We start from the raw sequence: 56,955 nt of genomic DNA on the forward strand, positions 1-56,955 counted from the left end.
GCCGAATCCAGGCCACAACCACACCGTAGGGCACCAATTAGTGCCTCAGAACCACCCACCAGGCACCCATCACCCCAGGTCAACGCACTACACCATGATCGAAAACGAGCAGGTGACCGAACTCAGGACCCGGACGAGGGCGAGGCGTTCGTCGTCGCCCGCCGCTGCGCGATCACGGCAATCGAGCGGCTCGGCCCGGTGCTGCTGGAGGACGTGGGTGTCCCGCTGCCCCGGCTGCCGGAGCTGGTGACGGGCGTCGAGGCGATCGCGGCAGCCCGCGACGTCACGATCGCGGTCGTCGCGCACGCCGGCGACGGCAACACCCACCCGCTGATCGTCGTCGACCCCGCCGACGCCGCCGCGGCCGAGCGGGCCTGGCTCGCGTTCGGCGAGGTGATGGACCTGGCGATCAGCCTCGACGGCACCATCACCGGCGAGCACGGCGTCGGCCGGCTCAAGCGGTCGTGGCTGCTCCCCCAGGTCGGCCAGGACGTCCTCGACCTGTCGCTGCGCATCAAGCAGGCCCTCGACCCGCTCGGCATCCTCAACCCCGGCGCCGTCTTCGCGCCCAGCGGGCTTCCATAGCGGGCAGACTCCGCCGAAGGCAAAGCCTCCGGGTCAAACGGTTTCCTGGCGAGCACGGAGCTGGGAGAATCGCCGAAGTGATCTCCGAGCTGCCGTTCGTCGACGAGCACGCGACGGTCGTCGACGCCGCCGCCGAGGACGTCTGGCTGGCGCTCGCCGAACGGCTGGACCGGTCGTTCGGCGGCGCGGGCGCGCAACGTTATGCCCGCGCGGTCGGCTGCGCCGAGTGCGCGCCGTCCGGGCCGCGGCCGCTCGCCACCGGGTCGACGATCGTCGGCTTCCGGGTTGTCGCGGCCGAGCCGGGCTCCCGGCTGATGCTCGCCGGGCGCCACCGCTTCTCCGACTACACCCTCACCTTCCGGCTCGACGACGCCGGCGGGGGCCGCACCCGGTTGCGCGCCGAGACCAGGGCCGCCTTCCCTGGCATACTCGGCCGCACCTACCGGCTGCTCGTCATCGGTAGTGGCGGCCACGTCGCCGGCCTGCGCCGCCTGCTCGCGGCCACCCGTCGCCAGGCCGAACACACCGGCCTGTCCGACGGGCCCACCGCGCAGATCGACTAGCGCCGGTGGTCCGCAGAACCCCGTTGGTCCGCACACCAACGCGCTCCAGGTCAGCCGGGACTGGCCTGGAGCGGGTCGGGCGGAGCCGGATGCCGCGAGCGCTCAGGCGTCGAGGCTGATACCCAGGGCCGTCTCCATGCTGGCGTGGCGGTGGTGCAGGCCGGGCTCGTTGCGGCCGAAGACGAGCTGAGGACGCCCGCCGGACGCCATGTTGGCCTGGGCCTTCGCGGCCAGCGGGTAGTCCTCGTCGCGGACGCTGGCGTGGGCGTACTCGAAGATGTCGTCCGCGCCCGCGCGGCCCGCCTCGTCGGAGACGTCGAGGGTGGTGGCGTTCTGGTGAACGGTCACCGAGTTGCCGGCCCCGCTGCCCGGGTAGACGCGGAAGATCTCACCGTTGATGAACGTCACCGACATGACGATGTTCGGGAAGATCGCATAGATAACCACGAAGTAGTGCAGTGGCTCCCATTCGCTCTCCGGTTTGTCTGCGAGCTCGGTGATGTTCTGCATCGGGAAGATCAACCGGTGGTGCGGACCATAGGTGTCGAACAGCGCGCAGTTGCCGCGGACCAGCAGCGCGAACGTGTTCTTGTGCACCGTCGGGAAGTGGTAGTTCTCGCCGAACGTGTCCAGCGCGAGCTTCCAGTTCACCGGCGCGTCGAGGACCTTCTCGCCGACCGAGTTCCAGTCTCCGATTCCCCAGGACGCAAGCTCCGGGCCGAGCTCGCCGAGGTGGCCCTCGATGTCCAGCGGGCCGCCGTCCGGGTCGAGGCCGACCCACAGGAAGCCGGCGTGGTCGGCGGCCGGCAGCTCGGTGAGGCCGGGCTTGTTCGCCATCACCGCCGGGAAGCCGTCCCGGCCGGGGCAGGTGACCAGCGCGCCCTTGTTGTTGTAGCTCCACGCGTGGTACGGGCAGGTGAACCGCTCGGCCTCGCCGCAGTCCTCGGCGACCTTGGCCTGCCGGTGCGCGCAGATGTTCTGGAACGCGCGGACGGTGCCTTCGTCGTCGCGGGTGAGCAGCACCGGGACGTCCATCACCGTCTTGGTGGTGTACGTACCCGGACCGGGCAGTTCGGAGCGGTAGCCGACCAGCTGCGGGGAGCTGCGCACGAATTCGCGCTCGCGCTCGAAAAGCTCCTGGCTGGTGTAGATCGCGGCCGGAAGGATGCGCTCGCCGGGCATCATGTCCGTCGTTTTGTCCATTGCGATCTTCAGGGCTCGCCGCGTGATGTCGATGAGCTCGTTGCGGTCGATCGGAAGCCTCCCTGGCGCGGCGATGATGAATTCGTGATCAGCGAGCGATCATGACCGCCGACGCCGTCGGCGAGCCTGCCGGCGTTTCGCGGCGGCACCTTTGCCCCCCTACGCCCTACCTTAACGCCAGGTCACACGCCCAGCTTGACCGGCATCGGACACATCGTCCCCGGCCCATCGGCCGTCCCCGCCGGGCCGACCGGCCCACCAGCGCTCCCCGCCGGCGGCCCGGTCACCTCACCAGGGCACCTGCGCCCGAAGCGGACCCGCCCGCGGCCCGGCTCCGGGCCCGATCCGGGCGCCCTGTCGCTCACCCGACATGGCCCCCGAGCTACCCCCGGTTCCCCTCCCGACCGCGAGAAAAGTCACCACGCCGACCGGCCGGGGCCTGGACCCGACGATCTCCACCGCCGACCTGACGCACCCGACCCAGATGATCACGGGCAGTCGATAGGCGAACTGCGCGGGCACCCAGCAGGCGCCCATCCGACCGGGCGGGGAACTCGCTCGCCGCCGCCGGCGTCGCCAGGGCGGTGCCGGTCGACGGCCGGCACCGGTCCCGCCGCCGTCACGCTCACGGCCGGAGACCTCACGAAGGCCGATTACCCCCACCGGGCGAGGTCATCCCCCGGCCACGCGCACCAAGCCCGCGGACTGGCGTGCGGGGAACGACAAAACCGACCATGCCGGCGCGGTACGGGGGGGTCCGCGCCGGCACAGCCGGCAATGCACTTCATCATGCCCGAAGTTCCGCCGAATGTCGACACCTTCAACATTCCCTCTGGCAGGCAGGCGCGAGGGCGGCCCAGCCGGCGCCCCAGCACGCCTCGCCGTCAGCGTGGGACGGCGCCGCGCTAGAGGGCCAAAGGGCGTGCGAAAATGATCTTCCTTCGCACGCCCGGCGGCCGTTGTCCCCAGGATCACTAGAGGGCCAAAGGGCGTGCGAAAATGATCTTCCTTCGCACGCCCGGCGGCCGTTGTCCCCAGGATCACTAGAGGGCCAAAGGGCGTGCGAAAATGATCTTCCTTCGCACGCCCGGCGGCCGTTGTCCCCAGGATCACTAGAGGGCCAAAGGGCGTGCGAAAATGATCTTCCCTCGCACGCCCGGCGGCCGTTGTCCCCAGGATCACTAGAGGGCCAAAGGGCGTGCGAAAATGATCTTCCCTCGCACGCCCGGCGGCCGTTGTCCCCAGGATCACTGACGGGACGGCGGCCAGGTACCAGACACCAGGCGGCCGGGCGCCGGGCCGCGTCCCGCGGCGCCGGGCACGGTCAGCCGACCGCCTCGGTGACGGACTCGGGGAGCATCTCGAGGGCCGGCGGGGAGGACGGGAACGGGCGCCGGGGTTCGCGGACACCCGCGGAGCCGTCGCCGCGGCCACCGATCCACAGCCGCACCGGGGTGCCGGACGCGACCTTGGCGCCGGCCTCCGGCGCCTGGCCGGTGACGAGCGAGCCGGTGTCCGGCTCGACCTCGACCAGCCCGGCACCAGGCTCTGTCGACAGACCGACGGCGACGGCGGGAAAGCCCCAGCCCGCCAGCACCGACCGGGCGTCCTCCCACGTCCGGCCGACCACGTTCGGCACCACGACCGTCTTGCCCGACCGGCGCCGCGCCCGCCGGCCGGAGCCGCCCGCCTCGTCCCCTCGACCGCCGGCCGCGACCGCCGCACCGGCGCCGGCAGCCGAGGCCGGCTCGGCTCCCACCTCGGGTGGGGCGTCGGTCGCGTTGGAGTCCTTCATGACTTCCTCGGCGAGAGCACGCGCCCGCCTGACCTGCTCGGCGGCGGCGTCGTCGATGGGCACCTGGAGCCTGACGGGGCCCGCGGCCGGCCCGGAGGTGAGCGGCGGGAGGTTCTCGTCGAGGTCACGCCAGCGCTCCCAGGCCGACTGGCGGGAGACACCGAGCCGGGTGGCGATCTCCGCCCACGACTTGCGGTGGAAGCGGGCCGCGCGAACCGCCTCGAGCTCGGTCTGGTCGAGCAGCCGACGCAGGGTGCCGATGTCGGTCAGCGCGCCGAGCGCCGCCTCGCCATGGTCGATGCTCTCTGGGCGGCCGAACACGCGGTCCCGCCAGTTGTCCAGCCGCTCCCACGCTCGGCGGCCCTCCTGCCACGGACCGCTCCTACCCTTAGCCATGCATGTCAGGATAACCTGACAAACGTGGGCTGGGTAGGGGCCTCTCGGCCCGGGCGTCACGGCGGCGTCAGGGCACTGCGGCGCGCCGAGCGCGCGCCCCAGCTTGCGATCACTGTAGATCAGGGACTAGGACCGCCTCCGGCAACGTTCCCCTCATTTCGGAACGATCTTTCCAGAATCAGTCAGGCGTTACGCGCCGCCGATGACACACAACGTCTGACTGATCTTGATTCCGATGGTGCCAGCGACGGGGTGAACATTTGCTGGGGCGGGACTAGCTCTCCTGGATCTTCTTCGGCATCTCGAGGTTCTCTGCCACCGCTCGCTTGATGCGGTCGCAAATGTGACCCCGACCGCTACGCACGAGCGACGGCGCGCACACCCGGCCGGCGCAGCGAAGATCGCTTTCGGCCGCCACAACCAGCGGGCCCAAGGCGTAGCCCGTCGCCTGGTTGCGACGGCGGCCGCGGTTCTGTCCTAAGAGGCGAGCGCGGGGCCGCCGCCGTAGGGGCGCGTGAGAATCTCCATGCCGTGGCCGGAGGGGTCCAGGAAGTAGACGCCGCGGCCGCCGTCGTTGTGGTTGATCTGGCCTGGCAGCCGTCCGTGCGGGTCGGCGTAGTAGACGACCCCGGCACGCTGGATTCGCGCGAAGGCGGCGTCGAACTCCGGCTCCGACACCAGGAACGCGTAGTGCTGGGTGGCGATCTTGTCCGCCGGGGCTGTCGCGAAGTCCAGCGTGACACCGTTTCCGGTGGCGACGGGGATGAACGGGCCCCATTCCTGGCCGACCTCGAGGCCGAGGATGCCGGCGAGGAACTCGGCGGACTCCCGGTTGTCCTGAGCATGCACGATCGTGTGGTTCAGGTGGACGGGCATGAACATGTCTCCGAGGGCGTTCTGGCGCCTCCATGCCTCACCGGGCCGGTGACCGGCACGCGGCGCCAGAGCCCAGCCTATGCCGCCGGAAGCCACGCCCTCGGCGTGGAGCAGCGCCCGGGCCGAACGGACGCATCGATCGGCGGGGTGCACTCTCCATTATGGTAATGCCGCCGCCATCGCGCTGAGCGACTGGCCGGCAGCCACGCACAGAACCGGGGGACGGCGGGCATGGCGACTGTGGACGAGTTCGTGAAGCACTGCAAGGACCAGGTCGGCTTCAAGCCGGCGCAGGAGAACCACACACTCTGGAATGACCGCTTCCAGGCGCCGGGAAGCCCATGGTGCGCGATGTTCGCCTACTGCATGTACGAGGACGTCGGGGTTCAGCCGGGAATCCGCTCGGCCTGGGTGCCTTCGATCTGGTCGTGGGCGCAGGCGCACGGCCTGGCCATTCCGTCGACCAGCAGCAAGCCCGGGGACCAGATCGTCTTCGACTGGACCGGCGTGGAGAAGGCCCTCACCGCCGAGACGCATACCGGCATCGTGGTCGGACGGTCCGGCGGCCAGATCCAGACGGTCGAGGGCAACATCGGCGACGACCAGGTTCTCGCGAAGACCTGGACCGCCGGCGGCCAGCTCATCGCCGGCTGCGTCAGCTGGCAGCACCTGTTCAGCGGCGTGCCCGCCGGGCTACGGCCACAGGTGGCGCAGGCGGGCAACCGCTTCGGCCATTTCCCTGACCTGCGGCTGGGCGCGCGCGACCGAGGCCCTACCGGGGTGTTCCCCGACCTCGCGCATCCGGTCGTCACCGTGCAGAACGCGCTGAACATCGCGTCCCAACGCGAGGGCGCGAACCGGCTGCTCGACCCGAACGGTGTCTTCGACGCGGCGACCGAGAAGGCCGTGCGCGATTTCCAGGAGTTCTGCCGCGCGAAGAACCCGTCGCTGCGGGCTGACGGCGTCGTCACCCAGCCGACGTGGACCGGCCTCGACTTCTTTCTCGACCTCGCGGGGCGTTAGCGGCCGTTCGGCGGACCCGGGCCGGTGCGCCGTGAGCGGGCGGCCCGGGTGGGGTAATCTGCGGCCCGGGATGAGTCGTCCGCGCTCGGGTGGCTTGCCCTGAGCTGGTCGGACCCGGTGCTGGTCGGAATGGTGGCCCGTGACGTCTTCCGCTGGGCGCCTGGGCGCCCCGGGGCCGCGAGATCCCACGACGATCGGCCCATACCTGGTCCGCGCGCTGATCGGCGAGGGCGGGATGGGCCGGGTCTACCTCGCGAGCTCACCGGCCGGACGGCTCGCCGCGGTCAAGGTGGTCAGCCCCACCGTCGCCGGCGACCCCGTCTTCCGGGAGCGGTTCCGCCGGGAGGTCGCGGCGGCTCGCCGGATCGCAGGCGCTTTCACCGCGCCGGTGGCGGACGCGGACCCGGACGGCCCTCGGCCCTGGCTCGCCACCCAGTACGTGCCGGGCCCTTCGCTGCGCGACGCCGTCGAGGTGCTCGGCCCGCTGCAGCTGGAAGCCTGCTTCATGCTGGGCGCCCGCATGCTTGAGGCGCTCATGGCCGTCCACCGTGACGGCATCGCCCACCGGGACCTGAAGCCCAACAATGTCCTGCTCGCCGCCGACGGCCCGCGGCTCATCGACTTCGGGATCGCCCGGGCCGCCGACCAGACGGCACTGACCCGCGCCGGCGAGGTGTTCGGCACCGCCGCCTACATGTCGCCCGAACAGGCGATGGGCGGCGAGGTCGGCCCTGCCTGCGACGTGTTCGCGTTCGCGCTGGTCCTGATCTTCGCGTCCACCGGCCGCGACCCGTTCGGGTCCGGCGACCCGGCGGCGCTGTTGTTCCGGATAGTGCACGACCTGCCCGACCTGCGCGGGGTGCCCGCGGCGCTGCGGGACCGCCTGCGGCCCTGCCTGGCCAAGGACCCGTCGGACCGCCCGGCCCCGGCCACGCTGCTCAAGCTGTTCGCCGCCGATCTCGGCCCGTCGCCGGCCTGGCCGCCGGAGGTGGCTCGGCTGGTCCGCGAGCGGGAGGCCGAGATCGCGGCCTGGCTGCCGGCCACCCCCAGCCCGCCCGCGCTCGCCGTCGCGCCGCCACGCGCCCTCCCGCTGGCACCTGCCGCCCGGCCCGGCGGGACACCGGCGCCGCCGCCAGCACCAGCATCCCCCCAACGACAGGCACCGCAACCGGCACCGGCATTGCAGCAACCTGCGCTGGCGCCGCGGTCTCCGGATTCGCCCGGCCTGGCGCCGCTGAAGCCGACACGACGAGAGCTGCCACCGCCAGGCGCCGCGGCGCACCAGGCCGTGGTCCGCGCGGCGCCGCCACGGCCGCCGGCACCCGTCGAGCGGGCGGCGCGACCACCTGGACTGCCGACTCGGGCGGCGCCGGGAGTGGTGGTGCCGGGTGTCCAGCGCCTGCCGGTACCGGCGCCGGGCTACCCGCCGCTCGCGCCCACGAGGGTCGCGCTGGCGGAGAACGGCTCCGACGAATCCTGCGTCTTCACAGGCAGACGGTGGCCCAACGTCGTCGCCGGAGTCCTGACGCTCCTCGCGGCCCTGCTCGCGCTGCTCGCGGTCCTGATCTGCCTCACGACCCTGGGCGGCAACGACCCGACCGTCGGAGCCGGAACAAGACTGTTCAGCGTGCTCGTCGGCGCCGGCGCCCTGTTCCTCGCCATCGCGGGCCTGCGACGCGCGGTGTGGCGGCTCCACCTGGCATCCAGCCCGCCCTGGCTCTCGATCACGCCCGGCGGCATCCAGGCGCGGGCGGGCGGGCGTCACTACGACATCCCGTGGTCGCAGGCACGCGGCGCCCGGGTCATCCGCCTGGGCCAGCGCGAGGTCGTCGCGGTCTGGCCGACGCCGGAGTGGGCGCTGCGGACGCCCGACCTCGACCGACCCGCCCGGTGGATCCCGAGAAACCGCACCCTGTGCATCTGGCGGAACCCAGCCATGCGCTGCGACGTGCTCCTGGACGTCCGCATGCTCTATCCGGCCACCTCCCACCGCCTGACCACCGCCATCGCCGTCCTGGCCAGCCGCCACGCCTACCACCGCTAGGGCGCCGCTGGGCGGGAAGGTCGCTTGCGCGACCCGCACCGCCGGCTGGGTATGCGGACGGGGCTCCGGATCCGGCCCCTGAGGCCGCCTGACCTGGCCCGGCGGTCCGATCGGTCGCTGTCCGGTACGCGACCCGCGCCGAGAAGGCCGGGGGAAGGGGCGCGGGCGATGGTGGATGGCATGGATCGACTGCGTATTGCTGACCTTGGGACCGTGCTGTCGGTGTGGGCGCATCCCGATGACGAGACCTATCTGGCGGGCGGGCTGATGGCCGCGGCCGCGGCGAATGGCCAGCGGGTGGCGTGTGTGGCGCTGACCGCCGGCGAGCGCGGCACCGACGACCCCGCGGCGTGGCCGCCGGAGCGGCTCGGCGCGGTGCGCCGGCTCGAGGCGGGCGCCGCGATGGCCGTGCTCGGAGTCCGGGAGCACCGGATCATCGGGATGCCCGACGGCGGTCTGGATGCCTGGGGCCCCGTCGGCGCCCGGCTGGTCGGTCAGGTGGTCGACGAGGTGCGGCCCGACACCGTTGTGACCTTCGGGCCGGACGGGACGACCTTCCACCCCGACCATGTCGCCGTGCACCGCTGGGTGCGCCACGCCTGGGAGGAGCGGGGCCGTGGCTTCCGCCTGCTGGAGGCGGCGTGGACGGCGGAGGCGCTCGAACGCTTCGCGGACCTGCACGACGAGTTCCAGGTGTTCATGACCGACGCCCACCCTGCCGGCGTGCCCGCGGACGTCCTGTCCCTGCGCGTCGCGCTCGACGGGCCCGAGCTCGACCGCAAGGTGGTGGCGCTGCGGGCGATGGCGACCCAGATCGGACCGACTGTCGACGCGTTCGGCCTGGCCCGGTTCACCGACTGGGTCGCCGAGGAACGCTTCGTCGACGTCGGCGCACCGGCCATGGCCACGGCGGGCAGCGAGGCGCCCACGACACCGGAACCAGCGCCGACACCGGCACCGGCACCGGTATAGACAGCGGTTGGGCGAGACGGCGGTCAGGAGAGCGGCGGCGTACGAGAACCGGGCGCTCTCCGGGGAGCAGACGTTTGCGGGGGCGGCACCAGCGGCGGGGTGCCTAGCGGCGGGGCGGCGGCAGGAGGCCGAGGCGGGCGGTGATGGCGCCCAACTGGAAGCGGCTCGTGACGCCGTGCTGGACATAGAGGTCGGCGACGTCCCGGCGGACGGTACGCGGGGTGATCCCCAGGCGGTCGGCGACGGCCTGGTCGGTGTGGCCTTGGGCCAGCAGTGCCAGCACCGCGCCGCGGCGTGCCTGCTCGGAGCCGTCGGCGGCTGGCCGCGGGCCGTTCAGCGGCTGCGCGTCCCGGTGCACCCGCTCGACCAGGTCACTGATCACGGACAGGGGGCCGGGGGCACGCACCAGCAGCGCGCCCTGGCCGAGGTCGTCCGGGTCGACCGGCAGGACCGCCTCCCGCCCGTCGACGATCATCACCCGCATGGGCACGAGGGGGCTCTGGCGCACCCAGCCGACCGCCGGCAGCCGGCCGCCGCCCAGCGCCCTGGCCGCCGCCACCTGGTCGGGCGTCCACACCGAGGCGACGCGCACCCCCCGCCCAGCCGCCCGCGCCAGCCCCTGCAACATGTCCACCGCGGCCGGGCGCGGCGGGGTCGGCCCGGACAGCAGGAAGCCGATCTGGCTGGCCGCGTTCTCGACCAGCTCGGCTATCTGCACCCACACCTGGTGCGGGTCCAGGAGCGCGGCCACCCCGTCGACGTTGTCGGGGCGGTGCCGGCCGGCGACGTAGTCCGACAGCAGCCGGCTGCGGTACAGGGCGGTCCGCTGCGCGGACAGCGCCGCCTCCCGCAGCTCCAGAGCGCGCTCCCGCATCGCGTGCTCGACGTACAGCGCGATGGAGGGGTCCTGCGCCTCCCAGCCCTCGTCGATCTTGCGCAGCAGGCCCCGCCCCACGAGCCGGTCGACCTCGGCCGTCACCTTCTCCACGGGCAGCCCTGCCCGGTCCGCGAGCATCTCGATGGTGGCCCGGTGGTGGCCGGCCGCGGCCCGGAAAACTGCCAGGCCCGTCTCGTCCAGCCCGAACAGCTCCTGCTCGTCGCCCGGCACCGAGATCCCCCACTTCCAAGCGGTCAGGGCCGGGAACCACCGTTCCCACCCGCCGCACCACAGCCGACAGTGGGCGTAGCGAACTGACGACGCCTAGTCGCACGATGGCGTGGCGGGCAGGTTAACGCAGGAAACGTGGGCGAACTATCCAAATCGGCAGCGGTATGCGCTCACCGCGACTGGATGACCGTTTTGTCAAAAGTATCCGCTATGTCCAGGCGGGAAGGGCGGGTGGCCGCCCGCGTGGCGGTGGCACCGTCTGCCCGGCTCCGGCCGCCCGCGGCGCCCGCCACGGCCCAGCTCGACGGGCCTCATCCGGCCCCGGCCGAAGGGCTCCAACTGGACCCGGATCACTGCTGAGTCCCGGCGCAGCCTAGCGGCTCACGTGCTGAACGCCACCCCGCGGGCAGAGCCACGCGGGACGTCAGGGTCGAACATCGCCGCCAGGCGCGACCGCCGGCGGCCCGGTGTTGGCCGACGCGGCCGCCGAGGTGCCGCCCAGGTGGATGTAGTCCTGCTCACAGGACGGGTCGCGATGTCGAGCCGAAACGGCACCCAAACAACCAGAGTGGGCCTTCGGCATGTGGGCCGCGGCCAGCCCGCGCCTGCGCGCCGAGCTGCCCGCGCTCGCCGGGCTGGCGCGGGCGGACTCGTGGGCCACCGACGCGCACAAGTGGCTCAACGTGCCGCACGACTGCGGCGTGGTGCTGTGCGCCCACCCGGATGCGCACCGGGCCGCCATGCGCGCCCGGGCCGACTAGCGGACGCGCTGTTCAATGCGTACGGCGAGGGCGGCGAGCGGGCGGCGGTCATCATGCAGGCGCTGGACGCCGCCCACCCGGCCGACCTGCCACCGCACTCCACGTGCTGTTCGCCGGGGTCCGTCCCGGGCATCAGGCACGCGGCCACGCCGCCGCCGTCAGCAGGACTCTTGCCGCGGTCGCGAACGCGGCCGGAGCCGGGGTCTACGCGGAGGCCTCCAACCAGCGCAGCCTCGCCCTGTGGCTGCGGCTGGGGCTACGCCGGATCGGCCCGGAGATCGCCCTGCCCGACGGCGGCCCGTCGCTCTACCCGATCTGGGGCGATGCCGGCGGCTGGTGGCAGTAGGCCGGGGGCCGCCGGCGGGACCTCGCCAGGGAAACACGGTGTCAGGCGGACGGAGTTAGAGGGACACGGTCAGCCGAGAGAAGCCGCGCAGGGTGAGGTTGGGGCGGAACTCGGGCTCCTCGTCGGTCAGCGCCAGGTTCGGGAAGCGCTCGAAGAGCCGCAGGACGGCCGTCTGGGCCTCCATCCGCGCCAGCGCCGCACCGACGCAGAAATGGTGCCCCAGCCCGAAGCTGAGATTGCGGTTCACCCTGCGCCGCACGTCGAACGTCTCGGCGTCCTCGAACTCCGCCGGGTCGCGGTTGGCGGCCGCGATCAGTGGTACGACACCCTCCCCCGATCGCAGCACCACGTCGCCGAGCCGCATCTCGCTGATGATCGGACGCGCCCGCATCATGTGCACCGGCGGGTCGAACCGCAGCACCTCCTCGATCGTCGTGCGGATGATCGACGGGTCCGCGCGCAGCAGGGCGAGCTGGTCCGGATGGCGCAGGAGCTGGTAGACCGCGTTGGTGATCAGGTTGGTGGTCGTCTCGAAGCCGGCGATGAGGAGCACGCCGGTGTTCGTCAGCAGCTCGTCCTCGCTGGCGAGCCGGCCGTCCTCGCCGGCCTCGATGAGCCTGGTGATCAGGTCGTCTCCAGGGTCCCGGCGGCGCCGTTCCAGGAGGCCCGCAATGTACCCGCGCATCCGGTGGACGGCCGCGAGGCGCTCGTCGGCGGGAACGCCCGGGTCGACGGAACGGGCGATCTCGTTGCCGATGTCAATGAACTGCTCCCGGTCCTCCGGCGGGGCGCCGAGCATGTCGCAGATGACGAGGATCGGCAGCAGGGAGGCGTACTGGGACACGACGTCCACGGTCGGGCCGTCGAATTCGTCCATCAGCTGCTCGACGAGGTCGTTGATCGCCTGGCGGCTACGCTCGACGCTCGGAGCGGTGAAGGCATAACTGATCAGCCCACGCAGGCGGGTGTGCTCCGGCGGGTCGGTGTCGAGCAGCGACCTGGTGCGCCGGATCGCCTTGAGCTGCTCGGCGCGCTTGTCCGGGTCGGGCGAGAGGCTCCGCTGGACGCTCGGCGACGCCGTGACGTCGTAGCTCAGCGCCGCGCTGCGGAACATCGTGAAGCAGTCGGCGTAGCGCGAGAGGTACCAGACCCCGTCGGGCGAGCGCCACGCGGGCGCCTGCTCCCGCATCCTTCGGTAGACCGGGTACGGGTCCCGGCGTAACTCCGGGCTCGACGGGTCGAACAGGATCTCTGCGCTGGTGGTCATCGCGGCGACTCCTCGATGTGGCCGAACGCCAGACCGGCAGGTACCGGGGGCGGACCAAGACCGCAGCAACGTAACAGAGTGAGTGGTCACTCTGCCGAGAGTTGAGGAGCGTGCCCGACTCCGCCGCACGCGGACGGGTCGGAGATCTGGCGCCGGAAATTCAGCGGCGGTGTTCGGTGGTGAGTGGTAACTTGCCGCCCGGACGATGTAGTGGTCGGGCAGGTCGCAGCTGGCGATCATTCCGGCCCGGATGGCGAAGAGGTGGGGCATGGCCGCCGCGGTGACTGTCGCGTTCGCGCGCCCCCGATCCTTCCGACCATCCACCGCCACCGGCTGACCACCACGCCGCGGCCGGACCTGGCTACCGCCTGTCCGCCGCCGGTCGCCGGAGCAATCCCGAGGGGTTTCCTCCGTTGCTCGCGTTTCCCACTGGCGATCACACGTCTCCACCCGGCCGTCCGCACCCGGACCATGCCCACCCAGATCGCCGCCCGTCCGGCTCCGACCTCGACCTCGGAGCCGTTCACTCCCCCACGTCCGTTCACCCACCCGTTCCCCCTGCCCTGCCCGCCTCCAGCTCCGACCCTGGCGTCGGCGTCGGCGAGGACCTCTCCGCCTATGGCTGGGATGCCGGCTGGGACGACGCGTTCGCTCCCTACCGCGTCGCCGGCCTCGTCCCGGGCCGGATCACCCGCGTCGACCGGGGAGGCTGCGAGGTGGTCACCGCGGGCGGCCGCTCGTGGCCGGCGACGGCGCCGACCGGGCCGGCCGACACCGTGCCCTGCACCGGTGACTGGGCGGCGCTGCGTCCCGGCCCCGTCGCCGGTCCGGCCACGCGCGAGAGGTTGGCCGTCGCCGCGCTGCTCCCCCGGCGGACCGCGCTGGTCCGCGCGTCCTCGTCCCGGCGGTCCGACCCGCAGCCGCTGGCCGCGAACGTCGACATCGTCGCCGTGGCCGTGGCGCTGACCGCCCCGATCAACCTCGGCCGCCTCGAACGGCTCGTCACCCTGGCCTGGGAGAGCGGCGCCCGCCCGCTGGTGGTGCTGACCAAGGCCGATCAGGCCGGCGGCGCCGGGTCCGAGACCGTCCGGACCGCCGAGGCCGAGGCCGAGGCGGCGGCACCCGGCGTCGACGTCGTCACCACCAGCGCGGCCGACGGGTCCGGGCTGGACGCCCTGGCCGTCCTTCTCGCCGGTACCTCGGTGCTGATCGGCACGTCCGGGACCGGCAAGTCGACGCTGACCAACGCGCTGCTGGGCACCGAGACCCAGCAGGTCCGCGCGGTGCGGTCGACCGACGGCAAGGGCCGCCACACCACGGTCCGCCGCGAGTTGCTGCCGCTGCCCGGCGGCGGGGTGCTGATCGACACCCCCGGGCTGCGCGGGGTCGGGCTGTGGGCCGCCGACGACGGGCTGAGCCAGGCCTTCGCGGACGTCGAGGAGCTCGCCGCCGGCTGCCGGTTCGGCGACTGCGAGCACCGGACGGAATCCGGCTGCGCGGTGCTCGCCGCGGTCGACGCCGGGACGCTGCCGGCCCGGCGGCTGGCGAGCTACCGCCGGCTGCTGCGGGAGAACGCCTACACGGCGGCTCGTGGCGACGCCCGGCTGCGCGCCGAGCAGGAGCGCCAGTGGAGATCGATCAGCAAGGAGCAGCGGCGCATGTACCGGGAACGCGGCCGCTAGGAAGATCGCCAGGACTGTATCCGGATCCGAACTCCGAGCCGCCGCCAGTTCGGATCCGGATACAGAACTGCTGATCAAGCTCGCGAGTCATAACGTGGGAGGCGCCGGGGTGTACTCGGCCCGGCGGGAGCCCACGGGAGCCCGTGAGCGCCGGCGCACCGTCGGCGGATCGGCGGGAGCGGTCGCCTGACGGGGCGGATCTCAGGGCGAACGAGTGACGACGTCGAGAAAACGGAGCGTGCCGTGGCCTTACAGCGGGTCGAGATCGGGCTGGTCAGTATGGACGAGGCGTTGGTCGACTTCTTCGCGGACGTGTTCGAGCTGGAACGGCTGCCGCCCATCGGGTCAGGCGCCGGCATCGTGCACCGGGTCCAGGCGCCGGGTGTGGCGATAAAAGTGATGGTGCCGTCCGTGCCACCCAGCCCCGCCGAACCGATCGGCTCTTTCCTCGGCGCGACGGGTCTGCGCTACCTGACGATGTATGTCACCGATCTCGACGGAACCCTCGAACGCGTCGCGGCCCGCAAGGGCCAGGTCCTGCACGGCCCCATGGACATCGGTCCTGGCGTGCGCATCGCCGTCGTCCACGATCCCGACGGCAACACCATCGAAGTGGTCGAAGGCGCCCCACAGCCCGACAGCGACTAGCGCCGGCTCCCAGCGCAATGGCCCACGGGCGATTCACGCCCGGGGCCCCAAGCCCTGGTGACCAGCGGATGGTGCCAGGCACAGGCGAGCTGCCGCTGCTCGACATGCTCACGGCGCTGCCGCCCGGCCTCGTCATCGGTCTGGAGGTCCCGCTGCGCTCCCAGGCCGAGGCGGGCATCGGGCCACGCGACCGCCTCGGCCGGTGCGTCGACGCGGCTCGTGGACTTCTGGACCAGTTGACGGACGAGCACCGCCAGCTGTGAGATCCGACGTTCGGGCGAACTCCCGCCTTCCAGGCGGAAAATCTGGAGACAGCTCGACGTGACCTGCCGCCGAAATGACGTCGGACGGCTGGTGTCGATCCGGGGCTGTCCCGTTCGACCTGTGAGTGTGAGGGTCGAAGGGCGGCCCCCGGATCAGGGAGATCGAAGATGGCGAAGTACATGTTGATCATGCGAGGCACGGACGAGTCCGTCGCGAAGATGATGGACACGCCGTTCGAGCAGATGCTCGAGCTGATGGGCCGCTTCAACGAGGAGCTGATCCGCGCGGGCGTGCTCGTCGCGGCCGAGGGCCTGGACGACCCGAGCCAGGGCGTCGTGGTCGACTTCGGCGGCGAGACACCGGTGGTCACCGACGGTCCCTACGGCGAGACGAAGGAGCTGTTCGGCGGCTACTACATCATCGACGTCGCCTCGAAGGAGGAAGCGGTCGAGTGGGCGAAGCGGATCCCCGCGATGGCCGGCTCGAAGTGCGAGATCCGCCGTGTGCCGGGCATCGACGAGTTCCCACAGGACAACGAGTGGGTCGTCATGGAGCGGGCGTGGCGCGAGCGGACCGGCCAGCTCTGATGGTCGAGGCTTCGGACGGCCCGCCGAGTGCCGAGTCGGCGCGGCGGGCCGTCGAGGCCGTCTGGCGGATCGAGTCGGCGCGGATCGTCGGCGCGCTGGCCCGGCACACCGGAGACTTCGCGCTCGCCGAGGACGTCGCGCAGGAGGCGGTGGCCGAGGCTCTCGTCACCTGGTCGCGAGACGGTGCGCCGGCGAATCCGGTGGGCTGGCTGCTCACGACCGCGCGACGGCGCGCCATCGACAGCTTCCGCCGCCGGTCGGCGCTGGACGAGCGGTACGCGGCGCTCGCCGGCCAGCTCGGCGAGGGCGAGGCGAGCTCGGGCGCGGCCTCGCGGAGCGGGGCGGACGACCTGCTGTGGGATCCCGACCGGGTCGACGACGACATCCTCGCGCTGATGTTCGTGGCCTGCCATCCGGTGCTCTCGCCGGAGGCCAGGGTGGCCCTGACGCTGCGCGTGGTCGGGGGGCTCGGGAGCGAGGAGATCGCCCGCGCGTTCCTGGTGCCTGTGCCGACCGTGCAGGCCCGGATCACCCGGGCGAAGAAGACGATCGCGGCCGCGGGTGTGCCGTTTGAGCTGCCACCGGCCGAGGACCGGCGCGAGCGGCTCGGCGGCGTCCTCAGCGTGCTCTATGTGATTTTCACCGAGGGCTCGACCGCGACGGCCGGCGACCGCCTTCTGCGCCCCGACGTCGCGTACGAGGCGATCAGGCTGGCCCGGATGCTGACCGCTCTGCTGCCCGACCAGCCGGAGGTGCACGGGCTGCTCGCGCTGTTCGAGCTCACCGCCGCACGCTTTCCCGCGCGCACCGGGCCCGACGGCGAGGCGGTGCTCCTGGAGGACCAGGACCGGCGGCTGTGGGACCGGTCCGCGATCCGCCGCGGCCAGGCCGCTCTGGGCCGGGCCTCGATGCTGGGGCGCGGGCTCGGGCCGTACGGGCTGCAGGCGTCGATCGCCGCCTGCCACGCGTCGGCCCCGTCGGTCCCGGCGACCGACTGGGAGCGTGTCGTGCTCCTCTACGAGGCGCTCGGCCGGGTGGCCCCGTCACCGGTCGTCGAGCTCAACCGGGCCGTCGCCGTCGCGATGGCGCAGGGACCGCTGGAGGCGCTGTCCCTCGTAGACGAGCTGGTCGCCTCCGACCGCCTGTCGGGGTCGTACCTGCTCCCCAGCGTGCGCGGCGAGCTGCTCATCCGGCTCGGCCGGCCCGCCGAGGCACGCGCCGAGCTGGAGCTCGCCGCCCGGCTGTGCCGCAACGCCCGGGAGAGATCGGTGCTGCTGCGCAAGGCGGCCGGGCTGGAGTGACCACCTCCATCCGCCTCGCTCGCGGCCGTCCCCTGGCGGCTGCCTCACAATGTCCGTGTGGATGGGTCCGCGGCCCCGGATGACGCCGGTCAGGAGCCGCGATGACGACGACCAGGCCGTTCGCATCGCGCGCCGGGTTCGTCGGCCGCGAGCGTGAGCTCGCGTCGCTCGCGGACCGGCTGCGGGCCGCGGCCGGCGGCGCTGGGCAGGTGGTCCTGCTCGCTGGCGAGCCCGGCGCGGGCAAGAGCCGGCTGGCCGAGGAGATCCGCGACCAGGCCAGTGCGCTGGGCCTGCGCACCTGCTGGGCCCGGTCGCCCGAGGAGGACGGCAGCCCGCCGTACTGGCCGTTCCGCCAGCTGATCCGCGCGCTTTCCCGCTCAGATCCGTGGTGGCGCGCGCAGCCGCTCGCACAGCCCGCGGCCCCGTCGCCAGCACGGACCTCCCTCGGCGTCGCGCGCGCGGACCTGGCTCTCATCGTCCCGGAACTCGACCACCTCGAGGCACCGAGCCCGGGCGGCCCGACCCAGCCGCACGCCACCGCGGCCGCCGCGCCGACCGCCGGCAGCGCGGATGCCGGCGGTACCGGCACAGGCGACGCGGGCACAGGCGACGAACAGCGTCTGCGCGCCTTCGAGGCGGTGGCCGAGTTCCTCGCCGCCGCCGCCGATCCGAGCGGGATGTTGGTGGTGTTCGACGACCTGCAGTGGGCCGATCCGGCGTCGCTGCGGCTGTTGACGTACCTGGCTCAGGACGTCGCCCTGTCCCGGCTGATGGTGTTGGCGACCTACCGGGACACCGAGGTGGGTGGGGGGACGCCGCTGCGGCGGACGCTGGCGGCCCTCGCCCGCGAGCCGTCGGTCACCCGGCTGCGGCTGGTCGGCCTGACCGAGTCCGAGGTCGGCCGGCTGCTGTCCGGCGTCGCCGGCTGGGAAGCGCCCGCATCGGTGGCCGCCGCGGTCAGCCGGCGGACTCAGGGCAACCCCTTCTTCGTGACCGAGATCGGCCGAGTGCTGGCGGCCGAGCCGCCCGGAGAGGCCCGTGCGGCCGTCGGCGCGGGCGCGGGTGGGGGGGCGCGCGACGGCTCGTGGGACGGCCCGCTGCCCGACGGTGTGCGCGACGCCATCCGGGGGCGGCTCGCCCGGCTGCCGGCCTCGTGCCAGCGGGTGGTCGCGGCGGCCGCGGTCCTCGGTACCGAGGTCGAGCCGGCCTCACTCGCCGTGGCGACCGGATGGGCGCTCGAACGGGTGCTGGCCGCGCTGGACGAGGCGGAAGCCGCCGGGATCGTGACCGGCACGACGCTCGGGCCGGAGCAACGGGCACGTCTCGGCGATGGCGCCGTCGGTCCAGGCACGTGGCGGTTCGGCCATGACCTCATCCGCGAGGCCGCCCGCCTCGAGATGCCCACGGCCGACCGGCTCGCCCTGCACGGGCGGATGGCCGAGTACCTCGCGGGCCGTGTCGACGCGGCCGAGCGGGTCAGCGAGGTCGCCGTCCACTGGCTCGAGTCGCTGCCCGCAGGGGATCCCGCGCAGGCCGTCTCCTGGGCGCGGCGGGCCGCCGAGCGGGCCGAGAGGCAGCTGGCCTGGGAGGAGACTGCTTCCTTCTACGGCCGTGCCCTGGCGGTCGCCGCCGACGCCGCCCTGGGCGAGCGGGATCGGTGCCATCTCCTGCTGGCCAGCGCGCGCGCCCAGATGCGGTCGGCCGACATGGCGGGTGCTCGGCGGTCGTTGCTGGCGGCCGCCGAGATCGCGCGTCGCGCGGGGGACGCGCGAACCATCGCCGAGGCCGTGCTCACCCTGGAAGGCGTCGGCGACTTCATCTGGTGGGAGGCGACGGGACGGGCGCTCTACCAGGAGGCACTCACCGCCATCCCCGAACAGGACAGCCCACTGCGGGCGCGGCTGCTCGCCCAGTTCGCCGTGAACGACGCCGGCGGCTCCTTCGCGGCGACCGAGCGGATGTCGGTCGCCGCGCTGGCGATGGCCGAGCGCGTCGGCGACCGGCGCGCCGTCCTCGACGCGTTGCGGGCCCGCCAGATCGCGCTCAGCGGCCCGGGCGGCACGGAGCAGCGGCTCGCCCTCGGTGATCGGATGCTCGCCATCGGGGTGGCCGACCGCGACGACGAGGCGGTGCTGTGGGGACGGCTGTGGCGCTTCGACGCGTTCGCGCAGCTCGGAGAGATCGACCGGGCCGAGGCGGAGGTCGACCTCGTCGCGGCGGCGGCCGAACGGACGGGCTCGTCGCTCGCCCGCTGGCACCTGCTGCGCTGCCAGGCGGCGATCGCGCTGGCCCGCGGCCGCTTCGACGACGCCCAGGCCCTCGGCGAGCAGTCGTTCGGGCTCGCCCGGCGGGCCGGCCACGACAGCGCGGTCCTGCCGACCCTCGGCTTCCTGCTGGTCGTGCGCGCCCAGACCGGCCAGGCCGACCGTCAACTGGACGAGCTGCTCGGCTGGAGCCCGGCGGCGATGCCGGGGCTCAGACCGATCCGCGCGTTGCTGTTGCTCATGCAGGGCGAGCGCGAGCAGGCCCGCCAGATCTATCGGACGATGGCGCCTCCCACGTCACTGCCCGGCTTCATGCTGCTGCCGGCGCTGGCCGGCACGGCCGAGCTCGCCGCCGAGTTCGACGACCGGGAGACGGCGGGCGAGATGTACCGCCTGCTGTCCCCGTTCGCCGACCGGTTCGTCTGCGGCGGCGCGGGCATCGTCGCCGTCCTCGGCTCAGCGCGGCTGCCCCTCGGCCTGGCCGCGGCGTGCCTCGGCCGGCTGGACGACGCCGTGCGCCACCTCCGCGCCGCGGTGGAGATCCACGAGCGTGCGGGCGTGCCACCGCAGGTCGCCACGGCCCGCTACCAGCTCGCGCGTGTGCTGGGCCGGCGGCGCCGCCCGGGTGACCGGGACGAGGGCGCAGCGCTGGCCCGGTCCGCCGAGGCCCTCGCCGCCAGGCTGGGCATGCGACCGCTGCGGCGCTGGTGCCAGGAGCTGGTGGAATCCCTTGCCCAGGGCGGGTCCGGGCGCGGGAAGGGACTCGCCGCCGGGAGCCCGCTGACCCCGCGGGAACGCGAGATCGCGGTCCTCGTCTCGCAGGGGCTGACCAGCCGGCAGATCGCGGCCGCCACGCACATCAGCGAACGGACCGCGGAGAACCACGTCCAGCACATCCTCGGCAAGCTCGGGTTCACCAGCCGTTCCCAGATCGCCGCCTGGGTGGCGGGACAGGGCCACCCGCGCCCTCCAGTGGCCTGAACACGCCGACGCCCACATGCGCGCGTCCCCGACGACCACATCCGCCCGCGGACGTCGGCGCCGACGTCCGCGGCGACGGCGGCGGTCACGACGGAGGTCGTACGGAAGGGCGGCGGGGCAGCTCGCCGGATCTGAGTACCCGGGATGAGTACTTTCCGCGACGCGGCCGGTCAGGGCTCGACCGCATGCTGCGGCGCATGACCTCAGCCACCCCTGCCGTCACGGCGGCGCGAGCGCGCCCTCGACGGGTCGTCCTGCGGGCCGCCCGGCTGTTCGACGGCGTCAGCCTGACGCTGGTCGCGAACCCGACCGTCGTCCTCGACGGCTCCACCATCGTCGCCGTCGACACGAACGCACCGATCGGTGCGGCCCTACCGGGTGGGCTCGAAGACGAGGAGGCCGCCCGGGCCGACGGCGTGACGGTCATCGACCTCGGTAACGCGACGCTGCTGCCCGGCCTGGTCGACCCCCACGTCCATCTCGCGTTCGACGCGAGTGACGACCCCGTCGGCAACCTGGCCCGCCGCGACGACGACGCCGCGATGGCCGCGATGGCGGCCGCCGCCCGGCACGCCGCGCGCGGCGGCGTGACCACCGTGCGCGACCTCGGCGACCGCGGTTACCTCAGCCTCACGCTGCGGACGGCCGCCACGGCCGGCCGGGCTGGCCCGGCCGGCCCGGCGCCAGGGGCCGGATCCGGCGCCGGACCCGAGTCTGGATCCGGCGCCACACTCCCGACGATCGTCGCGGCGGGGCCGCCCCTCACCACGCCGGACGGGCACTGCCACTACCTCGGTGGCGCGGTGCGGGGCGTCGAGGCCGTCAGGGCGGCCGTGCGGGCGCGCGCCGAGCGCGGGGTCGACCTCGTCAAGATCATGGCGAGCGGCGGGAACCTCACGCCGGGCACGCGCCCGGACCTGCCCCAGTTCGGGCCCGACGAGCTGCGCGCCGCCGTCGAGGAGGCCCACCGGCACAGCCTGCCAGTCACCGCCCATGCCCATGGCACGGCGGCGATCGCGGCCGCGGTCGCCGCCGGCGTCGACGGGCTCGAACACGTCTCCTTCATGACCCGCGACGGCGTCGACCCGGCCCCGGAGCGGCTGGTGGCGACGATCGCCGACCGCCGGATCGTCCTCGGCCTCACGCTCGGCACCGCCCCGGTTCCCGGCGCCGCCGTACCCGCCCAGATCGCCGCCCGCCTGCCGGCGCTCGTCGCGAATGGCCGCCGCCTGTTCGAGTCCGGGGCGCCGGTCGTGCTGGGGACGGACGCCGGCATCGGCCGCGTCAAGCCGCCCGACGTGCTGCGCTGGGCCGTGGGCCAGTTCACCCGGATCGGCCCGACGCCGGCCGAGGCGCTGCGCGCCGCGACGTCCGAGGCCGCGGCCGTCTGCGGCCTCGCCCACCGCAAGGGCCGGCTCGCCCCCGGCTACGACGCCGACATCCTCGCCGTCGACGGCGACCCGCTCACCGATCCCGACGCGCTGCACCGCATCCGCGCGGTCTTCGTCCGCGGCCACCGCCTGGCCGACGTCGCCGGCGAGCCGGCCAACGCCGCGGCGGCGCACGCCGGCCCCTGAACCGCCCCCCGCTCACCCGCCCAAGATGATCGCCAGCGCCGGTCAGGGCGCGGTGAGGGCTTCGGTGGGCTGGAGGTGAGAGGCGCGGGTCGCGGGGTACAGCCCGGCGACGGCGCCGATGGCGAGGGTAGCTCCAAGGGCCAGAAGCATCGTCCAGGGCGGGACGACGGTGGGCCAGCCCTGCAGCGTGGCGTAGCCGGTGGTGACGCCGACGCCGAGGACGAGTCCCGCGATCCCCCCGAGTGTGGACAGCAGCAGCGCCTCGGTCAGGAACTGGTTGCGGATGTCGCCGCGGGTGGCCCCGAGCGCGCGGCGAAGCCCCACCTCGCCGCGCCGTTCGAGAACGGAGATGACCATCGTGTTCGCGACGCCGATGCCGCCGACGAGGAGCGCGACCGACCCGAGGCCGAGCAGGAGCGCGCCCAGGGTGGAGTCGGCGGCGTGCTGCGCGGCGAGTGCGTCGGAGGGGCGTGAGACGTCGACCTCGTTGGGGGCCGACGGGTTGGCGGTGCGTGCGAGCAGCATCTGGGTGTCCTCGACGTGGTCGGGGTTCGCGCGGGTGTAGACGGTCGTCGGGAAGGTGTCGAAGCCGAGCAGGTCGGCGGCGGCGGGCCAGCCGACGAGGGCGGCGCGGTCGAGCTCGGGCGCGAGGCCGACGGGGGCGAGGATGCCGACGACGGTGAACCACTGCCCACCGAGGTAGACCTGCTGCGCCGGTCCGGTCGAGTCGACGCCCAGATGGGCGGCCGCCGCCGATCCGAGCACCACGGCGGGATAGTTCTGGGTTGCCTCGTTGAGGTAGGTACCGGTGCGGATGTCGGCGCCGACGGTGCCGGGGAGGTCGAGTCTGGTCGCCAGCACGGCGATGCTGCCGGATTCCGCGGCCGGGATGTGGTCGTTGCGGTAGACCCTCGCGTCCGGGACCAGTCCGATGGCGCTGACCGACTTGACGTCGCCGATGGCGTCGATCATCGTGACGGCCTCGGCCGGCAGGTGTGCCTGCTCGCCGAAGAGATTCTGGCCGGGGCCGACGGTGAGCAGATTGGTGCCGAGCGCGGCGATCTGGCGGTGGAAGTCCTCCCGGCTGGAGGAGGAGACGCCCATGACCGAGATCATGGCCGCGATGCCGATCGCGATGCCGAGGGCGGACAGCGCCACGCGGGTCGGTCGCGAGCGCAGGCCGGCGGCGGCGACCCGGACGAGGTCACGTGTCGTGAGATGGGTCGGGCCGGGCGCGAGGCCGGCGTCGGTCGCGGATCCGGTCGCGCGCCTCGGTGCGGAGCCGGTCCGCGGCGAGGCGCCCTCTGACGGCAAGGCGCCCGTCGTCGGCAAGGCGCTGGCTGTCGGTGACGGGTCGGTCGCGGGTCGGGCGGCGGTCATGCGGGAGCTCCCTGAGACGTCCGAACGTCGGCGCTGTCGCCGACCTTGCGGCCGTCTCGCATCTCGATGCGTCTCGGCAGGGCGGCGGCGATGTCACGGTCATGCGTAATGATCACGACGGTGGTACCGGTGGAGCGGAGTTGCCGTAGCAGGGCCATCACCTCGGCCCCGGCCGAGGAGTCGAGGTTGCCGGTGGGTTCGTCGGCCAGCAGCAGCGAGGGCTCGCCGACGACGGCGCGAGCGATCGCGACGCGCTGGCGTTCGCCGCCGGACAGCTCGTGCGGCCGGTGGTGGACTCGGTGATCGAGGCCGACTCGGGCAAGGGCGGCGCGGGCGCGTTCGAGCCGTTCCTGGCGGCGAACGCCGGCGTACAGCAGCCCGTCGGCCACGTTCTCCAACGCCGCTACGCCGGGGGCCAGATGGAACTGCTGGAAGATGAACCCGATGCGGTATGCGCGCAGCGCCGACCGTTGGTTGTCGCTCAGCGCGTGGACCGGATGGCCCTCGACGGTCACCGTTCCCGTGGTCGGCCCGTCGAGGGTGCCGAGCAGGTTGAGCATCGTCGACTTGCCCGACCCGGACGGCCCGACGATGCCGACGAGCTCGCCGCGGTCGATCCGCAGGCTGACGTCCACCAGGGCGCTGACCGTGCCAAAGCACCTGGATGCCCGGTCGAGGACGACGATGGCGGTCGCGGCGGCGCTCACTGGGCGACTCGCACGGTGGCGCCCTCGGCGATGTCCGCACCGCTGATCTCGACCTTGCCGTTCGCGAACATGCCGGTGGTGACGGGTACGAACGTCGACCGCCCGTCCCGGACCGTCTGGACCGCGTATCCGCCGTCCGGGTTCGCCATCAGCGCGGTGATCGGAACCGTCAGCACGTTCATCCGCTGACCCGTGACGATCGTCAGCGTGACCGGCGACGAGTCGAACCCGCCGGCGAGCGCGGAGGGATCGTCGAAGGAGACGATCACGGTGACGAAGGTCTTCTTCTGCTCCTCGATGGTCTGGGCGACGGTGCCGACGCTGCTGACCGTGCCGGCGAGACGTTGACCGGTGGGAAGGGTTACGGTCGCCGGGTCGCCGGTGTGGACGAGATGCTGCAGGGACACGTCCAGTGGGATCGACGCGACCTGCCTGGTGCCGCTGTACGTGATGACCTGCTGGTTGGGTTGCAGGCCCAGATGGCTCCCGACCGGGATGGCCTGCAGCGCGACCCGGATGTCACCTTCGTGGACGAAGATCTCGTCGGGCGGGACGGTCCCCGTGACGGGTAGGCCGCTCTTCGCCTGCCACGCCCGCACGGCCGACCCGGTGGCGGCGTCAAAGGTGTCGTCAACGGTGAGGCCGGTGTAGCCGAGGTCGTCGAGGCTGGCTTCGAGTTCCTTCACGTCGGGCCCGACCGTGCCGGCGGCGAGTGTCCGAAACGGCGTCGCGGTGCCGTGCAGGAGAATGACCGGCCTGCCGTCGACCGCGTAGACGGGCTGGCCGATCTTGACCGTCGCCCCCGGCGCGGCGATCCAGGTGACGACGCCGGACTGCTGCTGGGCGACGAGGCCGACCGGCTCTCCGTAGGAGATGAGGCCGCCGACCTGCTGTGTCTGGGTGAGGGTGCCCCGTTCGACCTTCGTGGTCGCCACGGCGACCGGACCGGCCGGAGGCGTCGCCGGGCCGCCGCCGAATCCCACCGCGGCGACGATGAGCAACGCGACGATTCCCGCCCCCACGGCGATGAGGAGGTGCCGGCCGGACAGGTGCCGTGACGCGGTCACCAGCCGGGCGACCAGCGCCCGCGCTCCGGTCCTGCCCGGCACCCGCCGGCCACCCGCCGCCTGCTCGGCCACCGTCTGCTCGGCTGCTGTCCGCTCGGCCACCGCCGGCGGGGCTGCCATCGGCGGGGCGGTCGTGGGCGGCTCTCCCGCCCGGGTCTCGTTCGTCCCGGTCCCGGCCATGGTCACGCACCGGCCTTGTCGAGGATGCCCTGGCAGTGCTGGGACGCCTGCTGGAACGCCGGGTCGTCACGGTCCACGGTGGAACCGGCGAACAGGCCGCCGGACGAGCCGGGCTGCGGGTCGGGGAAGTCTGGCAGGCCGTTGTCGCGCATGCACTGCGCGAAGGCCACATAGACGTCGAGATCCGCCGCGCCCGGCTCCCCCCGGCCCGCGGGAAGAAGATCCTGGCAGGCGGACGACGCCTGCTTGACGGCCGGGTCGGCCGGGTCGACACCCTCCCCGAGCTGCGGAACCCCGGTGGACGGGTCCGGGTCAGCCATGTCGACACCGTGGTCGCGCATACACTCGGCGTAGGTCTGCGCTGCCGGCGTCGCCGAGCCGCCACCATCAGGTGCCGCACTCGCGCCGCCCCCGGAGCCGCACCCGGCCAGCACCACGGCGGCCAGGCTCAGCCCGGCGGTCGTGGCCGCCCATCGTCGTGTAGTTCGCATCGTCCGCTTCCTCCATCAGCCGGTCGGGCGGTGCCCGAGTACATGGCCAGTGGACGGCGCCGCGGATAACCAGCCCGTAACGACCGGCGGCACGGGTTATCCCCTGGTTATGCCGGCGGCGCCACGCTGCATAGGTCAGCGCCGGCCAGGAGAGGGGTAGGCAGCGCCGTGGTTCGGGTGATGATCGTGGAAGACGAGCCGCAGCTCGCCGACGCGCTGCGCGAGGCGTTGAGGCGGGAGTCGTTCGCGGTCGACGTGGCCTACGACGGCGGCGAGGCCCTGGAGAAGTGCGCCACCCACGACTACGACGTCGTGGTCCTGGACCGCGACCTGCCGGTCGTGCACGGCGACGACGTGTGCCGCGCGATCGTGGCCGCCCGGCGCCCGACACGGGTTCTGATGCTCACTGCCGCCTCGGCGATCCGCGCCCGGGTCGAAGGGCTCGCGATCGGCGCGGACGACTACCTCGTCAAGCCCTTCGCGCTGGCCGAGCTGTCCGCCCGGGTGCACGCCCTCGCCCGCCGCACCCTGCCGGCCGCCGCACCGGTTCTCGAACGCTCCGGCCTGCGCGTGGACCAGACCAGCCGGGCCGTCACCCGCGACGGCCAGCCCATCACCCTCACGAACAAGGAGTACGCGCTCCTTGTCGAACTCCTCCGCGCCGACGGCGGCGTCCTGTCCGCCGAACACCTCCTGGAAAAGGTCTGGGACGAGAACATCGACCCCTTCACCAACACCGTCCGCGTGACGGTGATGAAGCTGCGCCGCAAACTCGGCACACCCCAGCTGATCGAAACGCTCCCGGCGGCGGGATACCGCATCCCATGAGCCGCCTGAGCCTGCGCGCCCGCCTCACGGTGCTGTACGGAGTGCTGTCCCTCCTTGCCGGGGCGGTCATTCTGACGCTGCTCTATCTGGTCGTCCAGGCCCGGCTCGACGCCCAGCTCGCCAGCGACTCCGACTCCCGCATCGCCGCCCTCCGGCAGAAGGCCGGCCAGTCAGGCGACGCCACGATCACCACGCCCGACGGACACCGGATCAGCCTCGACGCGCTCGTCGAGCAGATCAGGGACAACGAGGAGAAGATCAGGAACGCCGCACTGGACACACTGCTCGTGCCGGGCAGCGGCATCGTCCTCGTCATCAGCCTGGCCACCGCGGGCACCGGCTGGATCGTCGCGGGACGCGGTCTACGGCCACTCCATGCCATCACCACCACCGCCGAACAGATCGCCCGGTCGACCGGCCCCCACCGCGATCTGGGCCGGCGCATCGCGCTGACCGGACACAGCGACGACGTCAAACGGCTCGCCGACGCCTTCGACGCCATGCTCGAAACCCTCGACCGGGCCTTCGACGGCCAGCGCCGCTTCGTCGCGAGCGCCTCGCATGAGCTTCGCACCCCGCTCGCGCTGGAACGAGCCGTGATCGAGCTCGAGGCCACCAGGCCAGACGCTCACCCCGACACCATTCACCTCGCTGACCGCCTGCTGGCCGTCAACGCCAGGAACGCCGAGCTCGTCGACCGGCTCCTGACTCTCGCCGACGGCGCCAACGAACTCACCGAGCCCGTACCCGTCGACCTCGCCGACCTCGCGGCCGACATCCTGGCCAACACCGGCACGGACAGCCCGAGCAGCCCCCGGATCGACGCCAATCTAACGGCGGCCCCGGTACTCGGAGACCCCATCCTGCTCCACCAGCTCGTCCGCAACCTCGTCGAGAACGCCATCGACCACAACGTGCCGGACGGCTGGGTCACCATCACCACTGGCACTACCGGTATCACCGGCGCCTGGGCTCACCTCACCATTGCCAACAGCGGCCCGCGGCTCCTCCCCCACGACATCGACGGGCTGTTCGAACCCTTCCGGCGCGGCCGGCCCAACCAGACACGCGGCACCGGCAGCCGCGGGTTCGGCCTCGGCCTCGCGATCGTCAAGGCCATTTCCGACAGCCACCACGCGCGCATCACCGCCCTTCCCGGCAAAGACGGCGGACTAGACCTGCGGATCACATTCCCAACCGAATTTGACGCCTGAGCGCGTTTCCATGAGCTGCCGAAGACGGGTCCGGCAGGCTGGGCGGCCAGGTGCCGGCGTGCGGCAGTGGGCCGGGGACCCCCCAGAACCACATGCCCTCACCCATGTCCTCGCCACCGGCGGCGCCGACGTCGGGCGTGACCGACCGGCCACCCCCGGGGACTGATGTCGATGCCTCGGCCCTCTGGGAGATGGGCGGTCCGTTGTCTGGGGAGCAAGGCGTTCGTTGTCATGGGTGGTGGTGCCTGGTCAGTAGCGGGCGGCGCTGGCGGCGAGAAGCGGTGAGAGCGGTGTCGGTACGCCGTCGACGGTCGTGCCGCCGTTGCGGGCCAGCCGGGAGAGGGCCGCGTTGTTGTCGGCTGGGAAGTTCAGCCGTGGCCGGGAGACCTCGTCGAGCCGGGCGCGGTGCTGGTCGCCCATGGTGAGGTCGAGCGCGGCGAGGTTGGTCTCCAGCTGGTCGACGCGGCGGGCGCCGATGAGGGTCGAGGTGATGCCGGGGCGGCCTTGCGCCCATGACAGCGCGACGGCAGCGGGAGAGACGCGGAGCTCGGCGGCGATCTCGTTGACCGTGTCGATCACCGCGTAGTCCTCGGCACGCGGGGCGCCCACCATCGCCGCGCGTGTCGTGTCGACGCCGGACGCGTCGGCTCCGGTGGTGGCGCTGGAGTACTTCCCGGACAGGAAGCCGCTGCGCAGCGGGCTCCATGGCAGTACGCCCATCCCGAGCGCCTGGGCCATGGGGATCAGCTCTCCTTCGGAGGTCCGCTCCAGCAGCGAGTACTCCAGTTGCAGCGCCACGACCGGCGCCCAGCCGCGGAACCGGGCGACGGTCGCCGCCTCGGCGGTCGCCCACGCGGGCACGTCGGAGAAGCCGACGTAGCGGATCTTCCCCGCGGTCACCAGGTCGTCGAGCGTCCGCAGGGTCTCCTCGACCGGGGTGACCGGGTCGAAGTTGTGCAGCCAGTACAGGTCGACGTAGTCGGTGCGCAGACGGCGCAGCGAGTCCTCGAGCTGGCGCACTGTCGCCTTGCGGCCCGGGCCGCCACCGTTGGGGTCGCCGGAGTGGAGGTTCCAGAAGAATTTGGTACCTAGCACGATCCGGTCACGCAGGCCCGGGCTGGCCGAGAGGTACTCCCCGATGATCGCTTCCGAGTGGCCGTTGGTGTAGATGTTCGCGGTGTCGAGCGAGTTGCCGCCGGCCCCGAGGTAGGCGGCGAGGATGTCCTTGGACTCCGCCGGGCCGGAGCCCCAGCCGTGGTCGTTTCCGAAGGTCATGGTGCCCAGCGTGAACGGGCTGACGCGCAGGCCGGACCGGCCGAGCGTGACATAGGACGTCAGGGACATGGTGCTCCTGAAGAGAGGGTTCGTGGTGATGGATTCAGTCCACCGCCGGGGCGGGCCGGCTCCTAGGACGATCGGCGCGAAGGTCTGCACGATCCGCTCGCGCCGGCCGTCCGATCCGCCCGCGGACGGCGCCGTCGACGTGGTGTAGTGGGGGACGTGGAGGACCGCCTGCCCGAGCTTCGCGAGCGAATCGCCGCGCTGGCGGTGGGTTCGGCCGCGCCGCGCTGGTATGACGACGACCTGAGCGTCTTCGCCACCGCGGCGGCCACGGCGCCGATGGGGACCGTGGGGCGCCCTTCGGTGGCGCTGGTCGCGCAGGGCGTGAAGCGCTCGGCACTGGGCGAGGAGGTCTTCGAGTACCGCGCGGGCCAGTTCCTGGTGGTCACTCTGGATCTCCCGCTGACCTCGCACATCGCGGCGGCCTCACCGGCCGAGCCGTTCCTCGCGTTCAGCATGCCGCTGGAGGCGGGCATGATCGCCCAGCTGCTGCTGGAGACCGAGGCCGCGCCGGGCGCGCGTTACGACGGACCGCCGCTCGCGGTCAGCACCGCCAGTGAGGACCTGCTGGACGCGGTCGTGCGCCTGCTGCGGCTGGTGGGCTCTCCCGCTGACCGCCCGGTTCTGGCCCGCGCGGTGCGCCGTGAGATCCACTGGCGGCTTCTCTCGGGGCCCCAGGGCGGCCTGGTCCGCCAGATCGGGCTCGCGGAGAGCCGCATCGCGCTGGTCGCCCGCGCGATCGCCTGGATCAGGGATCATTACGACGAGACGCTGCACGTCCCGGACCTCGCCGCCGGCGTCGGGCTCAGCGTCTCGACGCTCAACCGCCATTTCCGCGCAGCCACGTCGATGAGCCCGCTGCAATATCAGAAGCAGCTCCGCCTGCAGCGTGCCCGGCTCAGGCTGCTGGCCAGCCCTGGCACCATCGCCGCCGTCGGCCACGAGGTCGGCTACGACAGCGCTTCCCAGTTCAGCCGCGAATACCGTCGCCTGTTCGGGCTCCCGCCCGCCCTCGACGCCCAACGCCTCCAAGGCATGGCGGTCGTTCCCGACTGACAGTCAGCGTTTCCAGCGCTTCCTCGTTTCCAGACCTGCCGCGCACTGCGCATTCGTGCACGTCATGCCCAAGAATGCCGAGTTGCCAGCTTGCTGGGCCGGATGTCGGCGAGGGCTGGGACCATGGGCCGCATGTTGACGGTCAGCCTGAACGACGCGGCGGTGGAGTTGCTGGGTCTGGTCGGGGCATGCTCATCGTGGACATCGAGCCGGACAGCACCGAGACCAGCCGGTGAAACTGAAGCTCTCGTACCCCAGCTCCTCGGCCAGCACCGCGGCCTTGACGATGACCTCCGCCGGGTCTCCACGGGCGTGAGCCCCACAGCGCGCCGCACCGTCATGACGCCGCTTCCGCGCCCACGGTCATCCTCGGGACCGGGCGCTGCACGGTGAGCCACACCGTCCTGGCCACCGCGAGCACCTCGCCACCCTGCACCAGCAGGGCCGAGCCGGCGATCAGCTTGCGGCCCTCACGTCTGATCGACCAGGCGACCACCTGGTACTCGTGTCCGACCGCCGGCAGTGAGGCCACGTTGACGGTCATCTGGCCGAGCAGGATGGCGGCATCCTCGCTGATGTCATGGGCTTCGATGGCGGCGATCCCACTGGGACAGTCCAGTGCCGCCCAGGCGATCTCCGGGCGCACGCTCGGGCCGCCGGCCGCCAACGAGGCATCCGGTGTCCATGGCGCCGCCCACAGGGGCCGGCCGCGTACGAGCCCAGGGAAGATACGCAGGCCGTCGCCTCGCCCACGGCGAGTGCCGCAGACGAAGCAGGTCGGAAACTCCGGACGTTGGAAGTATCGCGAGTGGCCCTCTGCCGCACGTGCTTCGGCCATCGAGACGGTGTCGGGTACGCGCAGCGCCGGGCGGTCCTGGGCGGGCGCGGCCTCGGCTATGAACGTGCCAGCGTGACGGATGCGTACCGAACCCTCGGCGCCGGCCTCGACGGTCATGGGTGTGGCCAGCGGCGGCGGTCGGCGCAGGGTGACCGTAGCCGGGCCGTCGAGGTACCCGGCGAGGCGACCGCCCACGTAGCCACCGTTGGCGCTGTCGGGCGGCCCGCAGAAGCGGGACGGGACGGTCAGGGTCTGCGGCACCGCGCGCGGCGGCTGTTCGCCCGCCGCGGGCAGGGGCGCAAGCCTCGAAGCGCGTGACATGGGGTGGACGCTAGGACTGCCGCACGGGGCCGGCCATCGGTCAAACTACCGGCACGCCGCCGGCTCGATCTCCCTGCTAGCACGGATAACGGGCGCGGGCATCGGGCAATTGACCGAGCCTTCACAAGCGTTGGCGCAGCCGCTGCTCGGTGACCCAGGCCGCGACCTGGACGAGGTGGACGGGTAGCTGGGGGTGCGGTGCGGAGTGTGCCCGGATGTCCTGGGCGAGCTCCGGGCTTGGCCAGGCGAGAGGGCGAGAGCCACGAGGTGCCCGTGGCCGTGTACCAGCTAATCGACGGACCTGAGGATCTTCTCGATCGAGGCCGTACGGCCCCGGAGCTCGGCGACGTCGGTGGCCACCCGCTGCTGGGCATCCATCGAGCTCTCGGCGAGCTGCTCGAACCGCTGGACGAGCTGCCGCAGGTCCTCCGTCTGCGCGGTCCGGAGCTTGGTCTTGCGGTAGTCGAAGGTGAACCACAGGATGGCGATGATCACGGCGGCGGCGGCGATCATGAACGCGGCGGCGGCAATCCCCGTGCCGGCGCCGAAGTCATCCTCGGCGAGATACATCAGGAGCTCTCCTTGGGTGCGTGACCCTTGTCCGGGTCATGGCTGGTCAGGCTGCGTGCCGCGACGGCCAGCGCGGACGCCGTCAGGCGCAGGTCGAAATCGGTGACCTCGTAGTACTTCATGGCTTTGCCGTCTTCCGAGAGCTCCAGGCTGCCGACGATCAGGCCGGCAGCCTCCAAACGCTGCAGGTGCATGTGCATGAGCGGCCTGCTCACGCCGATCACCCGAGCCAGGTGGCTCACATAGTCACGACCGGTGGCCAACGTGGCGACGATGCGCAGCCGCAACGGGTTGGCCAGGGCCGCCAGCATCTCGACCAGCTCGTCACCGGTCGGCCGGGCCTCCGTCACGTCCCTCCTTCACCTGTAAGAGGATTCTTACATATAAAACGATAGCGTGTCACATGCCGGACGCCACTGATCGTCCAGGGCGAGTCCCTGTTGGGGATCATTGCTGCCGCATCCGGCTCGCCTCGACCTGAGTCCGGCTGCCCTGTTGCGTCACCGTGATCGCGGGAAGGCTGGAAGGGTGAGCCGTTTGTGACACGGCGTGAGGTTGGCAGATGGGACTCCAGCGAACGGGACCGAGCCGGGATCCGCCGCCGGCGGCGCGAGTGGAGCTGCTTCATGAGACGGCGCGGACCCGGGTCTCGCGGCTGGTGTCGCCATCCGGAAGTGTGATCCGGAAGGAACCGCTGGGTCCTGACGCGCAGCGACGGCTGCGGCATGAGGTCGAGATCCTCGAGCAGCTGTCCGGTGTCGAGGGGGTCGCGCAGTTGGCGGCCGGGGTGCCGCCGTCGGGTGGGTCGGTCCTGTTGGTCGATGTCGGCGGCACAGCTCTGTCCGAGCGGGCCATGCCACTCGCGGCGGCCGAGCTGGTCGATCTGGCCGGATCGCTCGCGCGCGCCGTGGCCGGGGTGCATCACCGGGGTTTGGTGCATCAGGACATCAATCCCGCGAACATCGTGGTGAGCGGCGACCGGGGCACGCCCTGCCTCATCGACTTCGCGCTGGCTACGACCTTCGCGGCAGTCCAGCCGGAGTTCGTCCACCACAGCGAGATCGTCGGGACGTTGCCGTACCTGGCGCCGGAGCAGACCGGCCGAACCGGTCGCCAGGTCGACCAGCGGGCCGACCTGTACGCCGTTGGGGCAACCCTGTACGAGCTGGCGACCGGTTCGCCGCCGTTCGGCACGGGCGAACCGCTGCGGATCATCCATGACCATCTCGCGCGCGCACCGGCACCGCCGTCGGCCGTGAACCCGGCGGTGCCGGCCGGCCTGTCGGCGATCATCATGCATCTGTTGGAGAAGGAGCCAGACGATCGCTATCAGAGCGCCGACGGGCTGGTGCATGATCTCGCACTGCTGGGCCGCGGCGTGGCGGTACATCCCGGCGACCACGATCTTCCGGCGTGGCCGCTGACGCCGTCCCGGCTGGCCGGGCGTGGGGAGGAGATCGGCGAACTGGGCGTGGCCTTCGTCGAGGCGATGGCGGGCCGCTGCCGTGGGCTCCTGGTCGGTGGCGCACCGGGGGTGGGCAAGACGTCCCTGGTCAACGAGCTGCGGCCCGTCGTGGCCGGTGGCGATGGCTGGTTCGTGGCCGGCAAGTTCGACCAGTATCGCCGGGACCAGGAGTACGACGCGGTTCGGCAGGCGTTCCGGGCACTGGGCCGGTTGTTGCTGGCCGAGCCGGAGGACTATGTCGTCGAGCTACGGGAGCGGATGCTTCGGGCGTTGGGAGCCAACGCCGGACTGATCAGCGCCGTTGTGCCGGAGATGGCGGCGCTGCTCAAGGTCCCCCCAGCGCAGGGCGATCCGATGACCGCGCAGGTACGAGCTCAACGCGCCGGATTCGAGATGCTGCGCGCCATCGCTTCCCGGAAACGGCCGGTGGTGTTCTTCGTCGACGACCTGCAGTGGGCCGGGCGAACGCCACTGGGCTTCGTCGACCTGCTCCTCGGCGGCGAGGAGCAGGTCGAGGGGCTGCTGATGGTCGGCGCGTACCGGGAGAGCGAGGTGGATACCGCTCATCCGCTGGCCCCGATGCTCGCCCGGTGGCGCCGGCAGCCGGTCGGTCCGTACCACCTGCGGTTGGGCAACCTGACGCCGGAAGGTCAGGCGGGGATGGTGGCCGACCTGCTGCGCCTGGCCCCGCGGCCCGCCGCCGAGCTGGCGCGGCTGATCGCGCCAGCCACCGGAGGCAATCCGAACGACACGGTGGAGCTGCTCAACTCGCTTCGCCACGAGGGCGTACTGGTCTGTGATGATCGTGGCTGGCGATGGGATCAGTCCACGCTGCGCGGCCGGCTGGAGCACGTGGACGTGACCGAACTGCTGGCCGCGCACGTGGCCGCGTTGCCGCCGAACACCAGGGATGTGCTGGCGGTGATGGCCTGCCTGGCCGGCCGGGTGGACCTGGACCTCCTCGAGGCCGCGGCCGGTCTGCCGGTGGACGAGGTCGAGCGGCGGCTCGGTCCCGCGTTCACCAACGGCCTGCTGGTGCGGGAGTCCGACGGCCGGCCCGGCGTGCGGTTTCACCACGACCGGACGCGGGAGTCCGTCCTGCGCGGCCTCGGCGCACAGGCGCTACGCGCCGAGCGGTTGCGACTGGCCCGACGCCTGGCCGGCCGAGGTGAGTTGTTCGCCGTCGCGGCGGAGCAGTACCTGCCCGTGGCCGACGCCGTGCACGACCCCGCGGAGCGGCAGCGGATGACAAAGCTCTTCCGGCGCGCCGCCGACGAGGCGAAACTGCTGAGCAACGACCCACTGGTGGAGCGGTTCCTGACCGCGGCGGCGACGTTCATCGACCCGACCGACACCGACCAGTTGATCGCGGTCCACACCGGCCGGCACGCCGCCCTGTATGGCCTCGGAAGGTTGGACGACGCCGACGAGGTCTACCAGACCATCACCCGGCTGTGCATCCACCCGGCGCAGCGCACGGACGCCACCGTGGTGCAGGTCAGGAGCATCACCAACCGGGGCCGGACCGGCGAGGCGATGCGGCTCGGCCTCGACCAGCTGCGCCAGCTCGGCCTCGCCGTCCCGGACCGCGACCATCTCGACGCCGAGATCGACCGCGGACTTGACGCGGTCTATCAATGGATAGACCAGACCAGCGAATCCGACGATCTGCGCCGGCCGAGAGTCACCGATCGCTCGCGGCTCGACGCCTTCAGGGTCGTCGACTCCGTCATGCCCGCGGCGCACTTCTGCGACCAGGCGATGATGGCCTGGCTGACCGTGCAGGCGCTGCGGATGTGGGCACGGCACGGCCCGGATCCCGCCCTGCTCGGCCCGGCCGGCCATGCCATGTTCGTGACTAGCGCCCGCAGGCAGGACTACCGCACCGGGTATCGCATCCTGCGGCGGATCCTCGCGGTCGGTCGGGAACGCGGCTTCGAGCCGGACATGTCGCGGGCGCGGTTCCTGTACGTGCTCAGTACCGGTCACTGGTTCGACCCGCTCGAGGACAACGTGTCCGAGGCGCGCCACGCGCTGGAAGAACTTGTCCAGAATGGCAATCTGCAGAGCGCGTGCTGGGCCCATATCGTACTGGTAATCGACCTGCTGGACTGCGCGCCGTCGCTGGACGCCCTGGTCGCTCAGGTCGACGCCGCGCTGGCGTTCGCCACACGCACCGGCAATGGCCACGCCGAGGAGTCATTGCGGACCTGGAGCCAGCTGGCCCTGGTACTGCGCGGCGAGGCCATCGACTCGGCGGCCGACGAGGCGGCAAAGCTGAGCAGGCTGGCCGCCAACCCGATCGCCACCGCCTACCTGCATCTCAACCGGGCCTTCGCCGCGGCCATCCTCGATCGCCCGGCTGAGCTTGCCCAGTGCACGGAAGCCGTCATGCCATTGCTGCCTTTCCTCGGGCCGACCTATGTGGTGGCGAGGGCGCACCTGCTGCGGGCCATGGCACTGGCCTGGCATGCCCGCACAACTACAGAGATGGGCCGGCGCGAGGCGATATTGGCCGAGCTGGACGAGTCGGTCGAGTGGCTGGCCGGGCGTGCGGCCGACGCGCCGGTCAACTTCCTGCACCTGCTGCGCCTGGCGGAGGCGGAGCGGGCCTGGGCCGCTGGCGACTTCCGCGCGGCGGCGTACGCGTTCGACGTGGCACAGTGCGAGGCCCCGGTACGGGCGCGCCCGTGGCATCGGGCGCTGATCCTGGAACGCGCCGCCCGGTTCCACCTCGCCCACGGCATGGCGGCAGGCGGGAGTGCCTTGCTCGACGCCGCCCGTCGCCAGTACCTGGACTGGGGCGCGACCGCGAAGGTCAGCCAGCTCGACTGGGCCCACCCGACGCTACGCGCCGAGCCCGCTGGCGCCCAGCCGGCCACGCGACCACCGGCGCGGCCCGCCGCGCGCCGCGCCACCATCACCACCGGCACCATCGACCTGCTCGGCGTCGTCGCCGCCTCCCAGGCACTCAGCTCCGAGACCAGCGTCGAGGGGCTACGAGCCAGAGTCGTGAACATCCTGTCGACGATGACCGGCGCCACCGGCGTCCACCTGCTGCTGCGCGATCAGGAGCTGCGGGACTGGTCGGTGCCGGCTGGCGACGCCAGCACCGTCTCGCTGCGGGAGGCCGGCCGGCGGCGACTACTTCCACTCTCGGTCGTCTGGTACGCCGAACGCACCCACGAACCCGTCATCATCGCGGACGCCACCCGCGACGACCGGTTCCGCCGCGACGCCTACCTCACCGACCTGGACCGTTGCTCCCTGCTGGCAATTCCCATCATGATCCGCGGTGAGCTACGGGCGATGCTGCTGCTGGAGAACCGGATGATCCGCGGCGCCTTCACCACCGAACGCCTCGAAGGAATCATGCTCATCGCCGGACAACTGGCCGTCTCCCTCGACAACGCAACGGTCTACGCATCCCTTGAGCGAAAGGTCGCCGAACGCACCCGACAACTCGCGGCCGCCAACCAGCGCCTCGAACAGCTCACAATCACCGACCCACTGACCGGGCTCGCCAACCGTCGGCGCCTCGACGAGGTCCTCGACGCCGAATGGCCCCGAGCCACGCACCAGGCAGCACCCATCGGGCTCGCCATGATCGACATCGATCATTTCAAGGCCTACAACGACCACTACGGCCACACCGCCGGCGACCGCTGCCTCCAACACGTCGCCGCCTGCCTCGGCGACAACACCCGCGACACCGACCTGACCGCCCGCTACGGCGGCGAGGAATTCGCCATCGTGATGCCCGACACCGACCTTCGCGTCGCCACCCGAATCGCCCACCGGCTCCGCTCCGCCGTCGCCGAGCTCGCCGAACCACACCCGCCGGTCGCCGACCACATCGTCACCGTGAGCATCGGCGTCACCGCGATCACCCCCACCCCCGACGACGACCCGACAGCCTTCGTCGAACTCGCCGACACGGCGCTATACCGGGCAAAACACGGCGGACGCAACAGAGTGGAGGCGACACTCCCACGCCCCGCACCGCGATAGCGGAGCTCCTGCCCGTCCGCGGTCCCTCCCGATGGGCGGCTGTTCAGAACCGTCAGCGGCTGCTAGCGGACCGTCGGTGGCCGGTCGCGGGGCGCCGGCCCACCTGGCGGCGCCGCCATGGCCGACGCGCCCGCGCGCGCCGCGGCCTCCAGTTCCTCGATCCGGTCGAGCAGGTCGAGGACGAGGCCCATCGCGGCATAGTTCAGGCAGAGACTGGCGCGCAGTCGTTGGATCCGCGCGATCGTGGCCAGCGTCCTCGGCGGGAACCAGAGATCGCCGCGGTCGTCCCGGGTCGCCTCCAGCAGGCTCAGTGCCACGAACCGGCGGACCAGGTCGGGATGCAGCCCGCTACGGCTCGCGACGGTCTCCAGCGTGAGCCGTGACCCCACGGCCAGGGCGGGCCGCGGGCGAGCCGGTGCCAGCGGGTAGCGGCGCCCCTCGGCCGCGCCGTACGGCACCTGTGGCGCCCCCTGTGATCGGGTGCTCATCGTGCTCGGCCCTCCCTCGGGTCGAAGTCCGACACGGTCGCGAGCTCCTGGAACAGCGCCCCTTCCCGCTCGGTCAGCGTCGCCGGCACCGCGATGCTGACCTCCGCGTACAGGTCACCGGGCGCTCCGGCACGGTTCGGCATCCCTTCGCCGCGCAGCCGCAGCCGGCGGCCCGTCGACGAGCCGGCCGGAACGTGTACCTTCACCTCCCCGCCCGGCGTCGTGACCGGGGCTGTCGCGCCCAGAGCCGCCTCCCAGGGGGCGACCGGCAGGGTGACGGAGATGTCGCGGCCGCGCAGCCGATAGCGGGGGTGCGGCGCGAGGCGCACCCGCAGGTACAGGTCGCCGGCCGCGCCACCGGAGCTGCCGCGGCCGCCCTCGCCGGCCAGCCGGATGCGCTGCCCGTCCACCACCCCGGGCGGGATGGTCACCTGGTAGCTACGCGGGCCGTCCGGGCCGGCCAGTGCCACCCGCCGCCGGCCGCCCCGGTACGCCTCCTCGACCGTCACCGCCAGCTCGGCTTCCTGGTCCGCGCCGGGGATCGGCCCCGTGGCACCTCGCGCGCCGCGGCCAGCCCCGAAGAAGTCGCCGAACAGGTCCTCGAACCCGCCCGCTCCAAAGCCCCCCGGACCACCCGTGCCGCCTGGGCCGACCCGGACGCCGCGGACCCGGCCGCCGCCGCCGCGGGCCCAGCCCGTGTCCGCGCCGACTCCGGCGGCCACCCGCTCGTCGAAGTCCTCTGGGAGCCGCCGGAAGTCCTCGCCGAACCGGTCGTAACGCGCCCTCGTCTTCGGGTCGGACAGCACGTGGTACGCCTCGCCGACCTCCTTGAACCGTTCCTCGGCCGCCGGGTCCGCGTTGACGTCCGGGTGGTAGCGGCGGGCGAGCCGCCGGTAGGCCTGCTGGATCTCCTCGGCGCTGGCGCCCCGCCCGACGCCGAGAACCTCGTAGTAGTCACGGGCCACCGCGGGTCACTCCGCGGGACGGGCGGCGCCACGGCCGCCCGCCTGCCCCGGTTGCCCGCCGGCCGGTCGCGGTGGGCGCGCGCGGTCCCGGCCGCCGTCGGGCGCCGCGTCCTCGGCGGCGGTGGCCTTCGGCGGCTGCTGAGCGACAGCGACGGCGACGGGGCGTAGCTGCCGCTCGGCGTCGCCGTAGCCGGGGCGGACCACTGCCACCACCGTGCCCGGCGGCACGTCCGGCTGGTCGACGAGGGCCACCGCGCTGTGCCGGGCCGGGTCGAAGGGCATCCCGACCTCCTCGTGGCGGCGGTAGCCGAGCCGGTCCAGTACGCCGAGCGCCTCGTTGCGGATGGCCCGGACGCCGGCCACGACCGAGCGCGGGTCGGCGTCGGCATGGGTGAGCGCGAGATCCAGGTGGTCGACGACGGGCAGCCAGGCGGCGGCCGCGCCGTCCCTGGCGGCGTCCCGTTCCCGGTCGAGGTCGCGGCTGAACCGTTTGCGAAGGTTGTCGAGGTCGGCGGCGGCCTGCCGCCACCGCCGGGCCAGTTCCGCCGGCTCCGCGGCGGCGGGCTCCTCCTGGAACCGGCCCGGATCTTCTCCCCGCCCCTGCTCGGTGGTCATCATCGGATCAGCCCCGGTCGAAGTCGGCGTCGATGACGTCGTCGGCTCCGGGCGCCCCGCCAGCCGGCGGCGGCTGCGCGCCGCGCTGCCCCGGGCCGCCGGCCGGGCCGCCCGTCCCGGCGTCCCCCGTGGGACCGCCTGGGCCGGCCGCTCCGGATCTGGGGGCGGCGAGGCCGTGGTAGACCTGCTGGAGATCGGACGTCAGCGACCGGACCCGGTCGAGCGGCGCCTCCTCCTTGACCGCCTGGCGGGCCTCGGCGACCAGCAGGTCGGCGCGCGCCTTCTCGTGCGGCGGCGCGCCGTCGCCGAGCTCAGCCAGCAGGCGCTCCACCTGGTAGGCGACGGAGTCCAGCTCATTGCGCGCGTCGATGCCCGCGCGGGCCTCGTGGTCCTCGGCCCGGTGCCGCTCGGCTTCCGCGATCATGCGCTCGACCTCGTCCTTCGGGAGGTTCGAGGTCTCGCTGATCGTGATGCCCTGCTGCGCGTCGGTGTCCTTGTCGCGGGCGGTGACGTTCAGGATGCCGTTGGCGTCGATGTCGTAGGTGACCTCGATCTGCGGTTCGCCGCGCGGCGCGGGCCGGATGTTCTCCAGCCGGAACCGGCCGAGCGCCCGGTTGTCCGAGGCCCGGTCCCGCTCGCCCTGCAGCACCACGATGTCGACGGCCGGCTGGTCGTCCTGCGCGGTCGAGAACACCTCCGAGCGGCGGACCGGGATCGTCGTGTTGCGTTCGACGATCTTCGTCATCAGGCCGCCACGCGTCTCCACCCCGAGCGAGAGCGGGGTGACGTCGAGCAGCAGCACATCCGAGACCTCGCCCTTGAGCACCCCGGCCTGGATCGCCGCCCCGAGCGCGACCACCTCGTCGGGGTTGACGCTCATGTTCGGTTCCTTGCCGCCGGTGAGCCGGCGCACCAGGATCTGCACCGCGGGCATCCGGGTGGCGCCGCCGACCAGGATCACCTCGTCCAGGTCCTCGGCGGCGACCTTGGAGTCCTCCATCGCCTGCCGCACCGGGCCCAGCGTGCGCTCCACCAGGTCGGCGGTGATCTGCTCGAACGTGGACCGCATGACGGTGGTGGTCAGGTGCCGCGGCCCGGCGGCGTCGGCGGTGATGAACGGCAGGTTGACCTGCGTCTGGGTCACCGAGCTCAGTTCCACCTTCGCCTTCTCGGCGGCCTCGAACAGCCGTTGCAGCGCCTGCGGGTCCGCGCGCAGGTTGATGCCCTGCTCCTGGTGGAACCCGTCAGCGAGGTGGTCGACAAGCCGGCGGTCGAAGTCGTCGCCGCCGAGGTGGCTGTCCCCGGCCGTCGCGCGGACCTCCACGACCCCGTCGCCGACGTCGAGGACGCTGACGTCGAAGGTGCCGCCGCCCAGGTCGAAAACCAGGACGGTCTCGTGGCCGTGCTTGTCGAGCCCGTAGGCGAGCGCGGCGGCGGTCGGCTCGTTGATGATCCGCAGCACCTCGAGCCCGGCGATCCGGCCCGCGTCCCTGGTCGCGGTGCGCTGCGCGTCGTTGAAGTAGGCGGGCACGGTGATGACCGCCTCGGTGACCTTCTCCCCGAGGTTCTTCGCGGCGTCCTCGGCGAGCTTGCGCAGCACGAGCGCGCTGATCTCCTCCGGCGAGTACGGCTTGTCCCGCACGTTGAACCGGACGGCGCCCCCGGGGCCGGGGACGACGTCGAAGGTCACGGCCTTGGCCTCTTCGCTGATCTCGTCGTAGTGCCGGCCGACGAACCGCTTGGCGGAGTAGATCGTGGCTTTCGGGTTGAGGATCGCCTGCCGTCGGGCCAGCTGGCCGACCAGCCGCTCGCCGCCCTCGGTGAACGCGACCACCGAGGGCGTGGTCCGCGAGCCCTCGGCATTCGGGATGACTCGTGGTTCGCCGCCCTCCCACGCGGCGATCACCGAGTTGGTCGTGCCCAGATCGATGCCAACTGCCTTCGCCATCAGCTGCTCCTCAGCGACTCCTCGAGATGCGACGGGAACGACCAGCAGCCGAAGTACCAGTAGGGTCTCGGCCTGCCTGCCAGGTCGTGAGGCGGGCGGCAATGACCCTCGGCGGCCGGCCGCACTGTCGACGAGCCATGCCACCCGCGAGGAGACGACCCCTGCGGCGGGCTCCCAGCGCCTCGCCACGACAGGCCCTGCCCGGTCGAGACGCAGGTAAGCGACCCGGTCCGGGAGAGCCGGTGGAGCTTCCATCCGACGACGAGATGGAAGGCGGTGAGCGCGAAGAGGCCGAGCGCGACGGCCAGCGAGCCTCGGTCTACCAACGTGACCGCGCTCGCCGCGTGCCCGGCGGTCCCGAGCAGCATGCTCACCTGGCCGATGCCCCCGCCGAAGTGGGCGTGGCTGCCATGGCCGGCCTGACCGGAGGCCGGACCGGAGGCGCGGCCGGCGCCGTGCCAGGCCCCGTGCTCGACCTGAACAACCGCGCCCAGATCGCGGTGCTGGTCCACGACGCCGGCCCGGCCGGCACAGACCGGGCCGACAGCTGGCGGAGGGATGCCGGCGTGCCCGCCGCGGCGGGTCTCAGCTCGAAGCGGTGCTCAGGACGCGCCGGCGAAGTCGACGTTCTTGGTCTCGACGGTGCCGGCCGTGCGGCCCGGGGCTGTCTGGTAGGTCCAGTACAGGTTGGTGTGGGCGATGACCGCCTCCGGCGGCGGGGCGCCCCACGCCGTGGTGTCCTCGGTGGTGTGGGCGTCGCTGACCAGCGTCGCGTCGTAGCCCCGGGCGAGCGCGCCGTGCAGCGTCGAGCGGATGCACTGGTCGGTCTGCGCACCGACCACGACGAGCCGCCCGACACGCAGCCCGGCCAGCACGCCCGCCAGGCCCGTGTCCTCGAAGGAGTCGCCGTAGCGCTTCTCGATGCGCCGCTCCTCGTCGCCCGGGAGCAGCTCGGGGACGATCCGCCAGCCGTCGCTCTCCGGCACGAGGTGCTCGTCGGTCTGCTGCACCCAGATGACCGGCACCTGGTCCCGCCGCGCCTTCTCGACCAGGTAGGCCACGTTCGCGATGACCGCGTCCCGTTGGTACGCGCTGTTGACGACCGCGTTCTGCACGTCCACCACGAGCAGCGCGGTGTTCGGCCGGTCCGGAAGTGTGGTCACTGCCCGCCTCCTCGCGTGGATCTCCAGCAGTGGCCACCGTAGACCGAGCCACCGACAGGTTCGACCGATTTGTCATGGATCGGACCAATGTCGGAAGGGCCCCGCGCCTGCCAGCGAGCTGCATCGAGGGCGTGCCGACGTCGGCGGTGAAGACCGCGGCGGCGGCGGCGAGCCGGTCGATCGTGGCGGCGATGTACTGCGGGTGCAGCGGGGCGCCGTCGCGGCCGGGGCGGGCCAAACTGTCCGGCCGGGCCCGGCCCGGCGGTAGTGCGCGGTCATCCGGTCGAGACGCCCGGAGTCGCTCTTGGGGGTGATCAGCGGCAGCAGGGCGTCGATCGTGTCCTTGACTGTGCCGACCAGCGGCACCCGCGCCGGTACCCGGCGGCCAATCTGCTCGCGCCGTCGCGGCGCAACGCGTCGGTGAACCCGTTCAGCGAGTCGCCCGGGATTCCGTAGACCCGTCGCACCCCGGACGCCTTCAGCGTCGCCACCATCACGTCGGCCACCGTGCCAGCCATCGGCCGCTTCAATCATCATCACTCTATGCGTCCGATGGCGTACAACTGGTTATGTCAGGGTACGACATCCGTGGCGGCCGGTCCCGCGGTGCCCCTTGCCCGCACAGGCTCAGGGCCGGCGGGAGGGACTGGACGGGGTATGGGCGACGGTGGGATGACAACAGCCAGTCCGCGGGCGGGTCAGGCGGCTCGCCGGTTCGCCGTCGGACTCGCCGGCTTCACGGTCGCCGTGGTGATCTGCGCACTGGTGCTGCCCTCCCACGAGGCGCTGACCGCCATCCGCGCGGCCAACGCCGCGGCCACGATGGTCGGCACCGTCATCTGCGCGTGGACGGCGAGCCGGCATCACGGGGTCGAGCGGTGGTGGCGCGCCCTGGTGGGCGTGATGCTCCTGTTCGGCGCGGTGATAGCCGTCCCGTTCCTGCTCCGCGTGGCGGAACAGGGAAACGCGATTCCCGAGTTCGACGCCACCGTCCTGGTGTTCCTCGTGCCCTTTGCGTGCGGGCTGGCCGGGCTGATGCTCTATCCGTCCCAGCCGTACGACGTCACCATCCGAGGCCCGACCGGACACCATGACCGCCGCTGGCTCCTGGTGATCGTCCTGGACAGCCTCATCGTGACCGGAGCGCTCGCCCTCCTGGCCTGGATCATCATCCTCGACAGTCTCGTGCGCCCCGGGACCAGGTCCTCGGAGGAGCTGTATTCCTTCGGGCTCACGGCGGTCGGGGTGGTGCAGATAGTCGCCGTGGTCCTCGTCCTCGCCTTCCGCCGGCTCCGGCGCCCGGACGGCCTCGTCCTGCTCGGCCTCGGGCAGTTCGCGTGCATCTTCCCGTTGTTCGTGCAGATCTTCACCGAGGTCCGCGGGCTGACGGACTACCTGCGCCTGTTCGATCTCGGCTATGTGGTGGGGCCGCCGCTGATCGCGCTGGCCACCCTGCTGCCGACGGCATCAGCCTCCGCACCGGCATCGGCGCCGTCCGTACTACCGGCGGACGCCGATCTGCCCGAGGCACCGCTCCGCCGCCCACGGCGCCGCTGGTGGCAGGCCGCGCTGCCCTACGTGCCGCTGGTGGCGGCCGGCGGAGTCGCCCTGGCCGCGGTCGCCGGGCAACGGGGGCTGACCGTGGAGATGTGCGGGCTGCTCGCGCTGCTGACCCTCACCCTTGCCCGTCAGATGGTCACCCTCGCGGACAACCTCCGGCTGGTGGACCGGGTCGAGGAGGACCAGGTCGCCCTGCGCCACCTGGCGTTCCACGACCCGCTGACCGGGCTGGCCAACCGTGCGCTGTTCACTGACCGGCTCGCGCACGCCCTGAGCCGGCAGGCCCGGGTCCCTGGCCGGCTGGCCGTGCTCTTCTGCGATCTCGACGGTTTCAAGCGCGTCAACGACACCCTCGGGCACGCCGCGGGCGACGAGCTGCTGCGGCTGACGGCCCGCCGGCTGCGGGCCGCCGTGCGCGCCTCCGACACCGTCGCCCGGCTCGGCGGCGACGAGTTCGCGGTGCTGCTGGAGGCCGCCGACCCGGCGGAGGTGGCGCGGCGGCTCACGGACGCCGTCAGGGAGCCGTTCCTGCTCGCCGGCGCCTACTACGTCGTCCGGGCCAGCACCGGGCTGGCCGTGGTCGAACCCGCCGCCGGGCCGGTCAACGCCGAGACGCTCCTCCATCACGCCGACCTGGCGATGTACACGGCCAAGGCCCAGGGTGACGGTGGGCTTGTCCTGTACAGCCCGCGGCTCGCCGGGCCGGACACCCTGGCCGCGCTGCACGCGGCGCTGGGGGCGGCGATCCGCGGCGATCCGGCCGGCGGACGCCTCGTGGTCGACTACCGGCCCGTCGTCGAGCTCGTCGGCAGGACCTCGGTCGCACACGAGGCCCGGCTGACCTGGCACCATCCCACCCTCGGCACGGTGCCCGTCGACCGGATGCTGACCGCCGCGACCGCCGCTGGCCTCGCGCCCGCCCTCGACGAGCTGCTGTTCCAGGCGGCCTGCGCGCACGCCGCCAGCCACCCCGACGCGGCGGGCGGGCCGCTGCCGGTCCACATCCCCCTCTCCGCGGCCCGGCTGGCCGGCCAGGACATCACCCGGCAGATCCTTGCCGCCGTCGACGCCACCGGAGTACGGCCGCAGACGCTGGTGCTCAAGCTCGAGGGCACCTCCCGAGCACCCGACCTGCACACCACGGCGCGCGCGCTCAGGCGCCTGCACGACCTCGGGGTGCGGATCTCGCTGGCGGAGGTGGGCACGACCGACACCATCCCCGACGCGCTGCGCATCCTCCCCGTCGACATGGTCGTCCTGCACGAGTCGCTCATCGCGGCACTCAGCGGGACGCTGTACGACCCGGCCACGGCCGCGCTCTCCCACGCCTACCTGACCGCCGCGCTCCGGCTCGGGCTGACCACCATCGCCGACGGTGTCGCCGACGAGTGCACCGCCGCCTGCGCCCACGACATCGGCTGCCGCCAGGCGTCCGGCCGGCTCTTCGGGGACTGGCATCCCGAACGGCCCGGCGTCCCGGCCGAGACCCGCCCCCGCGGTCAGCCACCGCCCGAGGGGCCGTAGCACCGCGAGCCGGCCGCCTGCCCGACCTCCTGGCGGGCACTGGCGCGCATCCGCCGCCCGAATGCCTGACCTTGACAGCGGAATCACGACCCTCGCTGTACGCCCGAGGTATATACGCGAGGTATACGCTCAGAGTATGGTGCTCGCATGAGCGTTCCACTGACCCTCCTCGGCCTGCTCGAACGCGAGCCCAGCCACGGCTACGACCTCAAGCGCGACTACGACACCTTCTTCAACCGCGGCAAGCCCCTGCCGTTCGGGCAGGTCTACGCCACGCTCGGCCGGCTCGCGCGGGACGGCAAGATCATGATCGGCGACGTGGAACCGGGCGTCGGGCCGGACCGGAAGCGCTACGTCATCACCGAGCTCGGCGTGACCGAGGTCGACGCGTGGCTGACCGAACCGGTGGAGCCGGAGCCCAACCTGCAGACGGTGCTTTTCAGCAAGGTCGTGCTGGCGCTGATGCTGGGCCGCCCCGCCGAGGAGTACCTCGACACGCAGCGCGCCGCGCACCTGCGGCGGATGAAGGAGCTCACCGCGGTCAAGCGCGGCGGCAACCTCGTCGACGCCCTGCTGGCCGACCACGGGCTGTTCCACCTGGAGGCCGACCTGCACTGGATCGACACGACGGTCGTCCGGCTGGACGCGCTGCGTACCGTGGTGACGGCATGACGGCCAGTGGGGGCGTGCCGGCGATCGAGGCGCGCGACGTCGTCCTGTCGTTCGGCGAGACCCCGGCGCTGCGCGGGGCGAGCCTCGCCGTGGACGAGGGCGAGATCGTCGCCATCATGGGCCCGAGCGGCTCCGGCAAGTCCACGCTGCTGCACTGCCTGGCCGGGATCCTCCTCCCGAGCGCCGGCGAGGTCCACTTCGAGGGCGGCCGCGTCGACCGGCTGGGTGAGATCGAGCGCAGCGTCCTTCGCCGGGACCGGTTCGGGTTCGTCTTCCAGTTCGGGCAGCTCGTGCCGGAGCTGACCGCCCAGGAGAACGTCGCGCTGCCTCTGCTGCTCGGCGGTGTCCGACGGGGGGCCGCCATGTCCGCGGCCCTGCCCTGGTTCGAGCGGCTGGGCCTTGCCGGGCTGGAACGGCGCCGGTCGGGTGAGCTGTCCGGCGGCCAGGCGCAGCGGGTGGCGCTCGCCCGCGGCCTCGTCGCCCGGCCGAGCGTCCTGTTCGCCGACGAGCCGACCGGAGCGCTCGACTCCATCACCGGCGAGCAGGTGATGAACCTCCTCGTCGACTCCGCCCAGGAGCAGCGCACGACCGTCGTCCTCGTCACCCACGAGGCCCGCGTCGCGGCGTACGCCGACCGGCAGGTCATCGTGCGCGACGGCAAGGTGAACGCGCTGGTGCACTCATGATCCGGTTCGCGGTGCGGCTGTCCCTGGCCGGCGGGCGGGAGGCCGTCACCCGGCTCGTCATCATCGCCGGCGCGGTGGCGCTCGGCGTCGCGCTGCTGCTCGCCCCCGTGGCGGGCGTGAACGCGGTGGGCGCGCAGAACCAGCGGTACGCCTGGCTCAACACCGCCGTCGCCCCGGCCGCCCCGGGCCAGGACGCGATGCTGTGGCTGGTCCGCGGCGACTACTACCACGGCCGGTCGATCGGCCGGGTCGAGGTCGCCGCGCTGGGGGCGGACGCGCCGGTACCGCCGGGCATCCCGCGCCTGCCCGGTCCCGGCGAGTACTACGTCTCCCCCGCGCTCGGCGAGCTGCTGCGCACCACACCCGCCGCGCAGCTCGGCGACCGCTTCCCCGGCCACGAGATCGGCACCATCAGCGGCTCGGCACTGCCCTCGCCCGACTCGCTGCTCATCGTCCTCGGCCGCGCCCCCGCCGACCTGGAGAGGCTGGGCGCCACGCGGGTCACGCAGATCATGACCACCACGCCGAGCGCCTGCCACGACTGCTACGTGGGGTTCAACGCCAACGCCATGGCGGTCACCCTCTCCGTCGTGGCCGCGTCGCTGCTCTTCCCTGTCCTCATCTTCATCGGCACCGCGACCCGGCTGGCCGCCACCCGCCGCGAGCAGCGGTTCGCGGCGATGCGGCTGGTCGGCGCCACGCCGCGGCAGATCTCGCTGCTGTCCGCGGTGGAGTCGACGCTCGCGGCCGCGGCCGGCACCGCAGTCGGGTTCGCCCTGTTCTTCGCGGCCCGGCCGGGACTGGCCGGGATAGCGTTCACCGGCGAGCGGTTCTTCCGCGCCGACCTGTCGCTCACGGCGCTGGACGTGCTGGTGGTCGCGCTCGGCGTCCCGGCCGGCGCCGTCGTGGCGGCCGGGCTGGCGCTGCGCCGGGTGCGGATCTCGCCGCTGGGCGTGAGCCGGCGGGTCACGCCCCGCCCGCCGCGGGCCTGGCGGGTGCTCCCGCTCGCCACCGGGCTCGCGGAGCTGGCCTACTTCATCGGCCGCCGGCCCGACACGACCAGCGGCCAGCTCGCCGCGTACTTCACCGGCTTCGTGCTGATCCTGAGCGGGCTGGTGCTGGCCGGGCCATGGCTCACCATGCTGGCCGCCCGCGTGCTGGCCGGGCGGGCGAGCCGACCGGCCGCCCTCATCGCCGGGCGGCGCCTCGCCGACGACCCGCGGGCCGGCTTCCGGTCGGTCAGCGGGCTGATCGTGGCCCTGTTCGTGACCAGCGTGGCGACCGGGGCCATCACGACGTTCGTCGCCAACCGGGGCGCGCCCCGCACCGACTCCGTGGCGGCGACGACCCTGCACAAGATCTTCTGGCCCGAGGACGGCCCGGTGCCGACGGCGGGCCAGATCCCGGCAGGGCTCGGGGCGATCCCCGGCGTCCGCGCTGTCACGGTGGTCCACCGCGACACCGACCCGCTCAAGGGACGCCCAGTGATTACGTGCGCCGAGCTGGACCGCCTGGCCGTGTATGGCCACTGCCCGGCCGGCGCACAGGTCGCCACCGTCGCGCCCGGCCTCGTCGGCGTGGCCGGCACAGAGATCGAGGCGGCCGATGTCGTGCCCGCCGAGGTCGCGCGGATGCCCGTCATGTCCGTGGTGGTCGACACCACCGACCGGGCGGCCTTCGAGCGCGCCAGGACCATGCTGGAGAACGCGTTCCCCCAGGGGCAGCTGCCGGCGAGCGAGGGTGAGTGGGAGGCCGACAACGCCCGGCTGCTGGTCAGGTTCCAGCAGCTGGCCAACGTGGTCATCCTGTGCAGCCTGCCGATCGCGGGCTGCAGCCTGGCGGTCAGCGTGGCCGGCGGGCTCAGCGACCGGAGACGGCCGTTCAGCCTGCTGCGGCTGACCGGGGTACAGCTCGCGACGCTGCGCCGGGTGGTCGCGATCGAGAGCGTGGTACCACTGCTGGTCACCGCCGCCGTGGCGATCGGCATGGGGTTCGTCGCCGCGCAGCTGTTCCTGCGCGCGCAGCTCGACTACACGCCGGTCGCACCCGGCCCCGCGTACTACACGGTCGTCGCCGGTGGGCTGGCACTCTCGCTGACGGTCATCGCGTCGACACTGCCGCTGCTGCGGCGGATCACCGGCCCGGAGACCGCGCGCAACGACTAACCGAACGAGGCGCGGCCCGGTTGTCCGGTCCGATGGCCACCCGGTCTGGTCGGGTGGCCATCATGGTGCCCGTGGCGGACGGTGGAGCGGCGGCGGCCGTGGAGTCGGAGATGACGAGCGAGCAGGTCGGCCGCTGGAAGACGGTCGTCGGCACGGTCGCCGGGATGGTCCCGCCGGGCGCCGTTCGGGTCCTCGTCCACGGAGCCGACGGCGAAGGCCTGCCCGCCGTGTTCGCGGACCGGCTGGCGGCCCACCTGCGCGCGGACGGGCATCCCTGCCGCCGGCTGGCGGACGCGTCGGCGACGGACGCGGGCGCGTCGGAGGCGGACGGCGACGCGACGCTCGACGAGGGTGCCGCCGACCTGGCGGTGCTGACGGACGGCCCTCGCTGGCGCGCCGCGCCGCCAGGCGGCGAGTGGGATGTCGTCGTCTGGTTGCGAACCCGCTCAGCGGGCCGCGACGACCGCGACGACCGCGACGACCGCGACGACCGCGACGACGAGCGCGGCCCGGACGTCGTCGTCGACGTGGACGACCCGGCGTGGCCGGTGATCAGGCACGTCGCGTCCCGGCTGGCCGGCGACGGGAGCTGGCATGTCAGCGAGAGCCAGGCGTTTTTCGCCGTGCGCGCGGCCACCTGGGACACGAAGTTCGGCGACGACCTGCCGGCCTACGCCGCCGCCGTCCGCGAGATCGGGCTGCGCGCCGGCGCGGTGGTGCTCGACGCGGGCTGCGGGACCGGGCGGGCCCTGCCCGCGCTGCGTGACGCGGTCGGGCCGGCCGGCACAGTGATCGGCCTGGACGTGACCTCGCAGATGCTCGTCACCACCCGCCAGCGTGGTCGCGCCACCCACGCGGCGCTGGTCCTCGCCGACGCCCGCCGGCTGCCCATCGCGGCCGGCGCCGTCGACGCGGTCTTCGCCGCCGGCCTCGTGCACCATCTGCCGGACATGTCCGCGGGGCTCGCCGAGCTCGCTCGGGTCAGCCGCCCCGGCGGAACGCTGGCGATCTTCCACCCCTCCGGCCGCACCGCACTGGCGGCCCGCCACGGCCGAGCGCTGCGCCCGGACGAGCCGCTGGCCGCCAGCCGCCTCGAGCCGCTGCTCGCCGCCACCGGCTGGCGCCTGGACAGCTACGACGACCCAGCACACCGGTTCCTCGCCCTCGCCACCCGTCAGGAACGCTGGCATGGGCTCAGGCACAGGTGACAGGTCGGTGAGCGCTGACGAGCCGGCGGGGGTCCGTCTCGAGCGGGTCGAGGCCGAGGTGACGCTGCCGTTGCGGCAGCGGGTGCTGCGGCCGCACCAGGCGGTTCATGACGTGGTGTTCCCGGGTGACGACGAGCCGGACAGCGCCCATGTGGTCGCAGTGCTGGCGGACGGGACCGTCGTCGGGACCGTGTCGGTGATGCGGGAGGAGGCGCCGTGGGGGGCGGCCGGTTGGCGGCTGCGGGGCATGGCGACCGACGAGGCGATGCGCGGCCTCGGGATCGGGTCCCGGCTGCTCGCGGCCGCGGTCGACCACGTCCGCGGCCACGGCGGCGGGCTGCTGTGGTGCAACGCCCGCGTGCGCGCCGTCCCCTTCTACGAGCGGGGAGGGCTGCGCACGCGGGGTGAGCCGTGGGAGGAGCCACGGATCGGCCCGCACGTCGTCATGTGGCGGGACGTCTGACCTCCCCGAGGGCGGTCCGGATGGTCGCGCCGGCGGCGACGCGGGCGGCGGTCAGGGTGAGCAGGACGACGACGGTGGCGACCAGCGGCGCGATCCACAGCTGGCCGTCCGGGACGACACCCTCGTCACGGGCGACCGAGAAGGGGATCACGGTCGCGAGGGAGGCCAGGGCACCGAGCACCAGGCCGACGGCCGCGACGACGGCGCCCTCCGCGACCACGGAGCTCCTGACCTGTGTCGGGGTCGCGCCCATGAGCCAGAGGCGGCGCAGCTCGGCGCGGCGGTCGGCGACGCCCGCGGCGAACGCGTTCACGACCATGATGGCCGCGAACAGGGAGACCATGCCCACGACGACGTTGTTCAACAGGTTGATGGTGTCGGAGTCCTCGGTTCCGCCCGGCAGGGTGCGGGTGTCGATGCTGACCAGCATGAGCGTCCCGATCGCCGCCGACGTCAGCACGATCACCGGGGCGAGCACGGCCGCGAGCCGGTGCGCCCGCCGCCGGGCGTTGTACGCCGCGAGGTAGCCGGCGCCCCGGCCGCCGAGGCCCGTGACCAGCCCCGCGAGCGGGGCCGACAGCCAGCGCAGCAGCAGCGGCGCGAGCAGCGCCAGGCCGAGGCCGACCAGGATGGAGCAGCTCCCACTCGTCTGCATCGCCGCGTACGGGTCGTCGGAGTTCGCCGTCACGCTGATCGTCACGATGCCCCCGCCGATGCCGTAGGCGATCAGCAGCAGCGCCGCCACCACCCGGTACCAGCGCATCCGGCCCGTCTCCGCGTCGCTGTCGCGCAGCGTCACGCCGGCGGGCGCGCGGGTCGACCGCCGGGCCGCGACGGCCGCTGCCGCCACGCTGGTGAGCACGACCAGACCCGCGGCGGCGCCGAGGGACGCGGGCCCGGCCGCGTACCCCACGGAGGCGGAGACGAGGTGGCCGCGCAGCAGGTCCAGCAGCAGCCAGCCGGTGGCGGCGGCGAGCACGGCGCCGGCGAGCGCGCCGCAGACCGCGACGGCCAGCGCCTCCCGGCGGATCAGCCGGCGGGCCTGGCGCGGGGTCGCGCCGAGGGTGCGCAGCAACCCGATCTCGCCGGTTCGGCGCGCCGCGGTGAGACCGACCGTCGAGGCGACCGAGAAGAGCACGATCAGGGTGCCCCAGCCGCCGACGACGGCCCCCATGATGATCAGGGTCTCCCGGTCGGCGTCCCGGTCCGGGGCGGCGGGGCCGAGGGCGAGCGCGGTCTCGACCAGCGTGGCGAACGAGCCGATCAGGGTGGTGCCGAGCAGGACCGCGAGGAACGTGGCGACCTGCGCGGTCATCCGGTGTCGCAGCGACCGGAGCGCGAGGCCTGTCATCGATCCCAGGGACAACCGGACCTGCCAGATCGCTTCGCGATCCGGCAGGAACCCCGGCTGGGCGCGCGAAATAAGATCATTTTCGCACACCCTTTGGCCCCTCCGTCCGCTCATCGCGGCACCGCCAACTCGTCGAGGTGGGCGGCCCTGGCGGCGACGACATCCGGGGTGGGTGCCTCGATCCGCCCGGCGGCGCGGCCGTCGACGAGGAACACGACCGCGTCGGCGTGGGCCGCGGCCACCGGGTCGTGGGTGACCATGACGACGGTCTGGCCGAGCTCGTCGACGCACGAGCGCAGCAGCGCGAGCACGTCCCGGGCGGTGGCCGAGTCGAGCGCGCCGGTCGGCTCGTCGGCGAGGACGACCGCCGGGTCGGTGACCAGCGCGCGGGCGATCGCGACCCGCTGCCGCTGGCCGCCGGACAGCCTTCCGGGCAGGTGATGGGCGCGGTCCGCGAGCCCGACCAGGTCGAGCAGGCCGCGCACCCGGGCCCGGTCGGGCCGCCGCCCGGCGAGCCGCGGCGGCAGGCCGACGTTCTGCTCGGCGGTCAGGTAGGGCATCAGCTGGAAGTCCTGGAAGACGAAGCCGATGCGCTCCCTGCGTAGCCGGGAGCGGCGGTCCTCGTCCCAGTCGGTGACGTCCGTGCCGGCCACCAGCACCCGGCCGCCGGTCGGCTGGTCGATCCCGGCGGCGCAGGACAGGAAGGTGGACTTGCCGGAGCCGGAGGGGCCCATCACGGCCGTGAAGGTGCCGCGGGGGAAGGCGAGGTCGACGCCGTCGAGGGCGTGCACGGTTCCCGCGCCCGCGCCGAAGATCCGGGTCAGGCCCTGTGCCTCCAGCGCGAAGGCGACTGGCGGGGCTGTCATAAGGTCGCTCCAGGTGAGTGGCCGTTCGTGGCAGGTAGCGACACTCACGCTAGGAACGGGTCCGCCCGCACACGAGGGGCCTGAACCGCCACTGTGGGTGGGCCTAGCCCCACCGTCCGCACGGGCAGCCAAGGCGCTGTCGACGTGCGGCCGCAGGTCCGCATCCGCACCTGGCGAAGGCCGCCGACGGCGACGCGTCAGACAAGATCGGCTACGACGGTTTGACGCACGTGAGGGCGTCCGGCCCCGGTGGGCAGAGGCGGGTGCGGCCGGTCGGCCAGACCCGCCAGGCCGTCACTGAATGAATTCAGTTGATTGCGGTAGGCTACCACTGGGATGTAGTGATGTCCGGACTCCGCGGCGTCGTCGACGCCGCAGACAGGCTGTGGCGTCCGGCCAGTTTGGGCCGCGCGCCATGGTTGTTGCGGTATGCCCTCATCGCCTCCGTAGCGCTCCTCGGGCTCGATGTCGCCCTCGCGGCGCTGCTGGAGCTGCACCCCGCCCGCGCCGCCACGACCCTCGTCAACGCCACCATCCAGCTCGCCGCCGCGATCGCCTGCTTCTGGTCCGCCCGGCGGGTACACGGCGCGGAGCGCCGCTGGCGGGTGCTCATCGCCATCACCTCCACGGGCGCGATGTTGGCGAGCCTGTCGGTGACGCCGGCGCTCCTGGCCGGCCACATGCCCCACCAGGGCGGCATCTCCGCCGGGTACGCCGCCTTCCTCGTCTTCTACGTCCTGGCTCTGGCCGGTCTGCTGTCCGTGCCCACCGACCGGGTCGGTGAGCACGGCGGCGGTCCGGGCCGGCGGCGGCACAGCGCCTACCGCTGGTACACGATCACCCTGCTGGACTGCCTGCTGATCGTCGGCTCGATCATCCTGCTGCAGTGGGGGATGACGCTCGCCTCGCTCGTCCAGGCAGGCCACCACACCGAGACGTTCGAGCTCGCCATGATCCACCAGGTAGCCGGCCTGGTCCTCGCCACCGCGGTTGTGCTGATCGCCACCTTCCGCCGGCCGCGCGCCCCGGCGGTACTGGCCCTGCTCGGCACCGGCCTGCTGGCCTACGCCGTGACCACCAATCTCATGCCCTACATAGCGGCGGTGCATGGGCTAGAGCTGCCGCCCTGGGGCATGATCGGGTTCGCCCTCGCCTATTTGCTGATCTTCATCGCCGCACTCGCCCCCGTTCCGCGCCCTACGCACCCGGACGACCCCGCTCCACCCGGCCCGCGGGCGATGTGGGCACACGCCGTGCTGCCCTACGCGGCGCTCGTGGCCGCGGGCCTCCTGGTCGTCGACAAGCGGGTGGCCGGCGTCCGGCTCGACCTGTTCGAGACCTACGGCATGATCGCGCTGGTGGTGGTGGCCCTGATCCGACAGATGGTCACCGTCGCCGAGAACACCCGGCTGCTCACCGAGACCCGGGAACAGCAGCAGCAACTGCGCCACCAGGCATTCCACGACCCCCTGACCGGCCTGGCGAACCGGGCGCTGTTCACCCGACGTCTACAGCGGGTCCTCGCCTGCGTCCCCGATGGCGACGTCTCCAGGATCACCGCCGACTACGCCCCCGACACACGAGTGTCCCTCCTGTTCCTGGACCTCGACGGCTTCAAGCGGGTGAACGACACGTTCGGCCATGCCGCCGGCGACGAGCTCCTCAAGATCATCGCCGACCGGCTGCTGACGGAGACCCGCGCGGTCGACACCGCCGCCCGCCTCGGCGGCGACGAGTTCGCCGTCATCCTCGACGGCGGCGGCCCCGACGACCCCCGCCACGTCGGCGAGCGGCTCGCCCTCGCCATCCAGGCGCCCTGCCTGCTGGTCGGACAGCGCTACACCCCTAGCGCCAGCCTGGGCATGGTCACCCTCGACAGCGCCGCCACCCGACCCGCCACCCCCGACATCCTGCTCCACCAAGCCGACCTCGCCATGTACACAGCCAAGCGGGAACGAGCCGGCAGACTCGTCGTCTACCACCCCGCCCTCGCCGCAAGCACTGGTTGAGACCCGTGGACAGGCTGGGGAGGGCACACCTTCCCAGTGATCGAGATCGAGGTCGCCGTCCGGCCAACGTTGGCGCACCGGTCGCGAAGGCAGGCCCGTGCTCATGGCGACCCCGGTCAGGGCACCCGCACCGCCAGCCAGACAGCCCCTCGCTGGGACGTCGACGTCCTTCAACAGCCGAAGATCATCCCGCCGGCCGGACCGCCATCCCGCCGAACGAGACCGTCGCCCGCGCCGCCGCGCTCGCCACCCTGGCCGCCGGCGACCCCGCCGGCGGGCAAGCGCACCCAGAGAAGCAACGCCCTAGAGGGCCAAAGGAGGTGCGAAAATGCTCCTCCTTCGCACCTCCGGAGGCTCCGTCCCCAGAAGCACTAATGAGTGTTCACATATCGCAACCGGCGCATATCTCCCAGATGACCACGACCTGCAATTAAAGGGCTGCGATATGCTACTTCGAGGGTGGAGAGATGTCGGGAGCACGCGGCGCCGCACCAAGTCCGCGGCGTCCAGCCGGTCAGGGTCGCGCGCCGCGGGTTCTTCGGTATGCGGTCGCGGCATCGGCGGCCATCACCGGTTTGCTCGTGACTTTCGCGGTACTCCTCGACCGGCAGGCAGCAGGGGCCGCCATCAACGCCACGTCGGGAGCCGTCCTGATCGCCACGGCCGCCGCGTGCTTCTGGACCGCCCGCCGTACCCGCGGCGCCGAGCGGCGTTGGCGGCTTCTCATCGGTCTCACCGCGGCCGGTGGGGTTGGCATCAGCGTCGGAACGACGCAGGCGATGGCGGCCGGCGGCTCCGCGATAGGCCGTTATTCTCCGGCGCAGGCGGTCTTTCTCGTCCTCTATGCGGTGGCGCTGGCGGGCCTGCTGTCACTGCCCACGGACCCCATGGAGAACAAGGCCGAAAGCACCCGGTCGGCGCGGAGTGGCGGCTATCGCTGGTACGTCGTAACTTTGCTGGACTGCGTGCTGATCGTCGGCTCGATCGCCCTGATCGAGTGGGCCACGGTGATCGGCGCGATCGTCAAGGCGGGGACGCCCGACCTCACGCAGCTACTGGTGGTCGCGGGCACCCCGGCTGGAAGTCTGATCCTGACCACGGCGGTCGCGCTCGTCGCATGCTTCCGCCGGCCCCACTCTCCGACGACGCTGGCGCTGCTCGGCACAGGACTGCTGATCTTCGCCGTCAGCGGCAACGTCTTCGTCTACCTCGCCGCCCGCGAAATCTACAACCCTCCGGCGGCGGCCTACATAGGATTCACCATCGCCGATCTGCTGCTGTTTCTCTCGGCGCTGGTACCAGTCCGGGAAGCAACGCCAGACCATGAGCTGACACCGCCGCCCGGCCCGCGGGCCATGTGGGCCCATGTCGTACTACCGTATGCGGCGCTCGCCATCGCGGGCCTACTGGTCGGTGTCAAACTGCTCGCTGGCGGGCCGCTGGACGGGTTCGAGGCCTACGGTACGGTAGGGCTGCTGCTAGTGGCACTGGTCCGGCAGATGCTCACGCTAGCCGAGAACACCGAGCTCCTCGCCGAGATCCAGAAACGCGAAAGACGGC

General features: G+C 72.7%; 48 protein-coding genes (1 of these 48 only partly in view). 26 read left to right on the forward strand and 22 right to left on the reverse strand.

Annotated features, from left to right (window positions below):
• Positions 1–171: 171 nt before the first annotated feature.
• Complete coding sequence (locus QOZ89_RS37850; protein ID WP_491723690.1) at positions 172–585, forward strand: FAD-linked oxidase C-terminal domain-containing protein; 414 nt, start codon at positions 172–174, stop codon at positions 583–585.
• Positions 586–662: 77 nt separating this feature from the next.
• Entirely contained in the window at positions 663–1,148 is a 486-nt protein-coding gene (locus QOZ89_RS37855; protein WP_312628811.1) for an SRPBCC family protein, read from the forward strand.
• A gap of 102 nt (positions 1,149–1,250) precedes the next feature.
• Here QOZ89_RS37855 and QOZ89_RS37860 read toward each other — a convergent pair whose 3' ends face one another.
• From QOZ89_RS37860 to QOZ89_RS37870, 3 genes are all read right to left on the reverse strand, one after another.
• Entirely contained in the window at positions 1,251–2,351 is a 1,101-nt protein-coding gene (locus QOZ89_RS37860; protein ID WP_116271614.1) for an aromatic ring-hydroxylating oxygenase subunit alpha, read from the reverse strand.
• A 1,324-nt stretch (positions 2,352–3,675) separates the two neighbouring features.
• On the reverse strand, positions 3,676–4,542 hold the full coding sequence (locus QOZ89_RS37865; protein WP_131804080.1) for a PASTA domain-containing protein: 867 nt from the start codon (positions 4,540–4,542) through the stop codon (positions 3,676–3,678).
• Between the two features lie 477 nt (positions 4,543–5,019).
• Positions 5,020–5,418 carry a VOC family protein gene (locus QOZ89_RS37870; RefSeq protein WP_312628815.1) on the reverse strand — a complete coding sequence of 133 codons (399 nt, stop codon included), beginning with the start codon at positions 5,416–5,418 and terminating at the stop codon, positions 5,020–5,022.
• Between the two features lie 231 nt (positions 5,419–5,649).
• Between QOZ89_RS37870 and QOZ89_RS37875 the strand changes: the two genes are divergently transcribed.
• From QOZ89_RS37875 to QOZ89_RS37885, 3 genes are all read left to right on the forward strand, one after another.
• Positions 5,650–6,441 (forward strand): CHAP domain-containing protein, encoded by a 792-nt coding sequence (locus QOZ89_RS37875; protein WP_071050250.1) that lies wholly within the window; start codon positions 5,650–5,652, stop codon positions 6,439–6,441.
• Between the two features lie 139 nt (positions 6,442–6,580).
• On the forward strand, positions 6,581–8,485 hold the full coding sequence (locus QOZ89_RS37880; RefSeq protein WP_071050249.1) for a serine/threonine-protein kinase: 1,905 nt from the start codon (positions 6,581–6,583) through the stop codon (positions 8,483–8,485).
• A gap of 180 nt (positions 8,486–8,665) precedes the next feature.
• The gene (locus QOZ89_RS37885; protein ID WP_241841907.1) at positions 8,666–9,457 is read left to right on the forward strand and encodes a PIG-L deacetylase family protein; all 792 of its coding nucleotides are present in this window, start codon (positions 8,666–8,668) and stop codon (positions 9,455–9,457) included.
• Positions 9,458–9,560: 103 nt separating this feature from the next.
• Here the strand turns inward: QOZ89_RS37885 and QOZ89_RS37890 are convergent, their stop codons facing one another.
• Positions 9,561–10,565 carry a helix-turn-helix domain-containing protein gene (locus QOZ89_RS37890; protein WP_071050247.1) on the reverse strand — a complete coding sequence of 335 codons (1,005 nt, stop codon included), beginning with the start codon at positions 10,563–10,565 and terminating at the stop codon, positions 9,561–9,563.
• A gap of 581 nt (positions 10,566–11,146) precedes the next feature.
• Here QOZ89_RS37890 and QOZ89_RS37895 point away from each other — a divergent pair.
• Both QOZ89_RS37895 and QOZ89_RS37900 read left to right on the forward strand, forming a co-directional pair.
• Complete coding sequence (locus tag QOZ89_RS37895; protein WP_071050246.1) at positions 11,147–11,326, forward strand: hypothetical protein; 180 nt, start codon at positions 11,147–11,149, stop codon at positions 11,324–11,326.
• 103 nt (positions 11,327–11,429) lie between these two features.
• Entirely contained in the window at positions 11,430–11,672 is a 243-nt protein-coding gene (locus tag QOZ89_RS37900) for a hypothetical protein (RefSeq protein ID WP_071050245.1), read from the forward strand.
• 55 nt (positions 11,673–11,727) lie between these two features.
• Here QOZ89_RS37900 and QOZ89_RS37905 read toward each other — a convergent pair whose 3' ends face one another.
• Positions 11,728–12,939: a cytochrome P450 gene (locus tag QOZ89_RS37905; RefSeq protein ID WP_071050244.1), complete on the reverse strand. Its 1,212-nt coding sequence runs from the start codon at positions 12,937–12,939 to the stop codon at positions 11,728–11,730.
• A 413-nt stretch (positions 12,940–13,352) separates the two neighbouring features.
• On the opposite strand from QOZ89_RS37905, the gene rsgA reads away from it, so the two are divergent.
• From rsgA to QOZ89_RS37940, 7 genes are all read left to right on the forward strand, one after another.
• Positions 13,353–14,621, forward strand: coding sequence for a ribosome small subunit-dependent GTPase A (rsgA, locus tag QOZ89_RS37910; RefSeq protein ID WP_312628823.1), 1,269 nt, complete (start codon positions 13,353–13,355; stop codon positions 14,619–14,621).
• Between the two features lie 243 nt (positions 14,622–14,864).
• Complete coding sequence (locus tag QOZ89_RS37915) at positions 14,865–15,269, forward strand: VOC family protein (RefSeq protein ID WP_071050243.1); 405 nt, start codon at positions 14,865–14,867, stop codon at positions 15,267–15,269.
• A 68-nt stretch (positions 15,270–15,337) separates the two neighbouring features.
• Positions 15,338–15,532 (forward strand): hypothetical protein, encoded by a 195-nt coding sequence (locus QOZ89_RS37920; protein WP_071050242.1) that lies wholly within the window; start codon positions 15,338–15,340, stop codon positions 15,530–15,532.
• A gap of 168 nt (positions 15,533–15,700) precedes the next feature.
• A complete protein-coding gene (locus QOZ89_RS37925) occupies positions 15,701–16,120 on the forward strand; it encodes a YciI family protein (protein WP_071050241.1) in 420 nt (139 codons plus the stop codon).
• Entirely contained in the window at positions 16,120–17,421 is a 1,302-nt protein-coding gene (locus QOZ89_RS37930; RefSeq protein ID WP_198543344.1) for an RNA polymerase sigma factor, read from the forward strand. The genes QOZ89_RS37925 and QOZ89_RS37930 overlap by 1 nt, the downstream gene beginning before the upstream one ends.
• Positions 17,422–17,522: 101 nt before the next feature.
• Entirely contained in the window at positions 17,523–20,666 is a 3,144-nt protein-coding gene (locus QOZ89_RS37935) for an ATP-binding protein (protein ID WP_312628826.1), read from the forward strand.
• Between the two features lie 197 nt (positions 20,667–20,863).
• On the forward strand, positions 20,864–22,243 hold the full coding sequence (locus tag QOZ89_RS37940; protein ID WP_071050275.1) for an amidohydrolase family protein: 1,380 nt from the start codon (positions 20,864–20,866) through the stop codon (positions 22,241–22,243).
• A gap of 42 nt (positions 22,244–22,285) precedes the next feature.
• Here QOZ89_RS37940 and QOZ89_RS37945 read toward each other — a convergent pair whose 3' ends face one another.
• Genes QOZ89_RS37945 through QOZ89_RS37960 form a run of 4 tightly spaced genes read right to left on the reverse strand, consistent with a single transcriptional unit; the run spans position 22,286 to position 26,068 of the window.
• Complete coding sequence (locus QOZ89_RS37945; RefSeq protein WP_312628828.1) at positions 22,286–23,623, reverse strand: ABC transporter permease; 1,338 nt, start codon at positions 23,621–23,623, stop codon at positions 22,286–22,288.
• Positions 23,620–24,330: an ABC transporter ATP-binding protein gene (locus QOZ89_RS37950; protein ID WP_083419010.1), complete on the reverse strand. Its 711-nt coding sequence runs from the start codon at positions 24,328–24,330 to the stop codon at positions 23,620–23,622. The genes QOZ89_RS37945 and QOZ89_RS37950 overlap by 4 nt, the downstream gene beginning before the upstream one ends.
• On the reverse strand, positions 24,327–25,577 hold the full coding sequence (locus QOZ89_RS37955; protein ID WP_312628879.1) for a peptidoglycan-binding domain-containing protein: 1,251 nt from the start codon (positions 25,575–25,577) through the stop codon (positions 24,327–24,329). Before QOZ89_RS37955 ends, QOZ89_RS37950 begins: the two co-directional genes overlap by 4 nt.
• 2 nt (positions 25,578–25,579) lie before the next feature.
• Positions 25,580–26,068, reverse strand: a complete 489-nt coding sequence (locus QOZ89_RS37960; protein WP_312628830.1) for a hypothetical protein — start codon at positions 26,066–26,068, stop codon at positions 25,580–25,582.
• A gap of 180 nt (positions 26,069–26,248) precedes the next feature.
• Here QOZ89_RS37960 and QOZ89_RS37965 point away from each other — a divergent pair, with 180 nt between their 5' ends.
• Positions 26,249–26,896 carry a response regulator transcription factor gene (locus QOZ89_RS37965; RefSeq protein WP_312628832.1) on the forward strand — a complete coding sequence of 216 codons (648 nt, stop codon included), beginning with the start codon at positions 26,249–26,251 and terminating at the stop codon, positions 26,894–26,896.
• Positions 26,893–28,110 (forward strand): sensor histidine kinase, encoded by a 1,218-nt coding sequence (locus QOZ89_RS37970; protein ID WP_312628834.1) that lies wholly within the window; start codon positions 26,893–26,895, stop codon positions 28,108–28,110. The genes QOZ89_RS37965 and QOZ89_RS37970 overlap by 4 nt, the downstream gene beginning before the upstream one ends.
• A 249-nt stretch (positions 28,111–28,359) precedes the next feature.
• Here the strand turns inward: QOZ89_RS37970 and QOZ89_RS37975 are convergent, their stop codons facing one another.
• Positions 28,360–29,454, reverse strand: coding sequence for an aldo/keto reductase (locus tag QOZ89_RS37975; protein WP_312628836.1), 1,095 nt, complete (start codon positions 29,452–29,454; stop codon positions 28,360–28,362).
• Between the two features lie 147 nt (positions 29,455–29,601).
• On the opposite strand from QOZ89_RS37975, the gene QOZ89_RS37980 reads away from it, so the two are divergent.
• On the forward strand, positions 29,602–30,507 hold the full coding sequence (locus QOZ89_RS37980; RefSeq protein WP_198543340.1) for an AraC family transcriptional regulator: 906 nt from the start codon (positions 29,602–29,604) through the stop codon (positions 30,505–30,507).
• A gap of 337 nt (positions 30,508–30,844) precedes the next feature.
• On the opposite strand, the gene QOZ89_RS37985 is transcribed toward QOZ89_RS37980, so the two are convergent.
• From QOZ89_RS37985 to QOZ89_RS37995, 3 genes are all read right to left on the reverse strand, one after another.
• Positions 30,845–31,666 carry a hypothetical protein gene (locus tag QOZ89_RS37985; protein WP_312628838.1) on the reverse strand — a complete coding sequence of 274 codons (822 nt, stop codon included), beginning with the start codon at positions 31,664–31,666 and terminating at the stop codon, positions 30,845–30,847.
• A 288-nt stretch (positions 31,667–31,954) separates the two neighbouring features.
• Positions 31,955–32,236, reverse strand: coding sequence for a hypothetical protein (locus QOZ89_RS37990; RefSeq protein ID WP_071050233.1), 282 nt, complete (start codon positions 32,234–32,236; stop codon positions 31,955–31,957).
• Positions 32,236–32,586 carry an ArsR/SmtB family transcription factor gene (locus QOZ89_RS37995; RefSeq protein ID WP_071050232.1) on the reverse strand — a complete coding sequence of 117 codons (351 nt, stop codon included), beginning with the start codon at positions 32,584–32,586 and terminating at the stop codon, positions 32,236–32,238. The genes QOZ89_RS37990 and QOZ89_RS37995 overlap by 1 nt, the downstream gene beginning before the upstream one ends.
• Before the next feature lie 212 nt (positions 32,587–32,798).
• Here QOZ89_RS37995 and QOZ89_RS38000 point away from each other — a divergent pair, with 212 nt between their 5' ends.
• Positions 32,799–37,712: a diguanylate cyclase gene (locus QOZ89_RS38000; RefSeq protein WP_312628841.1), complete on the forward strand. Its 4,914-nt coding sequence runs from the start codon at positions 32,799–32,801 to the stop codon at positions 37,710–37,712.
• A 62-nt stretch (positions 37,713–37,774) separates the two neighbouring features.
• Here QOZ89_RS38000 and QOZ89_RS38005 read toward each other — a convergent pair whose 3' ends face one another.
• The 7 genes from QOZ89_RS38005 to QOZ89_RS48440 all read right to left on the reverse strand — a co-directional run bounded on the left by QOZ89_RS38005 (position 37,775) and on the right by QOZ89_RS48440 (position 43,409).
• Positions 37,775–38,200: a chaperone modulator CbpM gene (locus tag QOZ89_RS38005; protein ID WP_083419008.1), complete on the reverse strand. Its 426-nt coding sequence runs from the start codon at positions 38,198–38,200 to the stop codon at positions 37,775–37,777.
• Positions 38,197–39,165: a DnaJ C-terminal domain-containing protein gene (locus tag QOZ89_RS38010; RefSeq protein WP_071050230.1), complete on the reverse strand. Its 969-nt coding sequence runs from the start codon at positions 39,163–39,165 to the stop codon at positions 38,197–38,199. Before QOZ89_RS38010 ends, QOZ89_RS38005 begins: the two co-directional genes overlap by 4 nt.
• A 6-nt stretch (positions 39,166–39,171) precedes the next feature.
• A complete protein-coding gene (locus QOZ89_RS38015) occupies positions 39,172–39,783 on the reverse strand; it encodes a nucleotide exchange factor GrpE (RefSeq protein WP_083419007.1) in 612 nt (203 codons plus the stop codon).
• Positions 39,784–39,787: 4 nt separating this feature from the next.
• A complete protein-coding gene (gene dnaK / locus QOZ89_RS38020; protein ID WP_071050229.1) occupies positions 39,788–41,728 on the reverse strand; it encodes a molecular chaperone DnaK in 1,941 nt (646 codons plus the stop codon).
• Complete coding sequence (locus QOZ89_RS38025) at positions 41,728–42,240, reverse strand: hypothetical protein (protein ID WP_071050228.1); 513 nt, start codon at positions 42,238–42,240, stop codon at positions 41,728–41,730. The genes dnaK and QOZ89_RS38025 overlap by 1 nt, the downstream gene beginning before the upstream one ends.
• 90 nt (positions 42,241–42,330) lie before the next feature.
• Entirely contained in the window at positions 42,331–42,891 is a 561-nt protein-coding gene (locus QOZ89_RS38030; RefSeq protein WP_071050227.1) for an isochorismatase family protein, read from the reverse strand.
• Positions 42,892–43,205: 314 nt separating this feature from the next.
• Positions 43,206–43,409, reverse strand: a complete 204-nt coding sequence (locus QOZ89_RS48440; protein WP_083419006.1) for a thiamine pyrophosphate-binding protein — start codon at positions 43,407–43,409, stop codon at positions 43,206–43,208.
• Positions 43,410–43,563: 154 nt separating this feature from the next.
• Between QOZ89_RS48440 and QOZ89_RS38040 the strand changes: the two genes are divergently transcribed.
• The 6 genes from QOZ89_RS38040 to QOZ89_RS38065 all read left to right on the forward strand — a co-directional run bounded on the left by QOZ89_RS38040 (position 43,564) and on the right by QOZ89_RS38065 (position 51,169).
• Positions 43,564–45,975: a diguanylate cyclase domain-containing protein gene (locus QOZ89_RS38040; protein WP_312628848.1), complete on the forward strand. Its 2,412-nt coding sequence runs from the start codon at positions 43,564–43,566 to the stop codon at positions 45,973–45,975.
• Positions 45,976–46,122: 147 nt separating this feature from the next.
• Positions 46,123–46,647, forward strand: a complete 525-nt coding sequence (locus QOZ89_RS38045) for a PadR family transcriptional regulator (protein ID WP_312628850.1) — start codon at positions 46,123–46,125, stop codon at positions 46,645–46,647.
• Entirely contained in the window at positions 46,644–47,333 is a 690-nt protein-coding gene (locus QOZ89_RS38050) for an ABC transporter ATP-binding protein (RefSeq protein WP_312628852.1), read from the forward strand. The genes QOZ89_RS38045 and QOZ89_RS38050 overlap by 4 nt, the downstream gene beginning before the upstream one ends.
• Positions 47,330–49,498, forward strand: coding sequence for an ABC transporter permease (locus tag QOZ89_RS38055; RefSeq protein WP_312628855.1), 2,169 nt, complete (start codon positions 47,330–47,332; stop codon positions 49,496–49,498). Before QOZ89_RS38050 ends, QOZ89_RS38055 begins: the two co-directional genes overlap by 4 nt.
• Before the next feature lie 110 nt (positions 49,499–49,608).
• Complete coding sequence (locus QOZ89_RS38060; RefSeq protein ID WP_312628857.1) at positions 49,609–50,706, forward strand: class I SAM-dependent methyltransferase; 1,098 nt, start codon at positions 49,609–49,611, stop codon at positions 50,704–50,706.
• Between the two features lie 7 nt (positions 50,707–50,713).
• Positions 50,714–51,169, forward strand: coding sequence for a GNAT family N-acetyltransferase (locus QOZ89_RS38065; RefSeq protein ID WP_071050222.1), 456 nt, complete (start codon positions 50,714–50,716; stop codon positions 51,167–51,169).
• Here the strand turns inward: QOZ89_RS38065 and QOZ89_RS38070 are convergent.
• Positions 51,150–52,484 carry an FtsX-like permease family protein gene (locus tag QOZ89_RS38070; RefSeq protein ID WP_312628859.1) on the reverse strand — a complete coding sequence of 445 codons (1,335 nt, stop codon included), beginning with the start codon at positions 52,482–52,484 and terminating at the stop codon, positions 51,150–51,152. The two genes, QOZ89_RS38065 and QOZ89_RS38070, sit on opposite strands and share 20 nt — an antisense overlap.
• Before the next feature lie 146 nt (positions 52,485–52,630).
• Positions 52,631–53,386: an ABC transporter ATP-binding protein gene (locus QOZ89_RS38075; RefSeq protein WP_312628861.1), complete on the reverse strand. Its 756-nt coding sequence runs from the start codon at positions 53,384–53,386 to the stop codon at positions 52,631–52,633.
• Positions 53,387–53,730: 344 nt separating this feature from the next.
• Here QOZ89_RS38075 and QOZ89_RS38080 point away from each other — a divergent pair, with 344 nt between their 5' ends.
• Complete coding sequence (locus QOZ89_RS38080; protein WP_312628863.1) at positions 53,731–55,395, forward strand: diguanylate cyclase domain-containing protein; 1,665 nt, start codon at positions 53,731–53,733, stop codon at positions 55,393–55,395.
• 581 nt (positions 55,396–55,976) lie between these two features.
• Positions 55,977–56,955: the 5' portion of a diguanylate cyclase domain-containing protein gene (locus QOZ89_RS38085; RefSeq protein WP_312628865.1), read on the forward strand. It continues 566 nt past the right edge of the window; 979 of the gene's 1,545 nt are visible here — the first part of the coding sequence; it begins with the start codon at positions 55,977–55,979; its stop codon lies beyond the right edge, outside the window.

It is taken from the genome of Pseudofrankia coriaricola (genome assembly GCF_032027725.1).
Taxonomy (GTDB): Bacteria; Actinomycetota; Actinomycetes; order Frankiales; family Frankiaceae; genus Pseudofrankia.

What these genes read in the sequence shown, in the direction of transcription:
- QOZ89_RS37860 (WP_116271614.1), bottom strand. Translation starts at nt 2,351, where the DNA reads ATGGACAAAACGACGGACATGATGCCCGGCGAGCGCATCCTTCCGGCC.
- QOZ89_RS37865 (WP_131804080.1), bottom strand. Translation starts at nt 4,542, where the DNA reads ATGGCTAAGGGTAGGAGCGGTCCGTGGCAGGAGGGCCGCCGAGCGTGG.
- QOZ89_RS37870 (WP_312628815.1), bottom strand. Translation starts at nt 5,418, where the DNA reads ATGCCCGTCCACCTGAACCACACGATCGTGCATGCTCAGGACAACCGG.
- QOZ89_RS37875 (WP_071050250.1), top strand. Translation starts at nt 5,650, where the DNA reads ATGGCGACTGTGGACGAGTTCGTGAAGCACTGCAAGGACCAGGTCGGC.
- QOZ89_RS37885 (WP_241841907.1), top strand. Translation starts at nt 8,666, where the DNA reads ATGGATCGACTGCGTATTGCTGACCTTGGGACCGTGCTGTCGGTGTGG.
- QOZ89_RS37895 (WP_071050246.1), top strand. Translation starts at nt 11,147, where the DNA reads ATGTGGGCCGCGGCCAGCCCGCGCCTGCGCGCCGAGCTGCCCGCGCTC.
- QOZ89_RS37905 (WP_071050244.1), bottom strand. Translation starts at nt 12,939, where the DNA reads ATGACCACCAGCGCAGAGATCCTGTTCGACCCGTCGAGCCCGGAGTTA.
- QOZ89_RS37920 (WP_071050242.1), top strand. Translation starts at nt 15,338, where the DNA reads ATGGTGCCAGGCACAGGCGAGCTGCCGCTGCTCGACATGCTCACGGCG.
- QOZ89_RS37925 (WP_071050241.1), top strand. Translation starts at nt 15,701, where the DNA reads ATGGCGAAGTACATGTTGATCATGCGAGGCACGGACGAGTCCGTCGCG.
- QOZ89_RS37930 (WP_198543344.1), top strand. Translation starts at nt 16,120, where the DNA reads ATGGTCGAGGCTTCGGACGGCCCGCCGAGTGCCGAGTCGGCGCGGCGG.
- QOZ89_RS37935 (WP_312628826.1), top strand. Translation starts at nt 17,523, where the DNA reads ATGACGACGACCAGGCCGTTCGCATCGCGCGCCGGGTTCGTCGGCCGC.
- QOZ89_RS37940 (WP_071050275.1), top strand. Translation starts at nt 20,864, where the DNA reads ATGACCTCAGCCACCCCTGCCGTCACGGCGGCGCGAGCGCGCCCTCGA.
- QOZ89_RS37945 (WP_312628828.1), bottom strand. Translation starts at nt 23,623, where the DNA reads ATGACCGCCGCCCGACCCGCGACCGACCCGTCACCGACAGCCAGCGCC.
- QOZ89_RS37955 (WP_312628879.1), bottom strand. Translation starts at nt 25,577, where the DNA reads ATGGCCGGGACCGGGACGAACGAGACCCGGGCGGGAGAGCCGCCCACG.
- QOZ89_RS37960 (WP_312628830.1), bottom strand. Translation starts at nt 26,068, where the DNA reads ATGCGAACTACACGACGATGGGCGGCCACGACCGCCGGGCTGAGCCTG.
- QOZ89_RS37965 (WP_312628832.1), top strand. Translation starts at nt 26,249, where the DNA reads ATGATCGTGGAAGACGAGCCGCAGCTCGCCGACGCGCTGCGCGAGGCG.
- QOZ89_RS37970 (WP_312628834.1), top strand. Translation starts at nt 26,893, where the DNA reads ATGAGCCGCCTGAGCCTGCGCGCCCGCCTCACGGTGCTGTACGGAGTG.
- QOZ89_RS37975 (WP_312628836.1), bottom strand. Translation starts at nt 29,454, where the DNA reads ATGTCCCTGACGTCCTATGTCACGCTCGGCCGGTCCGGCCTGCGCGTC.
- QOZ89_RS37985 (WP_312628838.1), bottom strand. Translation starts at nt 31,666, where the DNA reads ATGTCACGCGCTTCGAGGCTTGCGCCCCTGCCCGCGGCGGGCGAACAG.
- QOZ89_RS37990 (WP_071050233.1), bottom strand. Translation starts at nt 32,236, where the DNA reads ATGTATCTCGCCGAGGATGACTTCGGCGCCGGCACGGGGATTGCCGCC.
- QOZ89_RS38000 (WP_312628841.1), top strand. Translation starts at nt 32,799, where the DNA reads ATGGGACTCCAGCGAACGGGACCGAGCCGGGATCCGCCGCCGGCGGCG.
- QOZ89_RS38005 (WP_083419008.1), bottom strand. Translation starts at nt 38,200, where the DNA reads ATGAGCACCCGATCACAGGGGGCGCCACAGGTGCCGTACGGCGCGGCC.
- QOZ89_RS38015 (WP_083419007.1), bottom strand. Translation starts at nt 39,783, where the DNA reads ATGATGACCACCGAGCAGGGGCGGGGAGAAGATCCGGGCCGGTTCCAG.
- dnaK (WP_071050229.1), bottom strand. Translation starts at nt 41,728, where the DNA reads ATGGCGAAGGCAGTTGGCATCGATCTGGGCACGACCAACTCGGTGATC.
- QOZ89_RS48440 (WP_083419006.1), bottom strand. Translation starts at nt 43,409, where the DNA reads ATGGCTGGCACGGTGGCCGACGTGATGGTGGCGACGCTGAAGGCGTCC.
- QOZ89_RS38040 (WP_312628848.1), top strand. Translation starts at nt 43,564, where the DNA reads ATGACAACAGCCAGTCCGCGGGCGGGTCAGGCGGCTCGCCGGTTCGCC.
- QOZ89_RS38045 (WP_312628850.1), top strand. Translation starts at nt 46,123, where the DNA reads ATGAGCGTTCCACTGACCCTCCTCGGCCTGCTCGAACGCGAGCCCAGC.
- QOZ89_RS38050 (WP_312628852.1), top strand. Translation starts at nt 46,644, where the DNA reads ATGACGGCCAGTGGGGGCGTGCCGGCGATCGAGGCGCGCGACGTCGTC.
- QOZ89_RS38055 (WP_312628855.1), top strand. Translation starts at nt 47,330, where the DNA reads ATGATCCGGTTCGCGGTGCGGCTGTCCCTGGCCGGCGGGCGGGAGGCC.
- QOZ89_RS38060 (WP_312628857.1), top strand. Translation starts at nt 49,609, where the DNA reads ATGACGAGCGAGCAGGTCGGCCGCTGGAAGACGGTCGTCGGCACGGTC.
- QOZ89_RS38070 (WP_312628859.1), bottom strand. Translation starts at nt 52,484, where the DNA reads ATGACCGCGCAGGTCGCCACGTTCCTCGCGGTCCTGCTCGGCACCACC.
- QOZ89_RS38075 (WP_312628861.1), bottom strand. Translation starts at nt 53,386, where the DNA reads ATGACAGCCCCGCCAGTCGCCTTCGCGCTGGAGGCACAGGGCCTGACC.
- QOZ89_RS38080 (WP_312628863.1), top strand. Translation starts at nt 53,731, where the DNA reads ATGTCCGGACTCCGCGGCGTCGTCGACGCCGCAGACAGGCTGTGGCGT.